Source organism: Haliscomenobacter sp. (assembly GCF_040403615.1).
Classification (GTDB): Bacteria; Bacteroidota; Bacteroidia; order Chitinophagales; family Saprospiraceae; genus Haliscomenobacter.
In genome coordinates this window covers 1-42,638 of sequence record NZ_JBBAKG010000050.1, presented here as the reverse complement: position 1 = coordinate 42,638, position 42,638 = coordinate 1, and the positions used below count along the sequence as shown (strand labels likewise).

The 42,638-nt window shown below is 47.5% G+C and carries 32 protein-coding genes; 17 read left to right on the top strand and 15 right to left on the bottom strand.

The genetic code is table 11. The annotated features are described in order from the left end of the window. Positions 1-137 precede the first annotated feature (137 nt). Complete coding sequence (locus tag ABW391_RS16650; protein ID WP_353483028.1) at positions 138-878, bottom strand: DUF4197 domain-containing protein; 741 nt, start codon at positions 876-878, stop codon at positions 138-140. A 293-nt stretch (positions 879-1,171) separates the two neighbouring features. Here ABW391_RS16650 and ABW391_RS16645 point away from each other — a divergent pair, with 293 nt between their 5' ends. The 3 genes from ABW391_RS16645 to ABW391_RS16635 all read left to right on the top strand — a co-directional run bounded on the left by ABW391_RS16645 (position 1,172) and on the right by ABW391_RS16635 (position 4,392). Further along, positions 1,172-1,726 carry a TetR/AcrR family transcriptional regulator gene (locus ABW391_RS16645; protein ID WP_353483027.1) on the top strand — a complete coding sequence of 185 codons (555 nt, stop codon included), beginning with the start codon at positions 1,172-1,174 and terminating at the stop codon, positions 1,724-1,726. Positions 1,727-1,781: 55 nt separating this feature from the next. Next, on the top strand, positions 1,782-2,684 hold the full coding sequence (locus ABW391_RS16640; protein WP_353483026.1) for an alpha/beta hydrolase family protein: 903 nt from the start codon (positions 1,782-1,784) through the stop codon (positions 2,682-2,684). Between the two features lie 373 nt (positions 2,685-3,057). Further along, positions 3,058-4,392, top strand: a complete 1,335-nt coding sequence (locus ABW391_RS16635) for a S8 family peptidase (protein WP_353483025.1) — start codon at positions 3,058-3,060, stop codon at positions 4,390-4,392. A 92-nt stretch (positions 4,393-4,484) separates the two neighbouring features. On the opposite strand, the gene galE is transcribed toward ABW391_RS16635, so the two are convergent. After that, entirely contained in the window at positions 4,485-5,498 is a 1,014-nt protein-coding gene (gene galE, locus ABW391_RS16630; protein ID WP_353483024.1) for a UDP-glucose 4-epimerase GalE, read from the bottom strand. A gap of 35 nt (positions 5,499-5,533) precedes the next feature. Here galE and cysQ point away from each other — a divergent pair, with 35 nt between their 5' ends. Together cysQ and ABW391_RS16620 are read left to right on the top strand one after the other, a co-directional pair. Further along, positions 5,534-6,316 (top strand): 3'(2'),5'-bisphosphate nucleotidase CysQ, encoded by a 783-nt coding sequence (gene cysQ / locus ABW391_RS16625; protein ID WP_353483023.1) that lies wholly within the window; start codon positions 5,534-5,536, stop codon positions 6,314-6,316. Between the two features lie 42 nt (positions 6,317-6,358). Then, positions 6,359-7,627 (top strand): serine hydrolase domain-containing protein, encoded by a 1,269-nt coding sequence (locus ABW391_RS16620; RefSeq protein ID WP_353483022.1) that lies wholly within the window; start codon positions 6,359-6,361, stop codon positions 7,625-7,627. 42 nt (positions 7,628-7,669) lie between these two features. Here ABW391_RS16620 and scpA read toward each other — a convergent pair whose 3' ends face one another. After that, the gene (gene scpA, locus ABW391_RS16615) at positions 7,670-9,808 is read right to left on the bottom strand and encodes a methylmalonyl-CoA mutase (RefSeq protein WP_353483021.1); all 2,139 of its coding nucleotides are present in this window, start codon (positions 9,806-9,808) and stop codon (positions 7,670-7,672) included. A 178-nt stretch (positions 9,809-9,986) separates the two neighbouring features. Here scpA and ABW391_RS16610 point away from each other — a divergent pair, with 178 nt between their 5' ends. Next, positions 9,987-11,381 (top strand): 3' terminal RNA ribose 2'-O-methyltransferase Hen1, encoded by a 1,395-nt coding sequence (locus ABW391_RS16610; RefSeq protein WP_353483020.1) that lies wholly within the window; start codon positions 9,987-9,989, stop codon positions 11,379-11,381. A 3-nt stretch (positions 11,382-11,384) separates the two neighbouring features. Here the strand turns inward: ABW391_RS16610 and ABW391_RS16605 are convergent, their stop codons facing one another. Next, on the bottom strand, positions 11,385-12,902 hold the full coding sequence (locus tag ABW391_RS16605; RefSeq protein WP_353483019.1) for a carbon-nitrogen hydrolase family protein: 1,518 nt from the start codon (positions 12,900-12,902) through the stop codon (positions 11,385-11,387). A 162-nt stretch (positions 12,903-13,064) separates the two neighbouring features. On the opposite strand from ABW391_RS16605, the gene ABW391_RS16600 reads away from it, so the two are divergent. From ABW391_RS16600 to ABW391_RS16590, 3 genes are all read left to right on the top strand, one after another. Beyond that, positions 13,065-14,549, top strand: a complete 1,485-nt coding sequence (locus tag ABW391_RS16600) for a Gfo/Idh/MocA family protein (RefSeq protein WP_353483018.1) — start codon at positions 13,065-13,067, stop codon at positions 14,547-14,549. Positions 14,550-14,763: 214 nt separating this feature from the next. After that, positions 14,764-19,149: an alkaline phosphatase PhoX gene (locus ABW391_RS16595; RefSeq protein WP_353483017.1), complete on the top strand. Its 4,386-nt coding sequence runs from the start codon at positions 14,764-14,766 to the stop codon at positions 19,147-19,149. A 249-nt stretch (positions 19,150-19,398) separates the two neighbouring features. Continuing rightward, positions 19,399-20,379: an ion channel gene (locus tag ABW391_RS16590; RefSeq protein ID WP_353483016.1), complete on the top strand. Its 981-nt coding sequence runs from the start codon at positions 19,399-19,401 to the stop codon at positions 20,377-20,379. A 6-nt stretch (positions 20,380-20,385) separates the two neighbouring features. Here the strand turns inward: ABW391_RS16590 and ybeY are convergent, their stop codons facing one another. The 7 genes from ybeY to ABW391_RS16555 form a co-directional block, all read right to left on the bottom strand. Continuing rightward, on the bottom strand, positions 20,386-20,865 hold the full coding sequence (gene ybeY / locus ABW391_RS16585) for an rRNA maturation RNase YbeY (protein ID WP_353483015.1): 480 nt from the start codon (positions 20,863-20,865) through the stop codon (positions 20,386-20,388). Positions 20,866-20,882: 17 nt separating this feature from the next. Further along, entirely contained in the window at positions 20,883-21,281 is a 399-nt protein-coding gene (locus ABW391_RS16580) for an ATP-binding protein (RefSeq protein WP_353483014.1), read from the bottom strand. A gap of 331 nt (positions 21,282-21,612) precedes the next feature. After that, the gene (locus ABW391_RS16575) at positions 21,613-22,773 is read right to left on the bottom strand and encodes a trans-sulfuration enzyme family protein (protein ID WP_353483013.1); all 1,161 of its coding nucleotides are present in this window, start codon (positions 22,771-22,773) and stop codon (positions 21,613-21,615) included. A 35-nt stretch (positions 22,774-22,808) separates the two neighbouring features. Beyond that, positions 22,809-24,158 carry an APC family permease gene (locus tag ABW391_RS16570; protein WP_353483012.1) on the bottom strand — a complete coding sequence of 450 codons (1,350 nt, stop codon included), beginning with the start codon at positions 24,156-24,158 and terminating at the stop codon, positions 22,809-22,811. A gap of 32 nt (positions 24,159-24,190) precedes the next feature. Then, on the bottom strand, positions 24,191-24,763 hold the full coding sequence (locus ABW391_RS16565; protein ID WP_353483011.1) for an acyl-CoA thioesterase: 573 nt from the start codon (positions 24,761-24,763) through the stop codon (positions 24,191-24,193). Between the two features lie 192 nt (positions 24,764-24,955). Continuing rightward, positions 24,956-26,020: a recombinase RecA gene (gene recA / locus ABW391_RS16560; protein ID WP_353483010.1), complete on the bottom strand. Its 1,065-nt coding sequence runs from the start codon at positions 26,018-26,020 to the stop codon at positions 24,956-24,958. A gap of 190 nt (positions 26,021-26,210) precedes the next feature. After that, positions 26,211-26,450: a hypothetical protein gene (locus ABW391_RS16555; protein WP_353483009.1), complete on the bottom strand. Its 240-nt coding sequence runs from the start codon at positions 26,448-26,450 to the stop codon at positions 26,211-26,213. Between the two features lie 203 nt (positions 26,451-26,653). Here ABW391_RS16555 and crtID point away from each other — a divergent pair, with 203 nt between their 5' ends. The 3 genes from crtID to ABW391_RS16540 all read left to right on the top strand — a co-directional run bounded on the left by crtID (position 26,654) and on the right by ABW391_RS16540 (position 29,980). Further along, positions 26,654-28,126 carry a bifunctional phytoene desaturase/3,4-desaturase gene (gene crtID, locus ABW391_RS16550; protein ID WP_353483008.1) on the top strand — a complete coding sequence of 491 codons (1,473 nt, stop codon included), beginning with the start codon at positions 26,654-26,656 and terminating at the stop codon, positions 28,124-28,126. Between the two features lie 161 nt (positions 28,127-28,287). Continuing rightward, positions 28,288-29,124 carry a phytoene/squalene synthase family protein gene (locus ABW391_RS16545; protein WP_353483007.1) on the top strand — a complete coding sequence of 279 codons (837 nt, stop codon included), beginning with the start codon at positions 28,288-28,290 and terminating at the stop codon, positions 29,122-29,124. Position 29,125: 1 nt separating this feature from the next. Further along, complete coding sequence (locus ABW391_RS16540) at positions 29,126-29,980, top strand: lycopene cyclase domain-containing protein (RefSeq protein ID WP_353483006.1); 855 nt, start codon at positions 29,126-29,128, stop codon at positions 29,978-29,980. A 193-nt stretch (positions 29,981-30,173) separates the two neighbouring features. Here the strand turns inward: ABW391_RS16540 and ABW391_RS16535 are convergent, their stop codons facing one another. Continuing rightward, positions 30,174-31,085, bottom strand: a complete 912-nt coding sequence (locus ABW391_RS16535) for a class I SAM-dependent methyltransferase (protein ID WP_353483005.1) — start codon at positions 31,083-31,085, stop codon at positions 30,174-30,176. 269 nt (positions 31,086-31,354) lie between these two features. Between ABW391_RS16535 and ABW391_RS16530 the strand changes: the two genes are divergently transcribed. The 5 genes from ABW391_RS16530 (at position 31,355) to nadB (ending at position 37,340) form a co-directional block, all read left to right on the top strand. After that, positions 31,355-31,987: a pyridoxamine 5'-phosphate oxidase family protein gene (locus ABW391_RS16530; RefSeq protein ID WP_353483004.1), complete on the top strand. Its 633-nt coding sequence runs from the start codon at positions 31,355-31,357 to the stop codon at positions 31,985-31,987. A 6-nt stretch (positions 31,988-31,993) separates the two neighbouring features. Further along, positions 31,994-32,875, top strand: coding sequence for a helix-turn-helix domain-containing protein (locus tag ABW391_RS16525; protein WP_353483003.1), 882 nt, complete (start codon positions 31,994-31,996; stop codon positions 32,873-32,875). Between the two features lie 191 nt (positions 32,876-33,066). Continuing rightward, complete coding sequence (locus ABW391_RS16520; protein WP_353483002.1) at positions 33,067-34,992, top strand: heparinase II/III domain-containing protein; 1,926 nt, start codon at positions 33,067-33,069, stop codon at positions 34,990-34,992. A 103-nt stretch (positions 34,993-35,095) separates the two neighbouring features. After that, positions 35,096-35,650 (top strand): hypothetical protein, encoded by a 555-nt coding sequence (locus ABW391_RS16515; protein ID WP_353483001.1) that lies wholly within the window; start codon positions 35,096-35,098, stop codon positions 35,648-35,650. Between the two features lie 85 nt (positions 35,651-35,735). Then, the gene (nadB, locus tag ABW391_RS16510; protein WP_353483000.1) at positions 35,736-37,340 is read left to right on the top strand and encodes an L-aspartate oxidase; all 1,605 of its coding nucleotides are present in this window, start codon (positions 35,736-35,738) and stop codon (positions 37,338-37,340) included. A 268-nt stretch (positions 37,341-37,608) separates the two neighbouring features. Here the strand turns inward: nadB and ABW391_RS16505 are convergent, their stop codons facing one another. The 3 genes from ABW391_RS16505 to ABW391_RS16495 form a co-directional block, all read right to left on the bottom strand. Further along, positions 37,609-40,470: a glycosyl hydrolase gene (locus ABW391_RS16505; protein WP_353482999.1), complete on the bottom strand. Its 2,862-nt coding sequence runs from the start codon at positions 40,468-40,470 to the stop codon at positions 37,609-37,611. A 102-nt stretch (positions 40,471-40,572) separates the two neighbouring features. Beyond that, on the bottom strand, positions 40,573-41,403 hold the full coding sequence (locus tag ABW391_RS16500) for a DUF8757 domain-containing protein (RefSeq protein ID WP_353482998.1): 831 nt from the start codon (positions 41,401-41,403) through the stop codon (positions 40,573-40,575). 11 nt (positions 41,404-41,414) lie between these two features. Continuing rightward, entirely contained in the window at positions 41,415-42,299 is an 885-nt protein-coding gene (locus ABW391_RS16495; RefSeq protein WP_353482997.1) for a DUF488 domain-containing protein, read from the bottom strand. Positions 42,300-42,638: the final 339 nt, after the last annotated feature.

Genomic DNA, 42,638 nt, shown 5'->3' with positions numbered 1-42,638 from the left:
AATTACAATTGGCATTCGAGGCCGCCCAGTCGGGCGGCCTCTTTGTTTTTATGCCAGGGTCTAAAATTCTGAAAAATGAATTTAGGTTATGAGTGTTGTTGTCATAACTCATAATTCATAGCTCATAACTTATAATTCTACTTCTTGTCTTGCTTCGCAAAAACCTTCTTCAGCAGGTCACTCCCCCGCGAATCTACGTTTTGACGAATGTCCAATTCTTTTTTCTCCACCAGTTGAAACATGCCGATCAAGGATTTTTCGGTCACGTATTTATCCAGTTCCGGATTCATTTTTTTCACTAGGGGAATTTTGTTGTAAGCCGTAACTGCGCTGGTCCAATATTCACGGGCTTTGAATTTGTCCAGCGAAGTTTGGATGACGGGTATAAACGCAGCAGTCAATTGGGTGGTAGTGGTACGCTGCAAATATTGCGTAGCGGCATTTTTTTCACCCATCAGAATGTTCAACGCATCCTGGAAAGTCATCTGTTTGATGGCATTCACAAAAATGGGCTTGGCCTGAGCAGCGGCATCTTCTGCGGCGCGGTTCATTTTTTCCAGTAAATCCTCTTCAAACTTGGAGAATCCAGGGATGACCTTCAGCTTGGCTGCCATGGTTTTGGCTTCTTCGGGCAACAAAATTTTGTAGGCACTGGCATAGTAGCCATCCTTGGCTGAAAGGAAGCTCACCGCTTGATCAACCCCAACATTCAGGGCTTCTTTCAAACCCGATCCGGCTTCATCTGCACTCAGATCGCCGCTTTTGCCCAAAACTGTATTTTTGGCTTTATTGATCAAGCCACCCAACTGGGCTTCTGCCTGGTTGTTCAAAATACCCCAGGTCAAAAGGGGCAACAAAACGAGGTAACGTCCGCTCATGGTTTTCTGTTTTTTGAATGATAACGATATTATGACGGCAGCGGTACGCTGAAGGAGCAGACAAAATGGGGCTTTAACGTTTCTTTAATAACGTAGAAAAAATAACTTCCCGATTTTGGGTTTTGAATAGGAAATCGAACGGTTCATTTCAAGTGAGGTTCCTATTCAAAAGCCTCTAAAAAAATCGGGAAGTTATTTTTTGCGTCATACTTAATGCCTTTTTTGCAATTACCAGACCAAATACTTTTTATTTTAACGATTGTTCAATATATTTATGGCCGTAAATACCAAATATGCCCACCATCAAAACCAGTAAGGAGGAAATACTGCAAAAATCAATGCGCTTGATTTGGCAGAAAGGCTACCACGATACCAGCATCGGTGACTTGGCTTCAGCATTGGGCATGCACAAATCTCATTTCTACTATTATTTCAAAGACAAGGAAGACCTGATGAAGGAAATCCTGTTGTACATGTTGGCACAATTTACGCAATTGCTCAAGCGAATTGAGGAGAATCCAGAACTGGACACTGCTGGTAAACTCCAAAAACTGGCTACCAAAATTGAACGCTTTTACGACCTGGATGGCTTTTCCAACGGCTGCCTGATGGCCAATACCGCCCTGGAATCGGTGGGCAAAGATTATGCTTTCATGCCGGTGGTGCGTACCTTTTTTAGCACGTTTATCGAACACCTTGGTGCAATCTATGCCGAAAAGCACCCCGAATCAGAAGCTCGATTACTGGCCGTACGTGCCGTACAGGAAATAGAAGGTGCCATTCTGCTGACCCGCATCTTTGGTGAAAAAACTTATCTCCTGCAAGCGCTTCAACGGCTTGCGGTATAATTTTTTTTGCTCCTTTAATTTAACGAACGATCAATAAATTAAAAACACTTAAACCATGATGAACCCTATTCCAACCTCAAATCAACCCAAAACCAGCAGTGAAAAATTGAGCATAACCTGTGCCGACGGAGTTACTCTGGCCGCAATTCTTTGTGTACCCAATGAACCAAAGGCCGCGCTGATGCTGAGCGGCGGTACCGCTTTCAAGAAAGAGTTTTACTTGCCCATCGCGCATTTCCTGGCAGAGCATGGTTTTGCCACGGTCGTATACGATTACCGGGGTACTTGCGAATCCGCTCCCGCAACCATGCGGCATTGCAATTATTCGTACCTGGACTACGGGCAACAAGACATGCCTGCGGTGTTGAATTATCTGGATACCCGCTTTCCAGCCTTGCCCAAACTGATTTTTGGACACAGCGTGGGAGGTCTAAAAGTAGGATTAATGCCCAATTTACACCTGGTGAAAGGCATGGTTTGTTTTGCTACCTCGGTTGGATACCTGCCATATATGCCTTGGTCTTATCGATTGAAGAGTTACTATTTCTTCTACCTGTTTGCCCCCCTTAGCATCGCCCTTTGGGGCTATGTAGCCGCCAAGCGGTTCAGGATCATGGAGGATTTGCCAGGCAGAATCGTAATGCAGTGGCGAGCCTGGTGCGGAAAACCTGATCATTATTTCGATCCAAAATTTTACGGAAAAACAGTACCCATTGGTGCATACGACCAGATACCGTTCCCCATTCACGTTTTTTGGGCCAGCGATGATCCCATTTCAAATGCACGATCCGTACCGCGTTTTTGGCAACATGTCAAAAGTCAGGCGGGAATTGGCTTCACCCAATGGCGCCCGGAAGATTGGAATGTAAAAAAAATTGAGCACCATGGGCTGTTTAAGTCACAATTCAAAAAGTCACTGTGGTTAGAAATATTGGGCGCCTTACAACGGATGTTGTAAGATTCTAGCACTTAAACCTTTAAATCCTAAAATATGCTGAAAACCTGCTAGTGAAAGCAGTGTATTAAGGCGAGGCCCACATAACCAAACATCTGGGCAGCCAATGGAGGAGTAAAGCCAGCTGTTTCTTTGGTCAACTTAAGGCTTAAATCTGTTATGTGTATTATGTTTAAATATATAAATAAAACTATATTCATATGGGGGGTGTTTTAATGACATAAAAATGACATAGAAAAACCAACGCTTTTAGGAATCACTTCTAATTTAGAATATTATTCACAAATTACCACGGTTCTAGTATGAAAAACTTGATGTTTACCAACCTAGCCAAATCCCTGATTGCCTTTATGGTGATCGCCGGAATTTTCAATGGATGTCAAAAAGCGATGACGACGTAACCCGGACACTGCCTACTACTGCAGTTGATGCTGCGGTCGGTGCTGCCGCGGGGGATCATGTTCCCAATGAATTTCTGGTAAAATTTAAAGAAGGCACTTCTACTGCTGGCAAATCACAGGCGCTGGCAAAGGTTAATGGAAGTGTTAAAGAAACCATCCTTACTGCGGCAATGAAAAGAGCCAACCTAACTGAGGGTATTCAGGTGATCCGCACTTCCATGAATGCCCTGGATGCCATTAGTCGCATCAATGGATCGGAAATTGAATACGCGGAGCCCAATTACATCTACAACCACTTTGCAACTTCCAATGATACCTACTACACCAACGGTTCACTTTGGGGTATGTATGGCGATGCGACTTCCCCCGCTAACCAGTTCGGTTCTCAAGCGGGTGAAGCTTGGGCAGCAGGAAAAACGGGATCTAGCACCGTTTACATCGGCATCATTGATGAGGGCTACATGTATACGCACCCGGATTTGGCGGCCAATGCTGGAACCAATCCTGGTGAAACAGCCGGCAACGGGGTTGACGATGATGGCAATGGCTTAGTCGATGATGTATATGGCTGGGATTTTGATGGCAACAACAGTTCTGTATTTGACGGCGCAGGAGATGATCACGGCACGCACGTTGCCGGTACCATTGGTGGTGTAGGTGGCAATGGTGTTGGAGTAGCCGGCGTATGCTGGAATGTGAAATTGTTGAACGCCAAATTCCTCGGTAGTCAAGGTGGTACAACCGCCAACGCCATCAAGGCGGTAGATTACTTTACCAACCTTAAAACAAGGGCTGTCAATCCGGTCAACATTGTAGCCACCAATAACTCCTGGGGTGGTGGTGGTTTCTCTCAAGCGTTGAAAGACGCCATTGACCGTGCGAACGGTGCGGGTATCCTGTTCATTGCGGCGGCAGGAAACAGTGGTACCAATAATGATGCAACCGCAAGTTACCCTTCTGGCTATACTAGTGCCAACATCATCGCGGTTGCTGCAATTACCAATACCGGAGCGCTTGCCAGCTACTCTCAGTACGGAGCTACCACCGTAGATATTGGTGCGCCTGGTTCTGGGATTTGGTCTACGGTCCCAGTAAGCTCTAAAGGAAAAGTGGTCGCTAGTTATGCCAGCTACAATGGTACATCCATGGCTACTCCGCACGTATCGGGTGCAGCGGCCCTGTACAAGGCTTCTAATCCAAGTGCAACAGCAGCTCAAATCAAAGACGCCATTATGAATAGTGCCGTAGCAACACCTTCTTTAAGTGGCAAGTGTGTTTCTAACGGACGTCTAAATGTTAGTGGATTCTAATCAACGTGAGCGGATTATTGTACACATAAAAAGAGGCTTGGTTTTCATCATGAAAACCAAGCCTCTTTTTATATGTACACTTCAGCCAGTGGCTACCTTCTTTTCTGTTCCCAGGCCCAGGCTGTCCGCATGATGTCGCTGATGTTGCGCTGGGCCATCCAGCCCAAACGCGAGGTTGCCAGGTTGTTGTTGGCATAAATGGCCACTACATCACCGGCGCGGCGCGGCCCAATTTCGTAGTTCAATTGAAGTCCCGATACCGCTTCAAAAGCATAGATGGCTTCCAATACCGTCACCCCTTCGCCGATGCCAAGATTGAAGATCTCGCAATTGCTTTCCTGTTGGTTGGCCAACAAGTATTGGATCGCTTTGGTATGTGCATTGGCCAGATCCATTACGTGAATGTAATCGCGGACGCAACTGCCATCGCGGGTGGGATAATCGTTGCCAAACACGGTCATGCTTTTGCGTTTGCCGATTGCTGTTTCGGTGATGACGGGTACCAGGTTGGTTGCGGCAGTAGGGGCTTCGCCAATCAGGGTACTTTCATGCGCTCCTCCAGGATTGAAGTAACGCAAGATCACGGCATTGATGCCTTTTTCGTGAAAACAAACGTCATACAGGATTTGCTCGCCCATTTGTTTGGTGCGCGCATAAGGCGATTCCGCGGTTTGAAAAGGGGTGCTTTCGGTAACCGGCAATTCCGTAGCATTGCCATAAACCGAACAAGAAGAAGAAAAAATGATGTTCTTTACGCCGAATTCCACCATGCACTCCAGGACATTGAGCAAGCTGTCCAGGTTGTTGCGAAAATAAAGAAGGGGTTTTTCTACGCTTTCTCCGACGTACTTTAGCGCCGCAAAATGAATGACGCCTGAAATGTCGGGGTTGGCTTCAAAAACACTGCGGGTTGCGGCCTTGTCACAAAGGTCGACGGGATAGTTTTGAACGGTTTTTCCGGTGATGGCCTTAACGCCTTCCAAAATGCCGTCCGAGGCATTGATCAGGCTGTCTGCGGCTACGACCTCGAAACCGTTGTCTATCAAATCCACCAAAGTGTGGCTTCCGATGTAGCCACAGCCACCGGTTACTAAAATCTTGCTCATTTGTATTATTTTTACGACTTAAAAATAGTTATTATATGAACAATGTGCAACTAATTGCCGAAATAACCCAGATTGCCCGCCAAGCCGGTGCCACTATCCTGGACATCTATGCACAGGAGGCTGATTTTCAGGTAGAACACAAAGCCGATTCTTCGCCACTCACCATTGCCGATCGCCGGGCCAACGCAATTATTTGTAGTGCACTGGAGGCTCTTCCCGTGCAATTTCCGATCATTTCGGAGGAAAATCAACAAATCCCTTACACAGAAAGGCAGCATTTCACCAAAGCCTGGTTGGTCGATCCACTGGATGGTACCAAAGAGTTCCTCAAACGCAACGGCGATTTTACGGTCAACATTGCTTTGATTAACGCAGGCGAAATCGAACTGGGTGTGGTGTACATCCCGGTGTTTGACGAAATGTATTACGCAACCAAAGGGGGCGGCGCATTCAAAGAAAAAAACGGCATGGTACAACGCCTCCAGGCACTGCCCTTCACCATGTCCGATACGGGACTCAAGGTCATCTCTTCCCGCTCTCATATGAACACTGAAACAGAAGCATTTATCCAGCAACTAGATCAACCCGAATTGGTATCCCGGGGCAGTTCTCTCAAGTTTTTGCTCATTGCTTTGGGGCAGGCCCAGGTGTATCCCCGCATGGCCCCAACCATGGAATGGGATACGGGTGCGGCTCAAATCATCCTGGAAGAGGCTGGCGGCCAGGTAATTGATCAAAACACCAATGCGCCTTTGCGGTACAACAAGGAAAATTTGTTGAATCCCTACTTTGTCGCATACGGGGACTTGAAAAAATAGTCTATTTTTATAGCTATTCCATCATGGTTTAAATCCTCATCTATGCTTGCCCTCAAAAAAAACCTAATCCTCTTCTTGTTTTGCTTAGTGAGCGTTGTGGTTCAAGCGCAGGTTATTCAGCCTGCGGCAAAACCGAGCCTTAAAGTCAATTACGAACGCCTCAAGCGCATCGATAATTTGATCAATGACTACGTGCAACAAAAAAAGCTGGTTGGCGCCGTAACCCTGGTGGTCAAAGACGGCCAGGTGATTCAATACCAGGGCTATGGACTGGATGACCTCGACACCAAAAAGCCCATGGCCAAGGATGGGATTTTTCGCATCGCTTCCCAAACCAAAGCCATCACCAGCGTAGGCATCATGCTGCTGATGGAAGAAGGAAAAATCTTGCTCAGCGACCCATTGTACAAGTTCATTCCTTCTTTCAAAAAACCGAGCGTATTGGCCAAATTCAATGAAAAGGACTCGAGCTACACAACGGTACCTGCCAAGAGGGACATTACCATCAAAGACTTGCTGACCCATACCTCGGGATTGGGTTATGCGACAATCGGTAGTCCTGCGATGCAGGCCATTTATGCCAAAAACAACATTACTGCTGGCGTAGGAGAAATGAAAAATAACCTGGGTGATGCCATGACACGTCTGGGTGCCTTACCACTGGAATACCAACCCGGCGAGCGCTGGAATTATAGCCTCAGCACCGATGTATTAGGCCGCGTGATCGAGGTGGTGAGTGGAATGGATCTGGAAACGTTTTTCCAAAAACGCATCTTTGCGCCCCTGGGCATGAAAGACTCCTATTTCAACCTGCCCGCTGAAAAGCATAGTCGCCTCACGGTGATTTATACGCAAGATTCGCTGGGAAAATTCTTCAAGTTGCCTGAGAGTTTCAACGTTTCCGCTGATTTTCCCAATCAGAAAAAAACTTACTTCTCCGGCGGAGGTGGCCTCTCTTCAACGGCGTACGACTATGCCATTTTTCTGCAAATGCTATTGAATAAAGGAAAGTACAACGGCGTCACCCTGCTTTCTCCACGCACCGTAGAAATGATGACCAGCAACCAGATCGGAAAATTGTGGGGCGACGGTGCTTTCGGATTGGGATTCGGAATCACCACTGCCGCCAAAGCTGATGATTACGCCAGCGTTGGTACCTTTTCCTGGGGCGGCGCATTCGCCACCGCTTACTGGGCTGATCCTAAAGAAAACCTGATTTATTTGCTGATGACCCAGCAATTGCCGAGTAGCGCACATTGGGGTGAAATGCAGGAAAAGTTTAAGGTGGCGGTGTATCAGGCGCTGAAATGATCTCAGCATGAATTGTGCAACGCTCCGTTGCACAATTCATGCTCACCCCACCATCTCAATCAACAACTTCAACAACTCCGCCGCCGCCTTCGAGATCTTCGTTCCTGGGCCAAAAATCCCCGCCACGCCTTGCGCGTACAGAAATTCATAATCCTGAGCCGGAATCACTCCGCCAACCACCACCATGATGTCATCGCGGCCCAGTTTTTCCAACTCGGCGATGGTTTGTGGTACCAGTGTTTTGTGGCCAGCCGCCAGAGAGGAGATGCCCAGAATATGGACGTCGTTTTCCACCGCTTGTCGGGCCGCTTCGGCGGGTGTTTGAAACAAGGGGCCTATGTCTACATCAAAACCCAGATCGGCAAAGCTGGTGGCAATGACTTTGGCCCCGCGGTCGTGGCCATCTTGCCCCAATTTGGCAATCATGATGCGGGGTCGGCGGCCATCCAGCTCCGCAAATTGATCGGCCAATGCCTGCGCTTCGCGAAAGTTTTCATCTGTACCCGACTCGCTGCGGTAAACGCCCGATACGGTACGGGTTACAGGCGTATAGCGGCCAAAAACCTCCTCCATGGCCCAGGATATTTCGCCCAGGGTAGCCCTCAAGCGGGCACATTCTACGGCGATGGTCAGCAAGTTGCCCGCTTCGCCTTGCGCACAACGCTTCAGTTTGGCCAAAGCTGCCTGACACGCCGCTTCATCGCGCTGACTTTTGGTAGCCTGAATGCGGCGAATTTGGGCATCGCGCACCGCAGCATTGTCTACATCCAGGATATCGATTGGCGCTTCGTGTTCCAGGCGGAATACATTTACACCTACAATTTGGTCTTTGCCGCTATCGATGCGGGCTTGCTTGCGGGCAGCGGCCTCTTCGATGCGCAACTTGGGCAATCCAGCTTCGATGGCCTTGGCCATGCCGCCCAAGGCTTCTACTTCTTCAATCAGTTCCCAAGCGCGGTTGGCCAATTGATCGGTTAGGTATTCCACAAAATAACTGCCTGCCCAGGGATCTACCGCTTTGCAAATGTCGGTCTCTTTTTGCAGGTAAATTTGGGTGTCGCGTGCAATTTTGGCCGAAAAATCGGTGGGCAAGGCAATGGCCTCATCCAGCGAGTTGGTGTGCAGGGATTGTGTTCCGCCTAGCACTGCTGCCAGTGCTTCGATGGTGGTGCGGGCTACGTTGTTGAAAGGATCTTGTTCGGTAAGACTCCAGCCGGAAGTTTGACAATGGGTGCGCAACGCCATCGATTTGGGGTCTTTGGGTTGAAATTGCTGTACGATTTTTGACCACAACAAGCGCCCCGCGCGCATCTTGGCAATTTCCATAAAATGATTCATCCCGATGGCCCAAAAGAAGGAGAGCCGCGGGGCAAAGTCGTCGATGTCCAAGCCAGCCTTTACCCCAGTCCGCAAGTATTCCCAGCCGTCGGCCAGGGTGTAAGCCAATTCCAGATCGGCGGGTGCGCCAGCTTCCTGCATGTGGTAGCCACTGATGGAAATGGAGTTGAACTTGGGCATGTGTTGCGCCGTATACTCAAACACATCTGCGATGATGCGCATCGACTGCTCGGGGGGATAAATGTAAGTATTGCGCACCATGAACTCCTTGAGGATGTCGTTTTGGATGGTACCAATCAACTGCTCTGGCGCCACACCTTGCTCTTCAGCCGCGACGATGTAAAAAGCCATGATGGGAATGACCGCGCCATTCATGGTCATCGAAACCGACATATCGGCCAGAGGAATCTGATCGAAAAGGATTTTCATGTCCTCTACACTATCAATGGCCACCCCTGCCTTGCCTACGTCGCCTTGTACCCGTTCATGATCGGAGTCGTAGCCCCGGTGGGTAGCCAGGTCAAAAGCAACCGACAGTCCTTTTTGGCCTTGAGCCAGGTTGCGACGGTAAAAGGCGTTGCTTTCTTCCGCAGTCGAGAATCCAGCATATTGCCGAATCGTCCAGGGACGGATGGTGTACATGCTGGCGTATGGCCCACGCAAATAAGGTGGAATGCCTGCTGCATAACGCAAGTGTTGCATTCCGATCAGATCCGTTGGATCATAAATGGATTTGACGGGTATTTTTTCCGGACTGAGCCAGGGGTCGGCTTGCTCCAGGGTGGGGCTGTCGCCATTTAGGGTCAGGTCAAGGGAAATATTGCGAAAATCAGGGCGAGCCATAAGGCAGTAATTTGGTCTAAGCGGCAAATTAAGGGATTTTGGCGGGATGCCCAAGTGAGGGATGTCATTGAAGGAAAGGGATTTTGTGCTAGATGTCAGAAAAAATATTTTTTTACAAAAAATAATATCCTAAATTATGGTGCAAAAAAAACGAAACCGGCTAATTCACTTGTAAACCATGTTTTTATCCATCTCGACAACCCAGTACCCGGCCACCAATCTTGGCTATTTGCTGCACAAACACCCCGATAAGGTGCAGACCTACAGCACCGCAGGAGGAAAAGCCCATGTTTTTTTCCCCGAAGCAACCGATGAGCGTTGCACTGCCGTGTTGGTACTGGACATCGATCCGGTTGAGCTGGTGCGCAGCCTCAAAGTGCCTGGAGAAAGCCGGAGTTTGCAGCACTACGTCAACGATCGGCCTTATGTGGCGTCTTCTTTTACCAGCTCGGCCATCTCCAATGTGTATTCCTCGGCACTCAATGGCCGCTGTACTGAAAAGGAGGAATGGCTGGAAATGAATCTGCCGCTGGAAGTCAAGATCCCTGCACTCAAAGTCAGGGGAGGACAGGGATTGCTGGAGCGGATTTTTTTGCCTTTGGGCTACACCATTCAGGCAGAGCGGCTGCCTTTGGATGAGCAATTTCCGGAATGGGGCGAAAGCAACTATTTTGCCTTGACCCTCCTGCATCAATTGCCCTTGCAGACCCTTTTACAACATTTGTATGTGTTGCTGCCCGCTTTTGACGCAGAACGGCACTACTACGTATCGAGTGGAGACATTGAAGTCTTGCTCAAAAAAGGTGATGTTTGGCTGAAGGATCACCCCGAGCGAGATTTTATTGTGCGAAAATACCTGAACAACAACGCTATACTGGCAAAAATGGCCATCGGAAAATTAATTCCTGAAGAAGAATTGGAGGTAGAGGAAGCCCCGATCAACCTGGGAGTAGAGGAGGAACCATCCGTCAACTTGCACCAACAGCGCCTGAATGCTGCCCTGGAAGTACTCAAGGCATCTGGTGCCAAAACGGTGCTTGACCTGGGTTGTGGAGAAGGGCGATTGCTCAAAATGTTGTTGCGCGAAGGCCAATTTACCCGCATAATTGGCGTAGACGTCTCTTTTTTCAGCCTGCAAGTGGCAACCCGGCGTTTGTACCTGAAAGACATGACCCCTAAGCAAAAAGAGCGCATTGAGCTGTTGCAAAGCGCTTTGACTTACCGGGATCGGCGTTTGGCAGGATTTGACGCGGCGGCTTTGATCGAGGTTATCGAGCATTTGGATTTGGAGCGCCTTCCGGCATTGGAGCGGGCCGTATTTGAGTTTGCTCGCCCGGGTACGGTGGTGATCACCACTCCCAACCGCGAATACAATGCCACCTATGCCATGCCTGAAGACAAAATGCGCCACCGCGACCATCGTTTTGAATGGACGCGCCAGGAATTTGCCAACTGGGCGGCACAGGTATCCGAAAAATTTGGCTACACCACCAGTATTGAAGGCATTGGCGAAGAAGACCCCAAATTAGGATCGGCTTCACAAATGGCAGTATTTAAGCGCAATGCAGACTAATCGTTATTGCTTATTCTTGAATTTTACTTCGTAAAGATCCTTGCGCTGGTTTTTGAACACCTGCACACTGCCAAACTCGTGCAACTCCTTCAACAACTCCAGATCAACGTCGGCGATGACGGTCATTTCCGTATTCGGCGTTGCTTCTGCGCGGATGCCGTTGCTCGGGAATGAAAAATCTGAAGGCGTAAAAATGGCCGATTGTGCGTACTGAATGTCCATATTGTTGACCTTGGGCAAGTTACCAACGCAACCTGCAATGGCTACATAGCATTCGTTTTCAATGGCACGAGATTGGGCGCAAATGCGAATGCGGTTGTAGCTGTTTTGGGTTTCGGTCAAGAAAGGCACAAAAAGAAGCTGCACCCCATGCCGGGAATGCCAGCGCGCCAGTTCCGGAAAACACACATCGTAATCGATCAAAATGCCGATGCGGCCAGCATCGGTATCAAATACCTTAATTTTACTGGCGCCTACCATTCCCCAGGCCGACTCCTCGGAGGGTACGGGGTGAATTTTGTAACAACCGTCCCAGGTGCCATCTCTTCTACACACATAGCTCACGTTGAGCAAAGACCCGTTTTCAACTATGGGCATACTACCGGTGATGATGTTGGTGTTGTAGGCCATGGCCATCTCTACGAATTTGTTGAGCAGCGGTTCGGTAAATTTGGCCAATTCGCGCACGGCATTTGCTTCGCCCAGGTGGTTGTACTCCGCCATCAAAGGGGCATTGAACATGGCCGGAAAAAGGATAAAATCCGACTTGTAATCACTGATGGCATCCACAAAAAACTCAACTTGCTCCACCAGCGCTTCAAAGGTGTCGAATAAGCGCATTTGCCATTGCACCAAGCCCAGGCGTACCACTTGCTTGGGGGTGTTGATGAGTTGCCCTTTTTCTACGTAATAAATATTGTTCCACTCCAAGAGGGTGGCAAATTCTTTAGACTCGGTATCTCCTGGCAAGTAGTTCTTGAGGATCTTTTTGACGTGAAAACCATTGGAAATCTGAAAGGTCAAGGTTGGGTCATAGATTTCCTTGAGTTTTACTTTTTCAATGTATTCGCGGGGCGTTAAGCTTTCGGAAAAGTTTTTGTAGTTGGGAATCCGCCCTCCGGCAATGACTGCACGAAGGTTCAGGTTTTCACAAAGCTCTTTGCGGGCATCGTACAAACGCCGACCCAGGCGCAGCCCCCGATAGTCGGGATGTACAAACATTTCAATCCCATACAATACATCCCCATTCGCATCATGGGTTGAAAACGTGTAGTCTCCGGTGATTCCCTGAAAGGTATGGTTGTCGCCGTATTTGCGGTAGTTGACGATAATGGACAACGCCGAGGCCACTACTTTCCCGTCCACCAGGACACAGAGCTGACCTTGAGGGAAAATCCGCAAGAGGGTTTGAATGTCTCTTTCATGCCAATAATCTCCTCCGATGCCTGCATATGCTTCGATCATGGCGTCTTTTTGCATGAAGTAATCTTCATACTGGAGGTTGCGCAATTCTATTTTCATAAAATATAAAATTCAGTTACAAAAGTACGTTAAGCACAGCCATTAATGCAAGCAAAGTGTGCTTGGCCTAAAGTTTAAATAAATTAAGCGCGGGGCTTTTTGTTTTAATTCCCAGTTTATCCATAAATTCAGCCGATTGATTTGACTAATCTTTACCTAATCATGAGCAAGAACAAAAAAACAAGTGCACCGAGTGATTCTCGACGCAAGTTTGTCAAAAATGCTGCCTTGGCTTTAGGCGGTTTAACCATCGTGCCGAGGCATGTGCTGGGGCGCGGATTTATTGCGCCCAGTGATAAACTCAATATCGCAGCAATTGGCGCAGGCGGCAAGGGTGCATCCGACATTGCCAACGCCTGGGACAATGGCGCCAACAACGTGGTGGCTCTTTGTGATGTAGATTTCTCCCGCGCAAAAGCCAGTTTGGACAAATTTCCTACTGCTAAAAAGTATGCCGACTTCCGCGTCATGCTGGACGAAATGAAAAACGACATCGACGCCGTTACCATTTCTACACCCGATCACGTGCACGGCATTGCCGCTATGGCCGCCATGCAATTGGGCAAACACGTTTATGTACAAAAGCCATTGACCCACAACATCCGTGAAGCCAGGATGCTGACCGAAGCGGCCCGCAAATACAAAGTGGTAACCCAAATGGGCAACCAAGGGGCATCCAACCCTGGTCAGCAGCAAATGCTCCAGTGGATGGACAAGGGTCTGGTAGGCAAAGTGCATACCGTATACATCTGGACCAACCGCCCGGTTTGGCCACAAGGCATTCCGTTACCCACTGAAAAGCCAGCACTGCCCGAAAGCATGAGCAAAGAGAACTGGGACTTATTTATCGGGCCAGCGGATTACGTAGATTACCACCCGCTGTACCACCCTTTCAAATGGCGGGGCTGGTGGAATTTTGGCACAGGTGCATTGGGCGATATGGGTTGTCACCTAATTGACCCCGCTTTCCGGGTTTTGGGACTGGGTTACCCTACTGAGGTAGAATGCAGTGTAGGACAAGTGTTTCTCAAAGATTGGACGCCAGAATACATTCCTGAAGGCTGCCCACCGTCTTCACATGTACAGATCAAGTTTCCGGCTACCCAACGCAACAATTCTCCGGTAACCATGACCTGGACGGATGGCGGCATCCGGCCTTTCCACCCGGACTTGATTCCGGCCAGTGATCCAATTGGCGACAATGACAGCTCCAATGGCGTGATCATGATTGGTACCAAAGGCGTAATGACCTGCGGAACTTACGGCTTAGTACCCAAGGTATACCTGAAAAATGGCACCAAACTGGAGATGCAACCAACACCTCCGCCTCCAGCAGGTACGCCTTCAGTGCCAGAATACGGCCACCAGCGCTCCTGGACCAACGCTTGTAAAGCAGGTTTCCAAAGCAAAGAACACCAGGCCTTGACTTCTTCCTTCGATTACTCTGGGCCGCTTACCGAAACGGTATTGATGGGCAACCTGGCCATTCGCAGCTACAACCTGCGCCGTCAGGGAGCCAACAACCGCATGGAATTTTATGGCCGCCAGAAACTGCTCTGGGACGGTACCGCAATGAAAATCACCAACTTTGAAGATGCCAACCAGTTCGTGGGTCGGAACTATCGCGCAGGGTGGGAGCCTAAATAAGAAGTTGTAAGTTTTAGGTTTTGAGATTTGAGTTTTAGTCCTCCAAGTGGCAAGCCATTTGGAGGACTATTTTTTTACAATAGGTTCTGATTTTAACGCTGAGTTAATAGATAGATAACCAAATCATAATTAGCCCGAAACATTCAATTAATATGATAGCATTACTTTCGTCAGTCGATAAGTGATCATCGATAAAACTTCAATTCAACCTTATATGAAAAGACAATTACTCCTGGTATGGATGCTACTCCTTTGCCTGTTTGCAGGACAATTGAGTGCCCAAAAAGTGCTGCGCACCAGTATTGCGGCGGCTACCGACGATTTGGAAGAATACGTTACTGGCTCAAACATCGGAGGTTTCGATGTAGGCAGTTCCGATTTGGAAATGACTACCGAAGGGGGAGGCAAGCAAATCATTGGTTTGCGATTCACCAACGTCACTCTTCCAAAAAATGCCATCATTACCAATGCCTACATCCAGTTCCGGGCAGATGAAGCCCATACGGAGGCAACCAACTTGATCCTAAAAATTCAGGATGCCGACAATCCTGGTACCTTTACCACCACCGACAAGATCTCTACCCGCTCTTTGGTAAAAGATTCGGTAAGCTGGAACAACATTCCTGCCTGGGTAACTGGCGATGCTGGTGCCGCACAACGCACGCCTAGCCTTACTGCTTTGATCCAAAAAGTGATTGCCCGCAGTGGCTGGATCACTGGGAATTCCCTGGTATTTGTTGTAAGCGGTGTGGGCAAAAGAGTAGCTGATTCTTTTGACGATACCGAAGCTGCCCGTAAAACTGCTGAATTGGTGATTGAGTATACTACTCCGCTTTCCGCCAAAAACCCCATTGCTACAGCTACTGACGATCTGGAGGAATATGTAACCGGTTCCAACATCGGTGGTTTTGATGTGGGAAGTTCTGATCTTGAAATGACGACCGAAGGGGGTGGCAAACAAATCATCGGTTTGCGCTTTTCGGACGTAAAAGTGCCAAAAGGAGCGCTGATCACCCGTGCTTACGTTCAGTTCCGTGCCGATGAAGCCCATACTGAAGCAACAACGCTGATTTTGAAGGCCCAAAACGCGGATAACCCTGGTACTTTTACCACTACTGATAAAATTTCCACTCGCCCATTGACCACTGACTCGGTGCGTTGGGCAGACATTCCTGCTTGGGTGACTGGCGATGCTGGTGCTGCTCAGCAGACTCCTGATTTGGCCAAATTGGTGCAAACTGTTGTCAACCGAGGTGGTTGGGCCAGCGGCAACGCCATGGTTTTTGTAGTAAGTGGCACCGGCAAGCGCGTAGCCGACTCTTTTGACGATACCGAAGCTGCCCGCAAAGCGGCTGAATTGGTGATCGAATACCTACGCCCGGTTGAAGCGAAAATTGCCATCAGTGATGCTACTGATGATATGGAAGAATACGTGACTGGCTCCAACATTGGTGGCTTTGACGTAGGTAGCTCCGATTTGGAAATGACTACTGAAGGCGGTGGCCAGCAAATCATTGGTCTTCGTTTCAATGGCATCAAAGTACCAAAGAATGCCAATATCGCTTCAGCTAGCATTCAATTCCGCGCGGATGAATCACACACCGAAGCTACTAACCTGATCCTGCGCGCCCAAATTGCCGATAACCCTGGAACATTTACCACTACGGATAAGATTTCTACCCGCCCATTGACTGCAGATTCTGTGCTTTGGTCAAGTATTCCTGCCTGGGTGACTGGAGATGCCGGTGCGGCACAAAAAACACCAGACCTTAAAGCTTTGGTTCAAGCAGTTATCAATCGTGCGGCCTGGAACGCTGGCAACAGCATGGCTTTTGTCATCAAAGGTACCGGAAAACGAGTTGCTGATTCTTTTGACGATACCGAAGCTGCCCGCAAAGCTGCCGAATTGACCATCGTTTACTATTCAGGTGACGAAGGTACAACCGAAGCCCTGCCTAAATACCCACTTGAATCGTTCCCAATTGCACGTGGTGCCAACTGGAAATACAACGACAAAGGCGAAAAACTGGATGGCAAACCCTGGACTGCCAAAAAATATGCAGCAGATACCCTTTGGTCTTTTGGCCGGGGCAAATTGGGCTATGGCGTTACTACGCTGACCACAACTTTGGGCTTTGGTGCTGATCCAAACAAAAAGAACGCTACCACTTATTTCCGCAATACCTTCAAAACGACCAACACCGCAGTTTATGACTCATTGGTGTTTTATGCTTTGGTAAACGATGGTGCCATTGTGTACATCAACGGTACCCAAGTACAGCGCATCAACATGAAAGCGGGCAGCGTTGCATACGATTCATTGGCTGCAAGTGATGCCACTGGCGCTCAATTGACGCAATACCGTCGTTTTGTGGTGGCCAACACCTTGATCAACAACGATACGAATACCATTGCCGTAGAGTTGCACCTGGCAAAATTGAATGCTGCCGATTTGACCTTCGACATGGAGGTTGTAGGCAAACAGGCATTGCCTCCAGTTGTCCCTTTCCCAATTGCCAAAGGTGGAAACTGGAGTGCCTTTGATTTAGGAAGAGAACCATCTGGGGATTGGAAAGCGCTTTCTTTCAATGATGGCGGCTGGATCCATGGCCCGGCGGTATTGGGGTATGGAGATCCGGTTTCAACGCTCTTGAACTATGGAGATGATCCAAACAACAAGTTCATTACTACTTATTTCCGCAAGCGTTTTAGCGTATCTGATTTGTCTGCCATTGGCGATTCGCTGTTGATTGGCTTGCGCCGTGACGACGGAGCTGTAGTTTACATCAACGGAAAAGAAGTGGCCCGCAGCAACATGCCAAGTGGCGCCGTTGCTTACGGTACTCTCTCAGGAGCAAATACGGGTTCTGAAACTGATTATTACCCTTACGTAGTAGCAAAAAGTGTATTGGTAGCCGGTACCAACATCATTTCGGTAGAAGTACACCAATCTGATCTGGCCAGCTCCGACATGACTTTTGACCTGGAATTGAAAGCACAGCCTTCCATTCCAACTCCTGCTTCGGGTTGTGTGGGTGTAAACGATGCACACATCAGCTGCTTTACATCGGTATTGCCAAATACCAAAAATCAGTTGTTCAATATCCCGGCTTCTCATAAATTCCAGGTATTGGTTCAAGCAAGAGATCCGTATACCCTAGGAGGCAACGTTAGCGCGAATTTTGACTTTACCGGTTATGTACCTGAAAACGGCAGCAGCACCAAAGGCCACTTGTCCATCAACTACGAAGCCAACCCAGGCGGTGTAGGCATGTACGATGTGAGCTACAACGCGACCTCCAAATTGTGGAGAGTAGATACTTCGCGTGCGATAGATTTCTCAGGAGTAGCGGGTACCGTTGGCAATTGCTCTGGTACGGTTACGCCTTGGGGTACGATCATCACTTGTGAAGAAACCCGTTTGGGTACCGATGCCAACAACGATGGTTACATCGACTTCGGCTGGTGTGTAGAGATTGATCCAAAGACCAACCGAGTGAGAGATTATGGCACCGGAAAACCGCAAAAGCTTTGGGCTTTGGGCCGTGCAAGCCACGAAAATGTAGTGGTTAGAAAAGACAGCACTACTCTATACTGGGGCGAAGATGCGGGTAATGGCGCCGTTTACAAATTCATCGCCGACAAAAAAGCAGACCTTTCTGCTGGGAAATTGTATGTATTAAAAATCACAGGGGGGTTACCTAACGGTGAAGCAGGTTCTCCCAATGGCGTATGGATACAAGTACCCAATACCACTCAGGCAGATCGCAACAATACCTACAATTTGGCGCTTAGCCTAGGTGCAACTACTTTTGCGGGTATCGAAGACGTAGAAATTGGTACACTTGACGGGATGGTGTATTTTTGCGTAAAAGGGGTGCCTTCTGAGCGCATTTACCGCTTCAAGGATGATGGCACCACGGTTTCTGGTTTTGAAACTTTTGTTGGTGGTGGTGGTGATGCATTTTACATCAACAATGGCAAATCAGCGATTCTGGAACCATGGGGAACTGGAAACGACAACCTGGCTTTCGATGACCGCGGCAACTTATATGTGCTTCAGGATGGCAGCCAGGATCACATCTGGTTGGTACGCAATGGCCACACCCGGGCGAATCCAAAAATTGAGTTGTTTGCCACTACACCAATTGGTTGTGAGCCTACCGGGATTACCTTCTCTCCAGACTACCGATTTATGTTCTTGTCTTTGCAGGAACCAAGCAGCACCAACACCGCTACCATGAGAGATGCTTCTGGTCGGACGATCACCTTCAACCGTTCTACGGCATTGGTTATAGCACGTTCCGAGAACCTGGGTTCTACCGTACCAGTTCGCGATATTCAGCCTCTGTTGGGCGGTTTGGAAGTATTCCCTAACCCAACTCAGGGCAACTTCACCATGAAGTTCAACCTGAAAGAAGCTGGAACAGTTAACCTGGAAGTGTTTGATTTGGCCGGAAGATTGGTAAAAATCCAGAAAGTGGAAGCCAACAGTGGCTTAAACTACCTTTCAACTGACTTACAAGAAAAAGGCATGCACATCTTGAAATTGTCTTCTGTTGAAGGCATTCGGATTGCAAAAATTATGGTAAATAAGTAATCAACTTTGGTTGTTCGTAATGCAGAAAAATTAACTTCCCGATTTTGGGTTTTGAATAGGAAGTCGAACGGTTCATTTCAAGTGAGCTTCCTATTCAAAACCCTCTAAAAAAATCGGGAAGTAATTTTTTGCGTCATACTTAATACTAAAATATATGGGGGGCGCTTGAAAGTGCCCCCTTTTTTTGTCCTCTTGCGATTGCGCGCAAAACTTTTCCTTTTCCCATGTTATTTTATCCTTGACCAAACCATGAAGATTATGCGCATGCCCAACTTTAAAGCCAGAGACCCCCGCCGCCGTGAAGAAAGCAGTGACTTGGGCTTTGGCACCAAGCTAAACGCCCCAGGAGAACGGCTATTGAACCAGGATGGCAGTTTCAATGTAGTGCGAAAGGGACGCTGGACCTGGACACCTTACCAAAGCCTAGTTGAGATGTCTTGGGGAAAATTCCTGCTGATGATGTTGGCGTTTTATATCCTGGCCAATTTTGTTTTTGCAGGCTTGTTTTATGTCATTGGGGTTGATCAATTCAATGGCGTCAGTGAGGAAGGGTCGGAAATGGTGAAGTTTGCCGATTTGTACTTTTTCAGCGCCCAAACCCTCACTACAGTGGGCTACGGCTACCTCAGTCCCAAGGGTTTTTGGGCCAATTCGGTTGCAGCCATTGAGGCTTTACTGGGTTTGATGATTTTTGCACTGGCCACGGGGTTGCTCTTTGCCCGTTTTTCACGTCCCAAAGGTCGAATTTTGTTTAGTAAAAATGCCTTGATTAGCCCTTATCTGGATGGGTATGCTTTTATGTTCCGCATTGCCAATATTCGCAACAACAGCATCATCAATCTGGAAGCAAAAGTTACAATGTCCTGGTTGGAAGAGGTGAATGGAAATTTTACTCGAAAATTTCTTGCCTTGCCTCTGGCTCGGGAGAGAGTTAACCTTTTTCCCCTCAATTGGACGATCGTACATCCCATTGAAGAGACCAGTCCTTTGTATGGCAAGAGAACCGAGGAAATTGAGAGAATGCAACCGGAATTTGTAATTCTGATCAGTGGCTTCGACGAGACCTTTGCCCAAAATGTACACAGCAAAACCTCCTACACGTTCAAAGACTTGATTTGCAACGGCAAATTCAAACCGATGTACTATGAACAAGATGGACATACTGTACTGGAGTTAGACAAGATTGACGAGGTGGAGGTGTTGACAGCGCAGCTTGCCATATCTCAATAGAATCTTTTACGCATTTATAGATCGCAAAATGCCCAAAGCCTCATCCTCCTTTTCTGTCATTTTTGACTTGTCCTCTGGCGTTTTGTCAGAATAACCACACAGGTGTAGCACGCCATGAATCATCACACGATTCAATTCATGTTCGAAAGTTGCACCAAACTGGTGGGCATTTTCGCGGATGCGCTCAATGCTGATGTACACATCGCCTTCAATAATTGGCGGGTCGTGGTATGGGAAAGTAATAATATCCGTCAGGGTATCGTGCTTGAGGTACTCCTGATTGAGTTTGAGCAAATAGGAGTCGGCGCAAAAGATGTAATTGACAAAATTCAATTCTCCTTTTTCGCGCTCAACAATAGATTCAACCCACTGGCGCAACAGCGCGGGATTGGCGATCTCGAAATCAATTTCTTCTGAAAAAAAAGAAATTGGATCGCTTGGGCCTTCATCTTCAATTATATCATCGTAAAGTTCAAAATCATCCATAGAGGTTTGGTGAAAAATTACCGATTATCGCCGCAGCGAAATTGCATTTCCACAGTGCGACCATTGTCGCAAAAACGGATGCCATCTGAAAATTGCTGCATCATAAATACCCCCCGGCCTCCGCATTTACAGCGGTTTTCGGGTTGAGTAGGATCTGGTAAACTTTTGTAATCAAATCCGCGACCTTCGTCAGAAACCCTTACCGCAATACAATCGGCAGATTTGTGCATCTGAACCTGTACGGTCTTGGATGCATCCTGCTTGTTGCCATGAATAATAGCGTTGTTGACTGCTTCGGTAAGACTAATGAGAATGTTTCCGTAAAGATCAGGACTGATTTTGTACTTGTTTACCATCTTGTCCAAGAAGGACTCAATTTTGGCGACGCTGCGCGGATCAGAAGGTAATTTCAGCATAACTTCGATTAAGGTTTGTGTCTAAAAATGAGTACCCGTGGGGTAAAGCTGAATTGTAACACGTTCCTGAGTGATTAAAAATCGAACGAAAATTAGGGGTTTATTTCATAAGATGCAACTGACATTTACTTCCTTAAAATCATAAATGCCTCATTGACAAGGAATAAAACTTTTTGTGTTTCTACATGGGGGCGAAAAGCTTTGCAATCAGGTATTTATACGCACTGAGTTAACGAAAGTTACAGATCCGTTAATAAAAAAACAAAAAAAATAATTGTCGAAAAAACAAATTTTATCCCCATTCGGCGGAAACGCCTGTTAATACACCCCCTTACATGCTTTCGAAGCCTCGCTCCAGATCGCGAATCAGGTAATCTGCATCCTCCAAACCAACGTACAAGCGCAAAATCCGGTGGGCCGGATTCAGGGTGTTGAATTCATCGTCTTGCAAGCTGGCACAACCTGGCAAAATCAAGCTCTCGTGCCCTCCCCAACTGACGGCCATCATGATGTGGTGCAGGCTTTCACAAAAACGGACAATTTCTTCTCGGGAATCGGCGTACAAATAAAAACTCAGCAATCCGCAAGCGCCACTCATCTGCTCCATTGCCAATTCGTATTGTGGGAAAGTCACATCCAGTGGAAACAATACCCTTTCTACTTGTGGGTGGTTTTGCAAGAAATGAACAATTTTAGGGGTTGTGGCCGAAATCCGATCCAAACGCGCCGACAAAGTACGCAACCCCCGAATCAACAACCAGGCATTGAAAGGTTGAATCCCGCTGCCAATGTTCAGGTACTCGCTGTCAAAGATTTTTTTGATCATCGCGCTACTCCCGCTGAGTACTCCCGCTACGGTATCGCTGTGTCCACCGATGTATTTGGTAGCGCTTTGCAGCGCAAGATCAATCCCCATCTCGATGGGGCGCTGATAAACAGGGGTACAATAACTGTTGTCGCAAATGGTGATGATTCCGTGATCGCGGGCCAATTCCGAGACAGCCCGCAGGTCTTGCAGGGCGTAGTTCCAACTATTGGGGCTTTCCAAATAAATGATCCGCGTATTGGGGCGAATGGCTTCTGCAAAATTTTCTACCTGGGTGCCATCCACATAGGTTGTTTCTACATTGAACCGAGGCAGAATGTTGTCAAACATGCGCTGCGCCCAGGTGTAGGGCTTTTGGACACTCACAATGTGCTCGTCGGACTGGATATTGGCCAATACGGCTGCAAAAATAGCCGCAGCTCCACTGTTGAATACCAAGGCATCTTCGGCCCGATCCAGTGCCGCCAGTTTTTCCCGCAAAATATCAACCGTCGGATTAATGCCCCGACTGTACAAATAACCACTCGATTCGTCGACAAACAAATTGCGCAATTCATCAACCTTCCGCACCTGAAAATTGCTGGTTTGAATGATCGGCGGCGCAATCGCATTGAAGTATTCTTCGCGGTTTTCACCTAGTTCGTTGAGGATAAAAGAGAGTTCCATTAGAATGTGTTTGGGTAAAAAATCTAAACCATGCACTAGCTCACCATCTTCCCTGTTTTCCGCACCACCCCAAAATACAACAACCCCAGCCCCACCAACAGCACCAATCCAATCCCCGCAGCCCCCGGCTTTTGAATCACCACGGCCACGGCCACCATGGCATAGCTCACTACAAAAAATGCGGCCAGGTACGGCGTAAATTTGGATAGCGTGCCAGTGACCCGCTCATCACCCTCTCCTTTGCGCCGCAATATAAACAAAGTAGCGGCTGAGGTACACATGCCGATGCTGTCCAGAAACATGGTAAAACTCAAAATCTGGTCAATCTGCTTGCCAATCAAGGTAATGATGATGGTGAGGATGGCATACGCGGTCAATCCTGCCACCAATGCGCCAGTACGCGGATGCCGGCGGCTGAATATTTTAGGCATCACCCCATCTTCGCTCATGGCGCACATCACCCGAGGGTTGCTCAATAGAATGATGTTGACGTAGGTGAGTACCGACAAAAACATGGCCAGGTCAAAGACCTTTCCTCCGGCCTTGCCAAACCAGGCTTCAAACAACAGAGACCCAATGGCCGTGGCATTGCGCATTTTTTCAAAACCGATCACTTGCACATACGCGAAATTGATGGCCAGGTACAAAAAAATGGCCAAAAGTGTACCCGCAATAATGCCTCGGTTCAAGGCTGGCCCGGGCTTGGCTTCCGAACCAAAATTCAGCGCTTGTTGGTAGCCGCCGTAGGTAAAAGAAACTGCGATCAGACTGAGCAACAAAAGCAGCAGGGTATTGTTGCCCGTGAAGGTCTGTACGGGTTGGTTTTCATAGCCATGTGGCTCGATGACCACGCCTGCAAAAACGGTTGAAATCAGGATGAGGATCAAACCGATTTTCAGTACGATCATAAAATTCTGGGTTTGGGCACTGGTTTTCAGCCCCAACAAATTCACGCCATAAAAGAGGCCAACTGCAATGGTGGCCATACTGGTATTGAACAAGATCCCAGAAGGATGCCCAAACAACAAGTCGCTCAAGTAATCCGCCCCAATCAGTGCCACCACCCCCAAATTGGCCGCGTTGACAATCAGTACCAGAATATTGACCGTAAAACCCACTACCGGATGGTAACCGTAATTGAAAACTTGATAAAAACCACCCATTACTGGATACCTGGCGCCAATTTCGGCATAAGTCAAAGCCCCACACAAGGCAGTGATGCCACCGATGATCCAGGCAGCAAAAAAAATGCCTTCTGTACCTGCGTTGGCGGCAATGATGGCGGGGGTTTTGAAGATTCCCAGCCCGATAATCAGACTTACGGTAATGAGGGTAATCGTAGAAAAGCCGAGTTGGTGGCCTTTGGTAGCGTGGTTTTCAGACATGTTGCGCTTTTGCGCCCTAGACTACGAAAATTTTACGAATTCTGATAATTTTTCTGCTGTACCAACTGAAGTACCACTCTTTCTTTTTCCAGCAATTGCAGGCTATCCACCAAATCCAAGCGGTTTTTTTCATTGTCAAACTCATCGCTGAATGCCGCTTTCAGGTTTTTGCGTTTGATGGACTCCAGACAGCGTCGGGCATCCTCTTCGTTTTCCAAAACAAGTGGAGGCACTTCGGTCAATTTGCCTTCGGCATCTTTTGCCACCATGGTAAAGTACGAAGTATTGGTATGCTTCTTTTCGCCAGTAATCACATTTTCAGACTCTACCCGAATGCCTACGACCAGCGAAGTGCGACCCACATAATTGACCGAAGCCAGCAAAGAAACCAACTCACCAACCGAAACGGGTTCCCGAAAGTTGACGCCATCTACCGAAACGGTTACCACATAAGCCCCGGCGTGTTTGGCCGCGCAAGCATAAGCTACTTTATCCATCAAAGAGAGCAGGATTCCTCCGTGAATTTTCCCACCAAAATTGGCGTAGGCCGGGATCATCAGTTCAGTAATGGTGGTGCGAGAAGCAGATACGGGTTTGGCTTGCATGACTTCAATTTTTGACGAAGTAGTGGGGTAAAATGAAACACTTATTTTTTTATCGCCCCAAAGGTAAGCGAGAAGCCTCAATAGTTGAAGTGTTTTGCAGGATTGCTGCTGTACCTGAAAATTACCGGGGCAAAAAAAATCCCGCATGCTGAACGTGGCCAACCTGCGGGATTTTTTTAAACCTATTAGAGACTAGTCCTCGTCATCATCATCTGCAGCAGCTACCTTGGGTGCAATTTTGATGGCCTCAGGATTGGTCAGGAGCTTTTCCTTGATCTTCAATTCCAATTCGTTTGCAACTTCGGGATTGTCGATCAGGAATTGCTTGGCAGATTCACGACCCTGGGCAATTTTTGCACCAGCGTAGCTGTACCAGGCACCACTTTTTTGGATGATCTCATAATCAACACCCATGTCTATGGTTTCGCCAGATTTAGAGATGCCCTCACCAAACACGATATCGAAAGTAGCGATGCGGAAAGGCGGCGCCAGTTTATTTTTCTTCACGGTTACTTTGACCTGGTTGCCTACCACGTTGCCGTCTTTGTCTTTGATTGCTGCGCCAGATTTACGGATGTCAAGGCGAATCGAAGCATAAAACTTGAGGGCATTACCACCAGTAGTAGTTTCAGGGTTACCAAACATCACCCCAATTTTTTCGCGCAACTGGTTGATGAAGATGCAGCAGCAGTTGGTGCGACCAATGCTACCTGTCAGTTTACGCATGGCTTGCGACATCAAGCGGGCTTGTACGCCTACTTTGGAATCGCCCATTTCGCCTTCAATTTCACTGCGGGGAACCAGGGCAGCTACAGAGTCTACGACCAGGATATCGATTGCTCCGGAACGGATCAGGTTTTCAGCAATTTCCAATGCTTGTTCACCATTGTCGGGCTGAGAAATCAGCAGCTCATCTGTTTTTACGCCCAATTTTTCGGCATAAAACCGGTCAAAGGCATGCTCGGCATCCACAATTGCAGCAATTCCGCCTTGTTTTTGGCATTCTGCAATGGCGTGAATGGCCAGGGTTGTTTTACCCGAAGATTCCGGGCCATAAATTTCCACAATTCTGCCTTTGGGTAATCCATTGATTCCTAACGCGACATCCAGGCCGATAGAGCCGGTGGAAATCACGTCGACATAGCTCACTTGCTTGTCTCCCAAACGCATGACCGTGCCCTTACCGTAGGTTTTGTCCAGGCGATCCATGGTAAGTTGGAGGGCTTTCAATTTTTGGTCTTTGTCCAGTTGCGACATGGTGATTTACTTTACGTTTTTATGCTCAAAAAATAACGTTACAAAGTTAGCATTAAATGTTTTAAATGCAAATTTTTGTGAAACAATTTTTAGAAAAAGTAAAAAATAGCAAACACAAAAAAGCGGAACCTGAGCAATGCCCGGATTCCGCTTTCGTGTGTTCGCGAATTAAAATTACCTTAACCCATTTTTAATCCTGACCTTGTAAGGCAGCAGAGCGCTTGCTGTACTGCAAAACGTTTTGTAAGGTAGATGGCTTGGCGTTGAACTTTACTTTTGGCAATTGATCGTAGGCTTTGCGCAGTTCGAAATATTCTTCGCGCAGCAGGATGTTTTCCTGCAAAGCCTCACGGATGGCCAAAGTTTCAGCTGCCGAGGTTTCTTGATAAAGGTATTTAATAAGCTTAGTTTGAGTAAAGGTTTGATCCATGAACCATAGTTTAATGACTGAATATCAACTGTAAAACAAATGAATTTACATAAATATTGCACAACTGAAAAATTTAATTATTATCCATTTGTTCTTTCGGCATTTCGACTCGGCATTTTGTCTAACTTTTATTCTGAAAAGCTTAAACAAAAGTCAGCAATCGCTGTTACCAATCCAGTTGTATACCATTAAACAAGTACACCTTGGCAAAGAAAGTAGTGGTGATCGGCGCAGGTTTTGCAGGATTAGCAGCAGCCTGCTGCTTGGCCAAAGCGGGTTATGAAGTAACCGTGCTGGAAAAAAACAGCATCCCCGGAGGTCGGGCACGACAGTACACCACCGACGGCTTTGTGTTTGATATGGGGCCAAGTTGGTACTGGATGCCCGATGTGTTTGAGCAGTTTTTTGCCCAATTCGGCAAAAAAACTTCAGACTATTACCAACTCCTACGCCTCGATCCTTCTTATTCCATTGTTTTTGGACAGGACGATGTGATGCAAGTCCCTGCCAAGATGGAGGAACTGCAGGCCATGTTTGAGCATTACGAACCAGGTAGCAGCAGCAACCTGAAAAAATTTCTTGCCGAAGCGAAATACAAATATGAGGTGGGGATGGCCGATTTTGTGCACAAACCCAGCCATTCTATCTGGGAGTTTGCCGATTGGCGTCTCCTCAAGAGCATGTTTCGGCTACAAATGTTGACCAACATGGCCACCCATGTGCGGCAGTTGTTCAAAAACCGCAAGTTGATTGAATTGTTGGAATTTCCGGTGCTTTTCCTAGGGGCTACTCCAGCCAAAACCCCAGCGATGTACAGCTTGATGAACTATGCAGATATGGCTTTGGGCACCTGGTATCCCATGGGCGGAATGTTCAATATCGTGGAGGCTATGGTAAGTCTGGCTGAAGAATTGGGGGTGAAAGTACTGCTCAACCAGGAAGTTATAGCGATTGAATCACCAAATGGCAAAGCCACCAAAGTTGTTACCCACGATGCGGAATATGCCGTAGATGCCGTGGTGGGTGGCGCCGATTACCATCACCTCGATCAGGAGGTTTTGGCTCCCAACCAGCGCAATTACAGCAAGCAATATTGGGATCAGCGCGTAATGGCGCCCTCATCCTTGTTGTTTTACCTCGGGGTCAAAAAGCGGTTGAAAAACCTACAACACCACAATTTATTTTTTGATGGAGATTTCGCGCAGCATGCGGTCGAAATATATGAGCAGCCAAAATGGCCAGAAAAACCCCTATTTTACGCCTGTGTTCCCTCCATTACTGATCCGAGTGTAGCGCCAGAAGGCTACGAAAACTTGTTTGTGCTCATCCCTCTGGCTCCCGATTTGGAAGATACCGAGGAAAAGCGGGAGTACTACTACAATCTGGTGATGGAGCGCCTCGAACGATTGACTGGACAGGAAATTCGCTCGGAGGTAGTGTACAAACGCTCTTACGCCCACCGGGATTTCGTTCAGGACTACCACGCGTTCAAAGGAAATGCTTACGGACTGGCCAATACGCTGCTGCAAACTGCTTTTTTGAAACCAAAATTGCGCAGCAAAAAAATAAGCAATCTGTTTTTTACAGGACAGCTTACCACTCCAGGGCCCGGCGTGCCACCTTCACTCATTTCGGGGCAGGTGGTAGCGCGCGAAATAGACAAATTACTGTCCTAAATATTCGCCATAGAATCGCACTAAGTAGTGGGGCAAAAATAAGTGTTCATTTTTCTTGAGCCACAGAATTAGATAAAACACTTAAAATGAACCGTTTATTTATCTAATTCTCTGGCAAAATCAACACTTGTTTTTTTATTGCCCCTAAAACCATCCAAACTATGATGAGTTTATTCAATAGCACTTGCATGGAGTGCAGCCAGCTGATTACACTGCGCTACAGTACCTCATTTTCAATGGGGATCAAGGTATTTGACAAAGCTTATCGGGCACCTATTTACGCCATTTATGGTTTTGTGCGTTTTGCCGATGAGATAGTGGATACCTTTCATGGGTTTGACAAAGCAGCATTGTTAGAGCGCTTCAAAACAGAAACCTATCAGGCCATCGAAGAAGGCATTAGCCTCAATCCAGTATTGCAAGCATTCCAGCTGGTGGTCAATCAATACAAGATCGAACGCGAATTGATCGAAGCTTTTCTGTACAGTATGGAGATGGATTTGCACCACCACAAATACGAAGACCGACTCTATCAAGAATACATTTACGGCTCGGCAGAGGTAGTTGGGCTCATGTGCCTACGGGTATGGACCAACGGCAACGAAGAGCAATACCAACACCTCAAAGCTAGTGCCCGTAGCTTGGGTGCAGCTTTTCAAAAAATCAATTTCCTGCGCGATATGAAGAGCGATTTCGACGACCGGGGCAGGGTTTATTTTCCAGGGGTCGATTTCCGCAATTTCAGTGAGGATGACAAACTAAAAATTGAAGCCGATATCAAGGCCGATTTTGATCACGCGTTTACTGGGATTGTACAATTGCCCAAAGGCGTACGGTTTGGCGTTTATTTGGCCTACGTGTATTATACCAAGCTCTTCCAAAAAATCAAAAATTCCCCGGCGCATCAGGTGCAAAAGCAACGCATTCGGGTGCATGATGGACGTAAAGTAGCGTTGCTGGTGAGTTCAGCGGTACGCAACAGTTTAAACCTGCTTTAACATGAAGGACAAGGTATTGGATATTTCCCATAGTCAAGTATCCATTGGCTGGAAGTGGCCGATTTTGTTGTGGCCTTATGCGCTGGCGGGGTTGTTGCTGTTTTTGGGTACCATCACCCCCAAACCTTTTATTTACAGTGTGCCCAATGTAGCACATTTGGCTTTTTTGGAAACCCCCTGGGCATATGCCATGCTGCATCTCTTTGCATTCGTACCCGTATTTTTGCTCAGCTTCGACCGCAAAGTCCATTTTTACACTTCCTGGCGTTTTTTGTTGCCCGCCATCATGATCATGGGTGGTTTTTTCATCGTTTGGGATTCTTACAAGACACTGATTGGGGTGTGGGGCTTTAATTTGCGCTATGTCTCAGGTGGTTTCTTATGGAATATGCCCTGGGAAGAGTGGATGTTTTATTTGACCGTGCCTTTTGCGAGCCTCTTTATCTACGAATGCCTCAATGCCTATTTTCCTGGCGATCCTTTCCGAAAATGGGACAAACCCATCACGCTGGGCATCGTCATCTTGTGCTTTTTAGCCGCACTTCTTTCCTTTGACAAAGCTTATCCGAGTACCACCTTTATCCTCACGGGTGGTTTTGTATTGTACCATTGGCTGTATGTGCCCAATACCTACCGAACCCGCTTTTATCGGGCATATCTGGTCATTCTGATCCCATTCTTGCTCGTAGATGGCGTTCTGACCGGTGGCTTTACCCAAGAACCCGTAGTGGTGTACAATCCTGCCGAGTTTCTGAATCTCCTGATCGTGTCCGTTCCAGTGGAAGATGCGGTGTACGGTTTTTTGCACCTTTTTGGGGTGTGTTATTGGTTGGAGTGGTTTCGGAGAGAGAAATAAAAAACACAAACTTATTAAATCATGTTACGCAATAGCAGCTTCGCTGCTGTATTTTTTCACCACCTTAGGATCTAAGATACCTGAGATGCACCTTAGTATCCAAACTGCATTGACTCAGGTGGCTCTTAGGTGCCTGAAGTGCCTAAGGTGGTGGGAAATCAAAGCAGCGAAGCTGCCTGCGTAATGCGAGTTATTAAATTCCCTTTCGCGCACTCATCAGCAAGCGCAAAGGTTTTCGTTTGATTCGATTGGCCAATCTGTCCAGAATTTTCCAACCGGAAAAAGGCAGAAACCGCGTCAGGACGTACGTCCTCAATTTCAGCAGGTAAAAATTGGAAAAGGCTTCTAATCGCAAACGTTGTGCGGAAGGAGGCAGCAAATCCGCCAAAGATTTTTCATCAAAAACATGCAAGTGGGCGTGTTGAGGCGTGGGCCGATTGCAGTGCACGCAAAGGTAATACGCTGGCTGATCGCGGTAGGGCGTGGTAATGATCAATTTTCCGCCCGGTTTTAAAATACGCAGCAAATGCTGAATAAACAAGGCTGGATCGGGTACATGTTCGATCACTTCAGCAGCAATGATGCAGTCGAATGCCTGATCTACAAAAGGCAAAGCATACACTTCAGCGATGACGCCATAATGATTGGAAAAAGGGTATTGTTGCCGCGCACGCTCAGGATTCACGGTAGACACATCCATAGAAAAAACCTCGATCCCAAGTGGACAAAAATGCTGCGCTACCCAGGCTGATCCACAACCCACATCCAAAATGCGCCCTTCCAATCCCACGGTTTCGGCAATGATGGCCTGGCGCAAGCGGGCATTGTCGTGGCGGGCCGTGGCCGATTCGAACCCGGCAAAATAATCGAAATACTCCGCGTCTTTTTGGTAATGGTCTATATAGTGAAACGAAGTACCCAGTTTTTGATGCAAAGGGCTGTTGAGTACTTTCATGTGTGCGGTAGCCGACAAGAGGTAGGCTACGCCGTCGCGCACCGGGTATTGCCAGTTTTGGCTGGCGTCGGAGAGCAATTTTTCGCTGGGCCGATAAGCTAAAGACTCCTGCGTATCAGGACTGATGAAGAGGTGCTCGATCTCGTGCATGGATGGGTTTTGTTGACGGAAACGGTGTTTGGAAAAACGTACGCTGACGAAAGGTAAGGAAAAACCTCTGGGGTGAAATGCGCGGCAGGTATTTTTTAAGATTTGATGAAATGCAGTGGGGGAAAATCATCCATGACCTGGCATCAATCTTCCATTCTATTCGCGGGGTTTATCCCTGAACTTTGTGTCATGATTTAGCTAAATACAAACTGCCGATTGAGTGGCAAAGTACTCGCTGCTAAATTTTTCACAATAAAACCCAAACCGTCATGGCAAAAAACTATGTTTCTCTTGCTTTCACCGATGCCGTAAAACGACTACAAGAACAATACGGCAGTCGCAAAGCCTATGCCCGCATGGAGCAATCCAAATACACCGAAGGCCTTTCGGAATCAGAAATCATGTTCATTGCCGACCGCGATAGCTTTTACCTCGCCAGCATCGGCGAAAATGGCTATCCTTACATCCAGCACCGGGGTGGCCCCAAGGGCTTCATCAAAGTATTGGATGCGCATACCATCGGGGTGGTTGATTTCAAAGGCAATCAGCAATACATTTCGGTAGGCAACCTGGAAACCCACCCGCAAGTTTCTTTGATCATGGTGGATTACCCCCGCCAGGCACGCCTGAAATTGTATGCCGACGCCTCGGTGGTTGAACTCAAAGACAACCCTGAACTGTTTAAAGAACTGGATCCCGCGGATTATCCACATTCGCCCGAACGGATGTTGATTTTTAAGATTCAGGCGTATGACTGGAATTGCCCACAGCACATCACGCCCAAGTATACCCTGGCCGAAATTCAGGAAGCATTTGCGCCCCAACAAGCGTATCTTGCCGAACTGGAAAACGAGGTGAAAGCGCTGCGCGAAGCCCAGCAGAATTCTGCCTCAAAATTGTAGCGTTACATGTACACCACCCATTACACCATGATCGATCCTCAAAATGGAAATCTGGCTTTTCGGATTTTTCCTTTTGAGGATGCGTCCAGTTTTCAGCCCATTCAACGCTTGAGTTTTTTTAGTTTGATCCTGATTCAGGAGGGGAGTGCCCACTTAACGGCAGATTTTAACGAATACCAGATTGATGCGCCTGCGCTGCTGGCTTTTTCGCCCTATCAGCCCTTTATGATGCAAAGCAGTGCGCCATTGAAAGGCTGGGTGATCAACTTTCACGCTGCATTTTTTTGCATTTTCAAGCACCATGAAGAAATCTCCAGCAATGGACTCTTGTTCAACAATATTTACCAGCCACCTTACCTACAACTGAGTCCTCAGGATGTCTTGCATTTTGAAATGCTGATCGAACAAATGATTGTGGAAATACAAAAACCGGAATTGGCACAGTACGAGCTCTTGATTTCCTACCTGAAAATTGTTTTGATCAAAGCCGCCCGACTGAAATTGGATCAACAACCCGCATTAAAGGAAGAGAATGGGAATACAAAAGAACCCTTTGTCCTGCAAAAACTCAAAGATGCGATCGAAGCCCACCACCGGAGCAAGCACTCCGCCAGCGATTATGCAGCATTGCTCAACATCAGCCCCAAAGCCCTGGCAAAAATCACCAAAGCGTATTTCCATAAAACCCTTACTGACCTGATCAGTGAGCGCATCATCATTGAGGCCAAACGGGAATTGTACCTTACCTCCAAACCAGTCAAAGAAATCGCCTTCGAACTGGGCTTCGAGGATGAGTTTTATTTTAGTCGATTTTTCAAAAAAAATGCAGAAATTTCGCCCCAGTATTACCGGGATACGGTAGGTTTTGCAGCAGGGGAGAGGGGCTAGCGGAGACGATTTATTAATTTTTCACTGTACCTTGGATCTTTAGTAGTGGGGCAAAAATAAGTATTCATTTTTCTTGAGCCAGAAGATTAGATAAGACACTTGAAATGAACCGTTTACTGATCTAATCCTCTGGCAAAATGAACACTTATTTTTTTATCACCCCTCAGAAAACTATAAATAAACATAAAACAATGAAAACCAAGCTCGTGCTTTTGTTGGTGATTTTCGGTGTCCAACTCACTTTTGCCCAAGTTACCCAGCGCAACATCCTGGGCAACAAGTACAACCTCCTCGCTGTCCAGCAAGCCTTGATCCCCAAAGCACAGTGGAAACCCTATCCTCAAACGACCGAAGAATGGCGCAAGCGCCTCCCCGACTCTACTGCCAACCAATTGATCAAAAATGGAGAAAACACCCTGAAGTACAAGTTTGAGCCCATCTCTGCCAGTACTTCCCTGGATTTTGTGCGCTCTGGCGACCGCCAGCAACACGGCAATCTCTCTTTTGGCAAGCGCAATGCCTTGATGAACCTCGTTCTGGCCGAAAGCATCGAAAATCGGGGCCGCTTTACTGAGGCAATTATGAATGGGGTTTGGTCGATTTGTGAAGAAAGCTATTGGGGCGTTCCGGCGCACATCGGCACGACCGGACTTCCCGATGTAGAAAATCCGGTAGTTGACCTTTTTGGCGCAGAAACGGCGGCGGTATTGGCATTGACCGATTATTTCACGGGTGAAAAACTGGACAAAATCAATCCACTCCTTCGTTCGCGCATCTACTACGAAACCAAACAACGCTTGTTTATCCCCATGGCCAAAAATGGCGACAAATACAGTTGGATGAGCAAAACCAAGCCCGTCAACAACTGGAATCCCTGGATCATGTCCAATTGGATTACGGCCATTTTGCTGCTGGAAAAAGACGAAAAGCAACGCGCCGAAATGCTGCACCAAAGCATGTTGGGACTGGATCGCTACCTCAATAGTCTCGGTGATGATGGGGGCTGCGACGAAGGGCCAAGCTACTGGTTTGCCGCAGGTGCCTCTGTATACGATTGCCTGGAATTGTACGCCAATGCCAGCAACAACAAGATCGACATCTACACACTGCCTTTGATCCAAAAAATGGCTTCATATGTGTACAAAACCCATATTGCCGACAACTATTTCGTCAATTTTGCCGATGCTGACCCCAAACTCACCCCAGATGGACTGATGTTGTACCGTTTTGGCAAAGCCATCAATGACCCTACCATGGTACAATTTGGCCAGTGGGCGTTCAGCAAATTTCCGGGAGCCTCTACTTCCATTTCAGGGTACCAACGCCCGCGCAGGATCTTCAACATCCTGAGCATTGTGCAACTGGCCAACAACAATTTTACCTATACGCCTTCCAGCGATGCCTGGTTTTCAGACATCGAAGTGATGACTACCCGCAGCAGCAATGGCATTTATCTGGCTACCCACGGCGGCCACAATGCTGAAAGCCACAACCACAACGATGTAGGCGATTTCATCATTTATCTGGATGGCAAACCCATGATTGTAGACGCAGGTCGAGGCAATTACACCGCGCGCACTTTTTCAAGCAAGCGCTATGAACTTTGGTTTACGCAGTCCGAATACCACAACCTGCCCATCATCAATGGTTTTGGACAAAAAGCTGGCCTGGAATTCAAAGCCAAAAACGTCAATCGGGTCAACAACGCCAAGGAAAGTTTCCTTTCAATGGAAATTGGCGACGCCTACCCTGCCGAAGCCGGCATCCAATCCTGGAACCGCACCGTTCGACTGAAAAAACCCAGCGGCGAAGTGGAATTGATCGACGATTACCTCCTCAAGCAAAAGCCCAAAACCCTGCAACAGGCCTTCATCACCATTTGCAATGTAGATTTTTCGGAAGCGGGTAAAATTGTCTTGTCGGATCAAGGCCAAGTACTGATCTTGCAGTACGATCCAAAAAAATGGACAGTTGGTATGGATGTTCCATCCACCGAAGGTATGGAGTACAGCAGCTTCAAAACCAAATGGGACAGCAAGCCCGTACAACGGATTTTGCTGACGCACAAAGCGCCAGAGGCAAAAGGGAAATTGGAATACAGCATCAAGCGGGGATAAAAATCGCGCTTGATCCCTTATGTTTGTAGCGAAAGACATTGCACCCTTGACTCCGTCTACAACCCAGACTTGTTTTATGGTGTTATGTCAAAAAAAACAACTCATGCTCAGATACTTTTTTGGCTTGGCAATACTGACGCTGACCTGGAGCTGCACACCCCCTGCTCCAACAACCTCCGTTCCAGGAAAAGAGCCTTATTTTTTCGACATTGCCGGGTTCTTTAATGCAGAAATCAAAACGCTCAATCAAGGCAAGGTAAAAGCCCAAAAAACGGTGAAATACAATGCCAAAGCGGATCATTTGCAGAGCCTAAGCCTGGACTACGAAAAAGAATTGGCCGTTTTTGTGCATTCCGACATCAACAAGCTTTCCTGGCGGGAAAAATATACTGCGGATACCCTGCGGGAGGCTGGCGAAATTCGCTCCATCACCTACAAAGCACTTGACGAGAAGCTCAAGACCCAAAAAATTGCCATCTCTTTTGCCAACCAGCAAATAGACCGCATCGCCATTCGAAACCACCTCAAAAGCATCATCGCCAGTACTTGGCAAGAACTGGAATACCGCCCACTCAAAGGGTATCAGGTGCACGGTAAACAAACGATGCGCTTGAACGGTGTAGGAGAAATGGGCATTGAAGTGGAATTTGTCCAATAAACTTGTTGTAAAGAGTCTAATAAAACCAGAGTTTTCAAACATCTCTGCTTCCTATTCGTTACTTTTTGTAAACAATTCAATCCTGATGATCGAAACCGACGTCCTCATTATCGGCTCTGGCATCGGCGGATTAAGCACCGCCATCAAAATTGCAGAAGCTCGCCCTGACTTGTCTGTCACTGTGCTCACCAAAACCATTGAAGGAGAAAGCAATACGCGATATGCCCAAGGTGGAGTAGCCGCCGTTTGGGACGTTGAAGTCGACTCTTACACCAAGCACAAAGAAGATACCCTCGACGCTGGCGATGGCCTTTGCGATGAAGCTATCGTAGACATAGTAGTATCCGAAGGACCAGCTCGCGTACAAGACATCATCGATTGGGGGGCCAGATTTGACAAAACCAAAGACGCATCGCAATACGATCTGGCCAGAGAAGGCGGCCACTCCGAAAAGCGCATCCTGCATTACAAAGACCTCACGGGCTGGGAAATGCAGCGCGCCTTGATGGCCAAAGCAGATGCCCTGCCCAACATAAGCATCCACGAGCATTATTTTGCCGTCGACCTGATTACCCAGCACCACCTCGGGATGTCGGTTACCCGCTTAATGCAGCACATTCAGTGCTTTGGTACGTATGCGCTCAACAAGAAAAACAACGTCATTGAAACCATCTTGGCACGTACAACTGTAGTCGCTACTGGCGGCACGGGGCAGGTTTACCGCGCTACTACCAACCCGGTGATTGCCACTGGTGACGGCATTTCGATGGCCTACCGCGCCAAAGCCTGGACGGAAAACATGGAATTCGTACAGTTTCACCCCACTTCTTTGTACAACCCAGGTGGGGACAATCCCGTGTTTTTGGTTTCAGAAGCGGTGCGAGGGTTTGGCGCTATCCTCAAAAGCAAGGAAGGCGAAGAATTCATGCACAAATACGATGAGCGCAAATCCCTTGCCCCACGTGACATCGTAGCCCGCGCCATCGACAACGAAATGAAAATCCGTGGGGAAGATTGTATGTACCTGGATTGTCGGCACATCAATCAGGAGGATTTCCTTGCGCATTTTCCTACCATTTACGACAAGTGTAAAAGCATCGGCATCGATCCCATGCAGGACATGATCCCGGTAGCTCCGGCTTGCCATTACATGTGTGGTGGCATCAAGGTAGATGCACTGGGACAAACTTCGATACATCAGATGTACGCAGTGGGCGAATGTACTTCTACCGGGTTGCACGGGGCCAATCGCCTGGCTTCAAACTCCCTGCTGGAAGCGATGGTTTTTGCGCAGCGCATTGCCGATGATGTTCTGGTGAAAATTGACAACTGGAGCATCCAAAAAGGCATCCCCGATTGGAATGCCAGCGGTACCACCGATCCCAAAGAAATGGTACTCATCACCCAGAGTATCAAGGAACTGAAAGAAATTATGAGCAGCTATGTTGGCATCGTCCGCTCCAATGTACGCCTTAAACGCGCCCTGGATCGCCTGGAATTGCTCTACCGCGAAACGGAAGAAATATACAACACGACGACCATCAGTCCTCAATTGTGCGAGTTGCGCAACCTGATTACGATTGCTTACCTCATCACGCGTTCAGCACGTTTGCGGAGAGAAAGCCGGGGGCTGCATTACACCACGGATTATCCCGAAAAAGCGGAGTTTGTGCAGACGAATGTGATTTGACGAGCGCTCGAATTTAGTCCAAATTGTAACCTTCTTTTTAACGCGATACGGTTAGAACACAAAGAATGGATTTTGGCTGCGCCAAAATGTTTATTCACCACGACGACACAACGAACACGACGTTTTACGCACTTCGTGCGTCATGAACACGACGCAAGCGTCGTGTAGTGCGTAGCAAAACGTCGTGTCCGTCGTTTCGTCGTGGTGAATAAAAATACAGCGAAGCTGTGCAACAAGGATTAAGGGACGATAAAAAAATTCTATTTCTCTACTCCCCCTTCAGCAGTCGTACCGGCCCCAACAATCCCGACTCCAGCAACTCCCACTCTGGTTTGATGGTGATGTTGGTTTTGGTAATCCGCTGGTTTGGGGGCTTGCCCCGATCACCGACCAGGCGGTTGCGCCAGGAATTGACCACGGCTACTTCCAATTCATTGCCAGTAGGTTTCAAAAAGCCTGCAATGGAGACGCGGTAAGGAGGGCACCACAAAATGCCCAGGTCTTTGCCATTCAATTTTACCATCGCAATGCCCACATCTTTGACCACTCCAAGATCCAGAAATTGTTTGCCCGAAAGGTCTTTCGCGTCAAAGTAGGTGCGGTAAACAGCAGTACCCGAAAAGTACTTGATGCCTTCCTCTGGTCGGGTATGCCAACTCACCAAGGAATCCAGGCGCAATTCCTGGTAACCATATTCAGGATCAAACAATACCCGCCAGGGTGATTTCAATGTTTCAATTGGGCGATAGGTCAGGAAATTTGCGGTTTTGCTTCCAACTGCTTTTGACCCGCCGGGCAGGGTTTTTCTAAATACCACAAAAATGGATCCATTGGGAGCAAAATCCAGAGGCAAATAGGTTTTGCCATCTTTTTGGTAAAAGGTAGTCGCTTCGCGGATCTCGCCAGTCACGGCGTCCCAAAGTTCGGGTTGCTTGCTTTGCGTGCGGAAGGCCGCAGTGACCTGGGTCGCTACAGGATTTTGGCTGCTGATGAAATAGAAATCTTCCGTAGCGGTTTGTCGGTGAATGTAATCGTAGGTTTTTCCTTCCGGCTTTTGTACAAAGGAACAATCGGGCAAAAGTTTGGGAGCAAGTACCTCCCGGGCAGTTTTGCCCCAAATGATCTGGCCTTTGCCCACCTTGCGCATGCCAACTACTCCGGGCGCATTACCCCAAAGGGCTAGCGCAATTTTAGCACGTTCTTGTTCCGCGATCGCGCCACCTACCAGACTGGCCGTGCTCAGGGTTGGCATTCCAATCACGGTTGCGCCTGCCTTGACCAGCGCTTGTACTTTTTTCAGCGCCGCCAAAGACAATACCTGGTGATTGGGCAATACCAGCACCAGGTAACGCACGCCATTCAGCAAAACAATTTGGCCATCTTTTACCGCCAAAGTCAGCAATTTGTCTTCGTTGATCAGGTCGTAATCGTAATCGGGCAGTGTGCCGGCTGGATCATCTTCTTTATAGCGCCCCAGGTTGGGGATGTGGTCGCCATAGTAATACAGCACATCCGCCACCGAGCGACCTTGTTGCAAAAGCATTTGACATCGACTTAGGTATTGGATAAACGGAATGGAATAATGCCACCAGGTGACGTTGGGGTTAAAGTGGGTACCAGCAAAATATTCTTGCCCGGGTTGCCCCATCTCGCGTGGAGAGCAAGTAAAGGTGTGCAAATAAACCAGGTTCAGACCCGCACAGTATTCGTGGTCCACACTGGGTTTCATATCCGCCCAAATCACGTCGTTCCAATGTGGCCCGATGGTGGTGAAGGATTCTGCACCCACCAATTTTTTGTCAAAAATTTTGGCTGCGCTAGCGGCCTGTTTCACAAAAAAGCGATCAACGGGCTTGGAGCGGTGCGGAGAGGGCGACCAAAACTCGCTCATCATGATTTCGGAATGGCCGTAGTTCTTGAGTCCGTCAAAAGGGCCGGCGTGAGGCCCGGCAGATTCGGGCTGGATACCGATGCCGTATTTTTTGGCGCGTTCCGCAAAAACGCGGTAATGGTTGTCGGAGATGCAATCACTCAAGGTTTTGCGCAGGTCGTTGAGAAAGCGATTGCTGGTTTCGCGGTTTTCGATGATTTTGCCAGCCAGAATGGGCAAATAAGGCAGTGGATCATAGCCCCGGCGTTTTTTAAATTCCGCCTCAAATCCGTCCGTCCAGTTCATGCCCCCGGCTTCAAAGCTGTCGGTTTGCAAGTATTGGAGGGTTTTGCCCGCGCGGTCGCCGATCATGCTCAGGAGTGGTTCTACGTGGGTATCCCAATAACGGTTGAAAGCCTTGGCACTCATGTAATCAATCACCGACCCCTGCCACTTGCCGCTGGAAGTGGATACATGGGCATCGGTAGGAGAATATCCGATTCTGAGTACCGTCCATTCGCCCGGAGGCGCATTCCAATCCAACTGGCCGTGTTGAAAATAAGCGCTGATATTCAAGACCTGACTGAGCGCCGCATCTTCTTCGCCTGGTGTTCCTGGAACATCGGTCAGCAGCGGGCGGGTTTCGGGTACCGACCAACCTACTTCTTTGGTTGCGGCTTTATTGGCAAAATCCCGAATGGGTTGCTTTCCCGAATTCTCCTGGTAGGGAATGGCCAGCACGGCAATGTCCTGGTAGTACTCATAGCGGCTGGGGGGCTGCACCAGGGCTTGTCGCACGCGGGTTCCTCCCTGGATTTTGGTTTCCGAAAAAACCACTTGTTTGGCCGCTTCGGCAGGAGTGATGTCTGGGCCACCGAGGTTCCAGCCACTCTGAATGCTGAGCGATAGGACCAAACCGTGCTTTTCGGCTTCGTTGATGGCGTGCAGGTACAGGTCGCGCCAGGCGGATGATCCAAACATGGGCCCTTCGGGCACTTGGGCATTGCCACGTTGGTCGGCACCACCTGCATCAAAAATACAAGCGCCACTGAAGCCTTTGGCTTTCATCTCTGCCAAATCACGCGAAATGGTCGCTTTGGTGACGTTGCCGTTGAGCCACCACCACCAGCAGCGGATGCCGTAGCGTTGAGGGGGAGTGAGGAAATCGGCGTTGGACAAGGCGCTTTGAGGGACTTGGGCGAAAGTTGCTGCTTGAATCACCAGTGTCAAGAAGAGGAGTGATAATTTATTGACCCGCATACAAATTGGATAAATGGAATGTAAAAACTAAATCATGCCGAAGTTCGGAAGAAATATGGGAAGATTCGTCTTATGAGTTTTTTTCGCATCTTAAGACCAATATCAAAACAAGGTCAATTGCACTTTCTTTTTCGGATAAAATACGCCAATTATCACAAATGGGTTTTTACCCCTGCGCATGTGCCATTCTTTGGTAGTTCCCATGAAGAAATAAACATCACGCTTGGAAATAAAGTCATCAAAGTATTTTTCCCTCACTTTTTGAAGCGCAGTGGCTTCATCATTTTGAGCCATCCTGAGACAATTCCAATATAGTGCACCAATCTCCCAATCTTCAATCATCATTCTGGATTGAGTACCTTGTTCATCTACAAATCGGTAGAAGAACTTGTAAGGCAATTTTTTCATTACCTCTCTTGCTTCTTCAGCCTTTTCTCCAAACAATGAAAGCTGATTTTGTAGAGCTTTCCAGGTCTCCTTCCAATCATCGGTGTCTTTTTCGATGTCTAATCCCAAAATTTTGGCAGGTTTAAAAGTAGCCAACGATAAATTTTTGGGTGCTTTAGATTCTTCGATCAACTGCTTTAAATTGGTGTACACATTTGTAAGACAGAATTGCTTTCGTGCAGCCCATTCATGTTCTGTTCCAAGATGTTCACCTACAACCAGGTCTTTAAATTCGTAATCTTCTGGTGAGTGGCTTTCAGGCCGAAAATCATCCTGGCGCTTTTTGAGATTGAGTTCGATCCAGGTGTATTTGGTGGTTCCGACAACACCATCTTTTTTCAGTCCACTCAAGAAGCTAAGTGGAACGGGATAAATGCGAATCCATGATCCATCTTCCAATACCCCAGCTGTACAAACTAATTCGTCGTAACTGCGGGAAGGCAAAGGGTAAGTTGTTACCGTGAGTAAAACGCGTTTAAGGGGCATATACAGGTAATTTACAGGTGTTCTACAGCATATTTGAAATTTGGCAGTTGAGCAACTGCTGTGGCTAAATGACTACGATGGCATTGGCAATGCTGTCCTTCAAAACAAGTCAAAGCAACTCGATGCTGCTGTTCGACTAAAGCCAAAATGGCTTCTTGCGTCTTCAAGGTTTGAGGCAGAACTTCCCGGCAATAGCTTGCAAAAAGTTGATCATAGTCATCTTGGTTATTGAGTTCCTGGCGTTGGCTACTTTCAATGCCAACTTCTGGAAAATGCAAAAATTTAATCCCAACGCCTTCACAAGCAGCTTGTAGTTGCGATTTACTAAAGCCATACTTCATGCTGAATGAATTTTTCCGCACGTCGCATAAAATTTTAATGTCTTTTTGGATGAGTCGGTTGATGTATTCTTCCAAGCTTATGCCTTCGTAACCAATAGTATACAAGCATTTTTTCTCACTTTCCGGTCTGCTTTTAGTTACTTTCATCAACTCTTCATTGCCTAAAATTTTTCCAGCAATTTGGCTATTGATGGCATAATAAGGATATTTCTGATACGTCAATTTTATTAAATCATCAGTAGATTTAGTCTTATAGACCAAAGCAATGCCTCGCATCAAAAGTGCATCCTGCTTGTTCAAGGCCTTTAGAAAATCTTCTTTGGTATTGATTTTCCAGCTTTTTTCCAGCTCATCGATCAAGCCATATTTCCCCAAAGTTCCTAAATCAGCATTGGCTTGGAAAGAGAAACAACCATATTTGAAAGGAATAAAATGAAAAGCAGGTTTCTCCTGTTTTTGGCAAAACAAAAAAAGCAGTTTTTGAAGTTGAATTTTCTCCAACGTACCCTCAAACATTTGCAACAGACTTAATAAAACTTTTCGGCGGTAGTACATTTTGATTATTCAACTTGGTGAAAAACATTTTTTTTATAAAAAAAACAAAAATAACAAACTCTTGATAAAACTGCAAGGTCTTTATTGAATAATCTTCGACTAAACAGATAACTATCTTATCATCAAATTATCTTGATTTCTGGCTACAGGAAATACCCCTTAATCGCTTTCGCATACTGCGGTATCGCCACTTCCGGATCAGCAATTTCTAGGTGCCTGAATGGCTTTAACGATACTTCGCCTTGCCTCAATAAAGTGGCGCATTCGACAATGGTTTCAAACTTGGGGACAGCCCAGGGTTAACTCAATCAAGTTTGAACCATTTTAGAACATTCGAAA

Excerpts from the sequence above, each read along its gene's own strand:
- ABW391_RS16650 (WP_353483028.1), bottom strand. The coding sequence starts at position 878 with ATGAGCGGACGTTACCTCGTTTTGTTGCCCCTTTTGACCTGGGGTATT.
- ABW391_RS16645 (WP_353483027.1), top strand. The coding sequence starts at position 1,172 with ATGCCCACCATCAAAACCAGTAAGGAGGAAATACTGCAAAAATCAATG.
- ABW391_RS16640 (WP_353483026.1), top strand. The coding sequence starts at position 1,782 with ATGATGAACCCTATTCCAACCTCAAATCAACCCAAAACCAGCAGTGAA.
- ABW391_RS16635 (WP_353483025.1), top strand. The coding sequence starts at position 3,058 with ATGTCAAAAAGCGATGACGACGTAACCCGGACACTGCCTACTACTGCA.
- galE (WP_353483024.1), bottom strand. The coding sequence starts at position 5,498 with ATGAGCAAGATTTTAGTAACCGGTGGCTGTGGCTACATCGGAAGCCAC.
- cysQ (WP_353483023.1), top strand. The coding sequence starts at position 5,534 with ATGAACAATGTGCAACTAATTGCCGAAATAACCCAGATTGCCCGCCAA.
- ABW391_RS16620 (WP_353483022.1), top strand. The coding sequence starts at position 6,359 with ATGCTTGCCCTCAAAAAAAACCTAATCCTCTTCTTGTTTTGCTTAGTG.
- scpA (WP_353483021.1), bottom strand. The coding sequence starts at position 9,808 with ATGGCTCGCCCTGATTTTCGCAATATTTCCCTTGACCTGACCCTAAAT.
- ABW391_RS16610 (WP_353483020.1), top strand. The coding sequence starts at position 9,987 with ATGTTTTTATCCATCTCGACAACCCAGTACCCGGCCACCAATCTTGGC.
- ABW391_RS16605 (WP_353483019.1), bottom strand. The coding sequence starts at position 12,902 with ATGAAAATAGAATTGCGCAACCTCCAGTATGAAGATTACTTCATGCAA.
- ABW391_RS16600 (WP_353483018.1), top strand. The coding sequence starts at position 13,065 with ATGAGCAAGAACAAAAAAACAAGTGCACCGAGTGATTCTCGACGCAAG.
- ABW391_RS16595 (WP_353483017.1), top strand. The coding sequence starts at position 14,764 with ATGAAAAGACAATTACTCCTGGTATGGATGCTACTCCTTTGCCTGTTT.
- ABW391_RS16590 (WP_353483016.1), top strand. The coding sequence starts at position 19,399 with ATGAAGATTATGCGCATGCCCAACTTTAAAGCCAGAGACCCCCGCCGC.
- ybeY (WP_353483015.1), bottom strand. The coding sequence starts at position 20,865 with ATGGATGATTTTGAACTTTACGATGATATAATTGAAGATGAAGGCCCA.
- ABW391_RS16580 (WP_353483014.1), bottom strand. The coding sequence starts at position 21,281 with ATGCTGAAATTACCTTCTGATCCGCGCAGCGTCGCCAAAATTGAGTCC.
- ABW391_RS16575 (WP_353483013.1), bottom strand. The coding sequence starts at position 22,773 with ATGGAACTCTCTTTTATCCTCAACGAACTAGGTGAAAACCGCGAAGAA.
- ABW391_RS16570 (WP_353483012.1), bottom strand. The coding sequence starts at position 24,158 with ATGTCTGAAAACCACGCTACCAAAGGCCACCAACTCGGCTTTTCTACG.
- ABW391_RS16565 (WP_353483011.1), bottom strand. The coding sequence starts at position 24,763 with ATGCAAGCCAAACCCGTATCTGCTTCTCGCACCACCATTACTGAACTG.
- recA (WP_353483010.1), bottom strand. The coding sequence starts at position 26,020 with ATGTCGCAACTGGACAAAGACCAAAAATTGAAAGCCCTCCAACTTACC.
- ABW391_RS16555 (WP_353483009.1), bottom strand. The coding sequence starts at position 26,450 with ATGGATCAAACCTTTACTCAAACTAAGCTTATTAAATACCTTTATCAA.
- ABW391_RS16545 (WP_353483007.1), top strand. The coding sequence starts at position 28,288 with ATGATGAGTTTATTCAATAGCACTTGCATGGAGTGCAGCCAGCTGATT.
- ABW391_RS16540 (WP_353483006.1), top strand. The coding sequence starts at position 29,126 with ATGAAGGACAAGGTATTGGATATTTCCCATAGTCAAGTATCCATTGGC.
- ABW391_RS16535 (WP_353483005.1), bottom strand. The coding sequence starts at position 31,085 with ATGCACGAGATCGAGCACCTCTTCATCAGTCCTGATACGCAGGAGTCT.
- ABW391_RS16530 (WP_353483004.1), top strand. The coding sequence starts at position 31,355 with ATGGCAAAAAACTATGTTTCTCTTGCTTTCACCGATGCCGTAAAACGA.
- ABW391_RS16525 (WP_353483003.1), top strand. The coding sequence starts at position 31,994 with ATGTACACCACCCATTACACCATGATCGATCCTCAAAATGGAAATCTG.
- ABW391_RS16520 (WP_353483002.1), top strand. The coding sequence starts at position 33,067 with ATGAAAACCAAGCTCGTGCTTTTGTTGGTGATTTTCGGTGTCCAACTC.
- ABW391_RS16515 (WP_353483001.1), top strand. The coding sequence starts at position 35,096 with ATGCTCAGATACTTTTTTGGCTTGGCAATACTGACGCTGACCTGGAGC.
- nadB (WP_353483000.1), top strand. The coding sequence starts at position 35,736 with ATGATCGAAACCGACGTCCTCATTATCGGCTCTGGCATCGGCGGATTA.
- ABW391_RS16505 (WP_353482999.1), bottom strand. The coding sequence starts at position 40,470 with ATGCGGGTCAATAAATTATCACTCCTCTTCTTGACACTGGTGATTCAA.
- ABW391_RS16500 (WP_353482998.1), bottom strand. The coding sequence starts at position 41,403 with ATGCCCCTTAAACGCGTTTTACTCACGGTAACAACTTACCCTTTGCCT.
- ABW391_RS16495 (WP_353482997.1), bottom strand. The coding sequence starts at position 42,299 with ATGTACTACCGCCGAAAAGTTTTATTAAGTCTGTTGCAAATGTTTGAG.